Raw genomic sequence first — 57,671 nt, forward strand, 5'->3', positions numbered from 1 at the left:
GGCTACGACGATTGATGGGCGTAACCGCTCAGATCGTAGCTTCTTGATTTAGTTCCATCGAATTACGCAACAAAGCCACATCCCGTTCAAAATTACCAACCTAAATCCGCTCTACAAATATCTTAGTAGTAGAGACAGCACTTACTCAGTGTATGCAATTAAAAACCGTAATCAATTAACGCTCGAACTCGTTATTAGTGACAAAAGTCGAATAAAATATAAAGCCACCATCGAGCAAGACTTTCAGCAAGACGTACCTAACCCGTTTACTGGTCAGATATTATTCAATAAGTTCAACTTTTGGGAGCCATCGTTACCTGACAAAAAACACACAATTGTTAGACAAAGAAAAATTCACACATGTAACGTAAAGCTCTCAACATCGGAGGGACATATCGGCAAACGCAGCATAAGGTATATCTTACAACGTATGCACCAATCGCTCTCGCTGACAGAGTTTCACGATATCGTTACACCCAAAATGTTCATTGAAAGACCTCAAGCATATAAAACGAAACCTATCTTGCTCACGTGGCCGTGTGAAATTAAGAATGGTATTAATTCCCCAACGGACTAAATGAACACAGAGGAAAAAGTCCAATGAGATAAAGGGAAACCACTTCCCATCAGTTACGACAAAGAAAAAAGTAGAGGCAGTTTCGCCTCTACTTTTTCACTAGATAACATCTAGCTCATCCAACGCCCCTCCGATTAATGCACCTGCGACAAACCCAATCGCCCCGCCAATCACGACACCTTGGGGGCCATAGCGGGTACCGAGTGTGGCACCGTACTTCGCGAATCGAACACCTGTTGACGAGCTAGGCTTAAACCAGCGCTGTTGAGGGTTAGAATGAAAATGTGTTTTCGTCATAATTTTTTCCTTTTCTATAGGTACAAATACAGAAAAGGGCGATACCTTTCGATATCGCCCTTGTTGATAAGCCTAATTTAGTGATGGGACTTAATCATCGTCATCGTCAGCCATGAAGTCACCGCCGAGCCAACCATCGTCGCCCGGTTCCATGTCGAAGTCCTGACTGAAGCCAGAATCTTCTGTGCCATCATCATAGTCACCTTGGTCTTCTGTCCAACCACCCATAACGAATACTCCTTCTTAGCTGTAATCCATTGCGCCACATGTATCGCATGACCCACCCTTGGAGACCCAACCGGGACAACCTAAAGAGCGGCATGAATAACCTGATGCCATAAGTGGCTTAATGAATGTCACTTGCATTACTTGTTTCCTTTAATTGACGTTGTAGTAAATCTACGTTGTGTAGTATCCCACTGCGACCGGACAGGATATGTCCAAGACCGCAGAATGAGTGTGAAAATAGTCATCGTCATTGCCCTGCCTTATCCAATGAAAGCTATGCCAAATCTAAGTGCGTGACGGTTAGAAACATTTAAAAATGTTTTGCCCTCAACCTGTCCAGAGGAAACCGTACGCTAGTAGCATGAGCGATAAGAGTGAAAAGCTAGCTTTAAGGCTAGGTGACATATTGACGAGATTGTTTATGGGAGAACTGCTCTCCCCTGAGCAGTTGGTAGCGGATTATCAGGTAAGTGAGAAAACCCTGAGACGCGATTTCAATGAAAGGCTAGTCAACGCTCCAATTATCCGCACCAATGAGGGTTATCGGTTAGATCCAGTAACTCGAAATAATGGTAATGCGAATACCAACAAGGTACTGCACGATACGGGTTTGTCCGCGCTATTGCCTAACCACTACAAGTTCAACGGTCACACTCCCATTCTGTTTAAGAATCCACGCTCCGAACCCATCGGGAAGTTCGATGCGCTGTTTAGACAGCTGACCGAAGTGATTACCACTCACTCTGTTATTGACCTTACCTACAATGGCAAAACGTTTGAATCTGTCCATCCCTATCGCTTGGTGAATGACCGTGGTATCTGGTTCCTCGCTGCGACCTACTGTGACCAGCTACATTCGTACCGACTGCCGAATATTTCACGGATTCACCGCCGGGAAGATAAATACAAACCGAGTCAAAAAGTCCACGAGGAGATATATAAACAAGGGATGGAGTGGCTAACTCCGGATGATGCTGAAGTGCTTGTACAGGTTGATAGGGAAGTAGCTCCGCACTTTCTTGAAAGTATGATTCTTCCCCACCAGCAGCTATTGAAAGAACTGAGCGACGGTAGTTTATTGGTTAGCAGTCGAGTATCAAGATTGAGCGATATCTTACCCTTGTTGAAGTCGTGGATGCCTCAAGTCGAGGTTCTCTCTCCAGTCAGTCTCAAGCTTGAACTGATACGCGATCTCCACGCCACATTGGATCGTTACAAGTAGTCGACACGTTTCAGACTACCGAAACCGATCAGCTTACTGAGTAATTAGATCATGATGATCCAAATACTTTATTTGCTGTACGTGAGTATTGTTTCATGACGTTGCCACGTTAATAAATGACGCCCTAGCGTTCTCTCTAGAAGCACAGATCCAAAACAACAAAGAACCCCGACATAATGTCGTTTCACAGCACCACTACAGCCCCTCCTAACCATCAACTTGCCACTATGTACCGATTTTGAGCTTACCTATGTGAGATAAGCGAAAGAGACGATTTAGCGAAACTTGAAACCGATACCACGTAAGGGAAAACTCAAAATGATGCCATTTTTCGTCGTTAATTAGCAAACACTAAAATAACTCCGGTAGGAGAAGTAATTTAATAGGGGTATAACCATGATGTCTGATGCACGAACTCTGCTCCAAATCACTCAGTCCAGTCCGTATTTTTACCTAGTTGATATCGCTAACTTGTTAAGCTTCACCGCCGTTGGCTATCTACTGGGTATGATGACTGGATAAACAGAGCCATAAATTGAACTTGTCACCATAGATTCCGGTGACAAGTTCCTTTTGTTACACCTAGCCTGTTTTAACTAGCTTCTGAAAATAGGTGAAAAATTTGAGTAAAAGTTCATTTGTGTCAATCCATTCACGAATATCGTTATAAATCTATCAGTTAGACTAGTGTTTTATAAGTGAAGCATGTTTAATCCGCGTATCGAAACCAAAACAAAATAGGTACAAGAACATGTCTATTCCATTCAATAAAGCAGATTGGTTACACAATAGCTGTCAAAGTGAAAAAATCGCCAAATGTGCAGCAGCAGCTCATGCACATGAAGCGATTACTACAATCGCCGCCTTCCATGCTGACGAAGACCATTACACAATCGAAGCAGGTGCTGAATACCTAGAAAACTATGAAGGTCAAGAAGTATTGTTTCTAGAGTTCAAAGCGTACAGTGATTGTGAACACTCTCGTTCCATGGCCATCATCTACGAGAAAGAAGATCTAGTGATGTACTGTGTTGAGTTTTCACTTGGAAACGAGGATGAGGATAAAGAGGAATACTTTGAGCCAGTTTCTCCAATGACTGTTAAGGGGTTCTTTAGTTACTTGAACACCTTGCCTAATATCAAGAAGCATGTACTACCTTCGAGTCTAAATGAAAAAGAGCAACAATCTTTGAGCATGCTAGAGGAACTATCTCAATAGATTTTCTAATATCAACGTAACCATAAGCTCGACCTAAGAACATCAAACTAGGTTATTCAAAATGGCAACGTTGAAAATGCCCAAGTTTTCGCGCCGACCTGTAAACATAAGATTAAGGGGCGCTCTTGGCGCTGTAATTAGAACAGATGACTATGGAAAATCTCATGGAAACTCGTTCTCAATACCCCTATACGTTACGCGCTATAGCAAAACCTAAACATCAGCTCCCATTGCTTCGACATAGCAATGGGAGCTTTTAATAACAAAACACCAGTGTAAACCAACCAAACTCGTTAAAATTAACGCTCCCTTCCATGGTGTTTCCACCGTCCATTGCAATCCAGCAACTTCATCCCCTCTGAATCCCGAAGGCAACGGATTGGGTAAACGTTGCTAAAACTTGCCCCAATGAAAAAAGCTTCCCATCACACCATGACGAACATGGGACAATGGGAAGCCTTAGTGTCACTAGGAAGTGAGTCGACTATTTTATGGTACATACATGGTGCTTTCTACTTGGTTTGTTGCCGATGGACTAATCCACAGTGACTTTTATTTCATCGAACACGCCCATTTCGACGTAGCTAAGAAAGTTGGATTCCCACATCGAGTAGAACTCTATTACCTCACTACTTGTTATCGGCAGCTCCGGAACATAGGAAAAACTCGCTGTTCCAGATGAGAAGTTAAAATCCACATCTTTAACCAGTTCGGGATAAGGACCACCGCAATACGCAAAGTCAGTGATGTAATCAAAGATCCACTGGTCGTAGAGGCGAACAAGCCTGATTTCAACAGGGTGCCAACCGCCATTTTCCGAACTGTAGGAAGAATCTCGGAAGTTGATCACCACCGATTGGATCATGGGTGTCCATTTGCCTGATTCGCTGATCACTCGGTTTAAAGCATCTTGAAGATCGACACTGACAGACAGCAGTAATCGCTCAACGTCAAAAGTTAAGTTCATAATAAAATCTCGTTTAGTTTGTCAGGGAAGCACTCTTGCTAAGTGCTCAGTATGAAAGCCAGAGTTGGCTTAGTGGGTAAGGATTGATGTGGTTTTTGGGTTATTCAGCTTTGGCTTCAGAGTTCACCAGAGACAGGATTTCCTCTCGAATCGTTACGTAGTCTGGCGCAATAACGTGGAGAAACACTGACTTCTCCGACTGGATGATAAGACCAAGCCCCCTGCAAAAAGCAGCCATAAAACCCGCGTTGTTCGCTGACTGTCCAGAAAATACACACTTCATCACAGAGCTCTTGAACGGCTTATCACCCTGCACATCTAGAACAGCGGTGATGTCTTTAAGTGGGATCCATTCCTTGCTGTGTAGACCGCCACCTTCATTGCCCGACATGCGGATATAGAGCTCGTTTTCCTTGTTATGTAAGGCGATTTGATAGAACACGTGGTTCTCCGTTTTCGGACTTAACTTCTTCGCTTTACCCTCGCGCACGATATTAGTGAAATGGTCTACTGGTTGATCGACAGTGACCGTGACTTGTTCATTGCCTTCTACGATTTCAGGTTGAACCGTTTCTTGTTGTTGGTTTGATTTACGTGCCATTGGACACCTCCTTTAAGATGGAATTGTTCAGGTTTAATTTGGTTTTAAGATTCAGCTTGGTCAGCTAACTTGGCGACAGGGAACGTGGGACTGTTCATAGGAGCACAGCAATACACGCCAGAACCTTCCATGGTCACTATGGCGACCGCTAATAGCCAAGGACAGTCATCGTCGTTTAACAACAGCACCCATTCTGGGTAGTTAGATACAAATCGAAGGAAGTGTTGGTCTTCCTCAGATTCTTCACTCAAGGTTTCGTTGGTATCCCCTTCCTCAATCAAGTACAAGGTCGTACCGACCTCATCCCAAAACGCTTTCGTACTTTCTTCATCACCGAACGGCTCTATCAGGTGTTCGAGTAGTTTTGCTTTCACACCATCAGGCATTGGCAGTGATTGAATATCTTCAAACTTGTTTACTGTTTTCATCGTAAATTTCCTTCTAATAATGAAAAAGCCCCTGTTCAGCTCATCGCTAAACAGGGGCTTTTCTGATGTCATTTCTAAATTAATTGGTTAAACCTAACTTCTTCATTCCCAACGTATCTCTGGCTTCGCAGTCACCATATCCGACAAACGAGAACCAATCTCCCTCCGACGCCCTACAGTCAGCTTCGAATAGCGCCTTGTTGATGAAAGGTCAGCGTGATTGAGCTGTTTGGCTATGTCGTGTAACGAGACTCCTTGGCTAGCTAACAAACTCCCAACCGTATGGCGTGCTGAATGAAGAGTTAGATTCGCTTTATCTCCGGGTATGTCGGGCAGTCCCATCTTGGCTTTGATAGCCTTGAAAGCATGCCTAGGTTGCCCTACTGGTTTACCCTTTTTGCGTCCAGGAAAGAGATACGGATTATTCGCCACATGAGGCACCGACCTCAAAATCTCAAGCATGTAATCACTTAGGAATAAAACGTGGCTACTACCGTTTTTCGTATGCGGAATAGTGAGTGTTTTTTCCTTCCAATTCACATCGGATTTCAAGCGTAAACGCAGTTCCTTATCCCTCGCGCCAGTCAAAAACAGCAAAGCTAGGTACGCGCCAATACTTTTGTCTTCATGGTTCAGAGCGTGACCTATAAACTCCTTTAGCTGTGATTCAGACAAGTAGCCAGTGCGCACGTTATCCTCTTTCAACAAACTCACCTTGTCAGCAATGAGCGGAGCGTCCATCAATTTGTATGCTTGACGATTGATCGTTTTGAGCAGGGCTAGAACACGGTTTATCGAAGCAGGAGCATAAGGCTTACCTTTAATCGTAACGGCATTTTGCATCTCCATTTGAACTTTGATGATATCGGCCGCGGTTAGGTCATGAATCGATATGTGATGAATAGACTTTGCTAAACGAAATCGCGCTACATCATCCTTCCAACTACGTTTCTGTTTAGCCAGTGGCAGGTACACTTCATCAAAGAACCGTTCCAGAGTCATCTCCTTCACGGTAGTCTGATTGTCACGCTCAAGCTTGGGATCAACGCCTTCAATAATTTGCTGGCGATACTCTTTGGCTGTTTTGCGTAATGTGGCGAGGTCTGTTTCAGGATGCTTACCAAGACCAATAGATGCCTTCTTACCTGTTACCGGACTGGTATAACGCAGCAGGAATCGTTTCCCGCCAGACTTACCCACTAAGCAGCGAACACCAGTAGGTAAGCCAGAGTCTTTCATAGCAGATAAATTGACTTCGTAATCGGTGGATTTAGCGTTAGCCGGATTGGGTTTAAGGTTGTTGAGGAAAGTGGCGGTGAGTCGCTGTGATTTACTCATTCAAACCTCCGTTAATTTATATACCCACGCTTCAGTAATATAAATTTCAGAGGTCTTTAGTTACGGGTACACCATTGATTAATAGTGGTTTTAGGTACAAAACCACTCTAGTTAACAAAACTGAACAGTCATAGGACGATATTGATGCACTACCAAGCACAGCCAAATATGATGAGATATCGACACGTCATTCAAGGCTAGAAAAAACATGTATATATTATCGAATATCACTGGCTCTCATCACCAAGATCTGCAAAGGTTAGTTGATCAAGGTGGCGATAGACTTCTCATTACATCACCGTTCTTAGCTTCTGATATGACAAGTTTTTTAGATGGCTTTCATTTCAATGCAGTCAAGAACATTGAACTGGTAACGACATTCAAAGCCAATGATCCCGAGCAGTTAACAAAGCCAAAACAACTATTAGACTTCCTCGAATACTTCAATGCCAAATACCCAAAGGTAAAGGCAAAAGTTCACATCGATAATAGTCTTCATGGAAAAATCTATGCCCTAACCAAAAACCATGAGCATCAAGCTATCATCACATCGGCAAACTTCACTAAAAACGGATTACACTACAATCACGAATGGGGGGTACTAACCCCACACAGCGACCATCTGGACAATCTTATTGATGAAATTTACGAAGCCATTGAATTTAGAGAGCTTACGTTAACTCAACTCAGAAAAGCCGTGATGTTCGCTGAGCAGTATAGCTCACAAAAAGCATGGGAAACAAAGCAGCCAAGTGCTGACATCGATATCCTACCACGAGTCTATTCCTCTGAGAGCGACTCAGATAAAGAGCCACTCTACTTCCTAAAACCAATTGGGACTCAGGATGATCCTGTACTTCTCGAAGAACGACGAGATTACTCAGATCTCCACCAGAACTTACACTTTTCCAAGAAAAAGCCTAAAGGTGTAACCAAAGGCGATATCGTCATTACAACTGGCGTAGGGTGTGGTTCCTTGCTTAGTTACTTCAAAGTCACGGGTAGTCTTTTCCATGTAACAGATCAAGAGATAAAACAGGAGGCTTGGAAAGAACGCTGGCCTTGGTATATGGAAGGACAAAACCATAGCTGTGACTTCGGTGGCTCATGGTGGAAATATGACATTAAACGTAACGCAGCATTAGAAGAATTCCGACAACTTTATCCCACTATTCCAGTGACGAAGTCAGGAAATTTCACTCTAGGCACGCTTAACTTCGGTAACGATAAAGTACAGATAACTAAAGAATTTGGCGAATTTTTAATAGGTAAAATAAAGAATTGCATGAAGTGAAAATAAAAGCCGAACGATACAACACGAAGTTATATGGTTCGGCTTTACCCACCCCTATCCCTAATAAACCTTGAACCGTTTCAGCTACTTGCCTCAGCGTTTTCACCTAGTCAGTGACAGAGTACAAGGTTATCCGAATACCTATACACGACCTCAACTTTAAAGCTAAGGTGGTGCTCATGATGAAAGGTATTTGTTGTTGAACTGGCATCCAGTTCTGCTTTGAGGATTAAGCCCCTCTTTGGCTATTGGGTTTTCGGTCACATCTTAAAACGGCAACAGATCGCTATGCAAACCAAGTTTCATTAACTTTTGATAAAAAGAAAATCTCATCGGTGAAATATGCTTGTGATTAAAAAAATGGGAAGGCGTATCTTGATCTAAACGACCACAGTTCACCGCCCAGTCAACGATGTTAGATTGAACCAAAAGATGACCTAACAATACTTCAAACTCTTGAATTAACTCATCGGTATTGTTGCAGTCTATAACTTCCCAAAGGTACCAGTTTGACTCTTCATTATCTGAGGATACCAGCCCCTTTGAATTGGTTTCTATTAGTGGTGAATATCCCTTTTGGACTTTTCTCCATTGAACAAAACCAGCGCGGTATTGAACCACAAGTTTATAAAGGCTATTACTTTCTAGAATCACAACTCTCAAGACATTGATGCCCTTTTTATACTCATAAGACGGATCTAATCGGACATGGTGTTTGAATATGATATCTCCGGTTAGCTTTATAAATTTAGTTGATAAGTCATCTCCATCAGGTGCGTGTCTATAGAACAAATGCTCCATTTTCCGCTTAAGTAAGTGACCATAATTGTTTATGAAGTAGCGCATTTGTCGCTCAGTAGCTAAAGCATGACCATTTAGCCATCGAGATGCCAAAGAACTAGAAGATCCACTCAAACCGGCCTTCTTCTCAATCTCTTTATTCGTGTAATCGCCTTCTTGTTTAGCAATTTTCAACAACTGCCTTGTGTATTTGTATTTTTTATCGTCACTCATCGTCATGCCAACCAACTGTTATTAAGATGAAAGCCGATGATATTTAATCATCGGCTTTCATCTTAGTCATCTCCTAAATAATCATCGTTATTAGGGTTGTGAGCATCCGCCCAATCATCCATATCTGCATCATTATTCGGGTTATTGATATCTGACCATAGATCTAGTTCGTCTTGTGACATGTCCGAAGTATCAACCATATTGAATCTCCTACTTCTTGCCTTGGTAACGTGAGTTATTTGGGTTCAATTGATTAGCTCTGTTATCAAGAACTTTCTGGTACGCAGTATTGTGACCTGAAGTTCCTTTGTTGCTATTAGCTTGATTCGCTTTATGGTTGTTCTGTTTGTTGCCCATCGTTCTATCTCCTTTGTTGAATGAACGATGACATTGTATGAGAGTCGGTTTCGTAGCGATGATGATAGGACGGTGATTGTTCAGTGATTCTTAGTGATATTCAGTGATTTTGGACGGATGAGTGAAAAATGTCATAGCTTAAAAGGGAAACTACCACTGTATTACCTACAGATTTCGCCACCAGAACCACTAACATAGTATTAATAATAACCAGTACAACAGCAGCCTACGGCAAGCTGTTGTACTGGTTATTATATATTTAATATAAAAATCCCAACCAAGATCTAGTCCTCATCTATCAAGCCACATCCACGTAATCCTACAACTACCGACACCAGCAACGCGTTTAGAGTCCATAACTTACATAGAAACTCGCTCAAACCACATATTTTTCTACGGTACGCCACTCGGCACACCAATTCCTCACTCGAATCGCCAGAGAGTACCGAGATCATCACTCAGCAAGCTTAGGACAGCGATATTCACACACTGATGGTTAGTAATAGCGATGGAGAATACCGCCATTTATTACACTTTAATGAGGTCGGTAAGTCAGCGTACTAACACCTAACCCATTTTTTCTTGGACTGAGGACTACGCTTGATTTGGTTATTTTTGGAAAGCTCATTGATTGCCTTGGTAAAATCTGACTTTGACAGCCCTAGCTGCTTTTGAAAGCTTGGATCTAAAGCACGAGGAGACTTCAAAGCATGAAGAAGCTTGTCTTCAGGAGATTTTTGGGGTGTCTGCTGTGGCTTAACAATTGGAACAACTGTGTTCTCTCTAGTTCTGATGCTTTGAAAAGGTGCGCCTAATTGCTTGCACTGAAACTCAAATGCTGAAATCAAGCTTTCATCGTTACTGTATAGCTCAAAATGAACAGAGCCCAACTGCTTTTTATCTAAAGCAAGTAGCACCCTAGACAAATATGCAATGATATAGAAATCGGCTTGGTTCTGACCTGTCGGATAGTCAGATAAGAACAGGTACAACGACTTTTCACAAACAAGCTTGACTGAATCTGACTTAGAAAAAACAAAGACTTTATCAACAACAGAAGCGTTAATTTTTTCTAGCTCCTTCAGTCCTACATTTTCAGCATCGACGAAAATCATCTTCATAGTTGGCCAAGCTCCATTTATTCACCACTATAAAGAAGATTACACAGTTGCATATCGATATCAACTTGGGGTTAATTCATTTGTGTGATTGATTGTAAGTGTATTCCCCAACGCGCTTACTACACACACAGCAAAACCTCCTATCTCAAACCGACTTTTCGACTATCTATCAAAACGATCAGTTGTTCCATAAAGGCAAAGCTAAAACCTCATAGCACCGTAAAGTCACCATGGTCGTACCATGGTTCTTCTCGCTCGAAGCCCTTGGTAATACTGGCTTGTGCGACGGCTGCTTTTTGCATTTGTTGGATTTACTGGGATTCCCTTGCGCACAGAATCGTCATGCGATGAACCATATATGGACCATGGGCGAAATTTTAAGGAGGATAAAGAGAGCCTATTGGAGCGAAAAAAGAGGCGATAGCAGGAAAGGAATCTTGAGGTAAGCACCTGAAAAGTCGAACATTTTCAAGCACCTAACACGACGAAAGGCCGCTATAAAAGCGACCTTTCTATGTATGGTACCGGTGGGCGGACTTGAACCGCCACGCCCGAAGGCAACGGATTTTGAATCCGTCGTGTATACCAATTTCACCACACCGGCATCTTTGGGCTATTGCCCTTTGATGGTTGGCATTATACGTAAGCTTTTGACCTGCGCAAGCAGAAATACCTTAAATAACTATCGTTTGCTGATAATTTCGCCACAAAGTGTGACAAAGCTGTACTCATAAGAAACGTACGCTCCATTTTCTACTACTCTTCCAGATGAAAGTGAGTATACGAAACTCTTTTTAAATTCTATTCACTGTAATATCAGAAACATAACCATTCCCAATGCTCGACAACGCATTATGGAGCATCTCTGCGGCATCTTCTGCTTGCATGAAGTGACTCGTTTCCATCGTATTGCCGCTTGTTTTCCAGAATTCCGTATCCATTCCACCAGGATAAACCGCGATGATTTTCATAGGTTTTCCTTTTAGCTCCAAACGAACCGACTCAATTAATCCTTTGACGGCCCATTTCACTGCACAATACGTAGACTCTTGCGCTTTAGGTTGTTGCGCGGCTGTGGACATGATCATGACCACTTTTATTGGATGATCTTTGTAACGCTTTACTAACTCTCTTAACACATGAATCGCAGAATTCAGGTTGTTATCAATCAACTTTTGAATCTCTTCCGGCTCCTGCTCTTCCAGTAAGCCAAAATAACCACTTCCCGCACTATGAATGACCATTTCAGGGGACTGTTTAACCCCATCAAAGAGCTGTTTCACATTTTGGTGCGATGAGAGGTTGCAAGCTTGATAACCAACGTTATGAGAGAGTTGTTTTGCTAGTGCGGATAGTTTTTCTGTATTTCTTCCTATTACATACGTCTCTTTGCCTTCCGCATCATAACGCTTTGCTAGTTCCGCCCCTAAACCGCTACTTGCACCTGTAATTACAATCATGCGCTACCTCTTTTCAATCACATACTTTTAATTCATCTATCAATTAAGGTAACAGAATCGTGGTAATTCACACCTCAAGAGCACCATTCTTTGAAGCAAGCAGCTTTCTTACTTTCGTGATGCATGAAATATCAAGCAGAACGACGGGCATTTAACCTATGCTTAAGCAAGAATAACTTTCTGAATTTTCTATCGACTTTCTAGTGAGAACTGAATAGGAGCAAAGAATGACTGGGTCAAAATGGCAGTGGTTACTGAAACAGATGACACGAAAACTGTGGGTCCGGACGTCACTCTACGCATTACTAGCTGTTGCTACCGCCTTAATGTCGATTGTTTTAAACCAGTTCATTACTTTGCCCCCTGCCATCAACGTCAGCAAGGATTTGTTGAACAACATATTAAATATCCTCGCAACCTCCATGCTTGCAGTGACTACATTCTCTCTCAATATTATGGTCTCAGCGTACAGTGCCGCTAGTGCAGGGGTAACGCCGCGAGCGACAAAACTGTTGATGGAAGACAGCACAACACAAAATGCCTTAGCAACCTTTCTTGGCTCTTTTCTATTTAGTTTGGTAGGAATTATCGCGCTAGGTATTGGGGCCTATCATCAACAAGCACAAATTTATCTATTCATCGTGACTATCGCCGTAATCGTGATGATCATACTCACTCTGCTACGTTGGATTCAGCACCTTTCCGTACTAGGAAGGGTCAGTGAAACCACTTCATACGTAGAGCAAGCCTTGTTAGATGCGATAAGAAAACGGGGCAAAGAGCGCTGGCTAGGTGCTCACCCATGGAGCCACCCAGAGCATAAGCCCAGAGGAAGTAAACCTATTTTGAGCCAAGAAATTGGCTACTTACAGCATGTTGATATGCATCACCTCGATAGTATTGCTGAAGCAAACCAATGCACCATCTACCTTGAGCGACAACCGGGAAGTTTTGTGTACGTAGGTCAACCATTGGCTTGGGTTTGTGGAGAATTGCCAGACGAAAGCGAAGTAACGGCAGCCTTCACGATTCGAACGGAGCGTTCATATGATCAGGACCCTCGCTTTGGTTTAGTCGTTATGGCGGAAATCGCCTCACGAGCACTATCTCCGGCTGTAAATGATAATGGCACCGCGATTGACGTTCTTGGGCGTTCTGTACGAGCACTTTCATTATGGGGAGACCTACTCAGTGAGCCGCCTACCAAAACTCGATATCCTAGACTATTTGTGCCCGCATTGAGCTGCCAGGATTTGTTTGATGATGTCTTTTTGCCGATAGCACACGATGGTGCAGCGCAACTCCAAATACAGATTCGCCTACAAAAGGCCTTGCTAGCTCTCTCTAGTATGCACCCTAAGTTATTTTTGTCACCAGCAATCAAGCTGTCAGAAAAAGCTTTAGAGCTTTCATTAAGCCAACATTATACCGAAGATGAGAAACACCAACTCTCTCAGCTATCTAATCTGGTCACAGACCAAAAAGCCAATGGTTAAGAGAGTCGAATTCAGTTGAAACATATTGCTGCACGGCCTCGTGTATCATGACATGTGCTGATAACGTAGGGCAGAAAAGTCACTTCGTTTATACACAATTAAAGACTCTGTGCGTTAGGTCTCTTTTCTCTTGGTGAGGGAATCTATATTCTGACGCACAATTTTTAAGGTAAGTGATGGAATAATGACAACGTCTACAACTCTTCCACCTGCTGGTCTCTTTCGTCGACTTGCAGCGTTGATTTACGACACATTAATTATTATCGCAATTGAAATGATGGCCGCTGGTATTGTTATGGCCGTTTTGTTTGCACTAAATGCAGCAGGATTGTTGAGCTATGGCGAGTACGCAGATGCCGCAGATATGCTCGGAAAGCACCCTGTATTGAGCCCTCTATTTACACTTTATCTTGCGGGTGTGTGGATATATTTCTTTGTGTTCTTCTGGACGCGAGCAGGACAAACTCTTGGGATGCGCGCTTGGAAGCTTCGAGTTCGCAATGCCAAAGACGGAGCACCAATTACGGTAACTCAAGCTCTGATTCGTATTTCGACATCTGGCTTTGGCTTGGCAAATTTGACTGTGCCGATTGATCCGAAGAAACGTGGTTTCCACGACATTTGGGCCAAAACAGAGGTTGTTGTATTACCTAAGGCAAACTAACTTGTCTAGGAACACAAAAAAGGAAGGCGTAATGCCTTCCTTTACATTTGGTTCGGTAAAACTTGGTTTATTCGATGATGCTTCAGTTATAGCTTTCTTCGTAGTAGTGCAATCGCAATAGCTAAGAACACCAAACTCGGGGCCAAAGCACCAAACACTGGGGATATGCCATACACCAAGCTTAATGGACCAAAGAACTCACTGGATATGTAAAAAGTAAACCCGGCAACCACGCCCGACAATACCCTTGCCCCCATGGTCACGCTTCTGAGTGGACCGAAAACAAAAGATAGCGCCATTAACATCATCACAGCAATTGAAAGCGGCTGAGTCAACTTACGCCAAAACGCCAACTCATAGCGAGATGCATCTTGTTCCGATGCTTTCAGGTAAGTCACATAATCATACAAACCGCTCAGCGACAGTTCTTCTGGCTTCACGGTCACCACAGCTAGCTTATCTGGTGCCAAAGAGGTGTGCCACTCCATCTGTTCGATGTCTTGCTTTGAAATTACGTTTTCATTTTCCATGTCCGTAATTTGTACGTAGCGCATCAGCCAGTTGTTATCTTGTTGGTAGTCGACTTCTTCGGCGAAAATAACTTTTTGTAGATTCTTATCATCATCAAAACGCCACATATTTAAAGCATAAAGCTTGTCGTCCTCGACTTTACCTATAAAGATAAAGTCGTTTGCGTCACGAGCCCACACACCTGAGCGCACAGACACAATGCTACCACCTGATATCGCAAACGCACGTAAGTCACGGGCCATCTTCTGGGCCTCAGGAGCGCCCCATTGACCTAACGCCATAACGACAATCATGAGCGGGACGGCCGTTTTTAGTACCGATAACCCGATATCCAGCTTAGAGAAACCAGCAGCTTGCATCACCACCAGCTCAGAGCTTGAAGCCAACATACCTAAGCCGATCAGGGCACCGAGTAATGCCGCCATTGGAAAGAACATTTCGATATCACGCGGCACACTGAGTAACACAAAGTACAACGCATGAGTGAGGTCGTACACACCTCGCCCTACTTTACGTAGCTGTTCTACATATTTGATGATGCCCGATAAGCCAACAAACGTCGCTAAAACCAAGGCAGTGGTAGAGATGATGGTTCTACCGATGTAAAGGTCTAAGATTTTGAACACAGCTTACGCGAGCCTCTTCTTGCGGAATTTGTCTTTTATTCGTCTAGCAGCAACGCTGTCCATCATATTCGCCATGATAGCAACAATCAGCAACATCGCATTGATTGGCCACATACCAATAGCAGCCGGGATGTCACCATCTTCTAATGCAGATTTGGTTGCACTGATCGCCAAGAAATACGCTAGATAGATCAGAATCGCAGGCCCCATTTTGGCAAACCGTCCCTGACGCGGATTCACCGCAGACAAAGGAATAACGAGCATTGTTAAGAGTGGAATACACACAAATAACGAAATTCGCCATTGTAGCTCCGCTTGCGCCTCTGGATCTGGGTGACCTATCAAGTCAACCGTTGGGTATGCTTCCCAGTCTCGCCCTTTCTTTTTGACCTCACGTTGGCCGATAACACCTTCGTATTCATCGAATTTCGTGATCATATATTCAACGCGAGTAGGCACACCTTCATAACGCGTACCTTCTTTCATAGTGATGATCTGACGACCGTCCGAAAGCTCTTTTACTTCACCAGAAGATGAGAACATCACACTCGGTAACACTGAATCTCGAGGGCGCATCTGCGCAACAAAAACGTTGCTCAAGGTATTGTCTTTAATGTCATCGATGAACACAACCGATGAACCGTCTGGTGTACCTTGGAACTGACCTTTTTTAAGTAGGTCAACGCTGTTTTCTGACGCTACCTGCTCATAAAGCTGCTCAACGCGGTCTTGAGACCACGGCGATAGCCACAACGCATTGAAAGCCGCCACCGCTGAAGTAATCAACGCTAGGTATAAGGCCGCTTGAACCAAGAATTTATTACCAATACCTGTCGCGTTCATTACGACAATTTCGCTCTCTGCATACAGACGACCAAATGTGATCAATATGCCGATATACAGACTTAAAGGCAGCATTAACAGACCCATTGCTGGCATGTTCAAACCAACAATCGAGAAAATCAATCCAGCAGGAATATCCCCATCAGAAGCATCAGCAAGAACACTTATGAATTTCTGGCTTACAAACACCAAAAAAAGCACGAAAAAAATCGCAAATTGGCTCTTGAGTGTTTCGCGGATCAAATATCTAACAATAATCACGCTGAAATTACCTATACAAAACTTGTTTTTTTGGTCGAATCACTATAGTTTCCCGTTGAACCATTTATTTTTTTAAAAATTATAAACTAGATGTTAGTCGCTTAATCAGCTCTGCATGTAAGCCTGGAGCTAAAATTCAACAAGTAAGCGATCATTATCTAACATTTAGAGCAATTTGTCTTCAGGATGTAGGAGTACGCATGGAGTTCAGTGTAAAAAGTGGCAGTCCAGAGAAACAACGTAGCGCATGTATCGTTGTTGGTGTGTTTGAACCACGTCGCCTTTCTCCAGTAGCCGAACAACTTGATAAAATCAGTGACGGTTACATCAGTTCACTACTTCGCCGTGGTGATCTAGAGGGTAAACCTGGTCAGATGCTGCTACTGCATCAAGTACCAGGTGTTTTGTCAGAGCGCGTTTTACTTGTCGGTTGCGGCAAAGAGCGTGAACTTGGCGAGCGCCAGTACAAGGAAATCATTCAAAAGACGATCAGCACACTTAACGAGACAGGCTCAATGGAAGCGGTATGTTTCCTAACTGAACTGCATGTTAAGGGTCGTGATACATACTGGAAAGTGCGCCAGGCTGTAGAAGCGACTAAAGATGGTCTATACACTTTTAATCAATTCAAGAGCGTGAAACCTGAGACTCGCCGCCCACTGCGCAAGCTTGTTTTCAACGTACCAACGCGTCGTGAATTGAACTTGGGTGAAAAAGCAATCACTCATGGTCTTGCTATTGCATCAGGTGTCAAAGCCTCAAAAGACCTTGGCAACATGCCGCCAAACGTAGCTAATCCAGCTTACCTTGCTTCTCAAGCTCGTCGTCTAGCGGACGATTACGAAACCGTAACCACCAAAATCATTGGTGAGCAAGAGATGGAAAAACTGGGTATGACCTCTTACCTAGCAGTAGGCCGTGGTTCTAAAAACGAATCTATGATGTCTATCATCGAGTACAAAGGTAACCCTGACTCAGATGCAAAACCGATTGTGCTCGTAGGTAAAGGTCTAACCTTCGACTCAGGCGGTATCTCTCTAAAGCCGGGCGAAGGTATGGATGAGATGAAGTACGACATGTGTGGTGCGGCATCGGTATTCGGTACAATGAAAGCGCTGGCGAAGCTAAACCTACCAATCAACGTTATTGGTGTTCTAGCGGGTTGTGAAAACATGCCTGGCAGCAACGCTTACCGTCCAGGTGACATCCTAACGACCATGTCTGGTCAAACTGTAGAAGTTCTGAACACGGATGCTGAAGGCCGTCTTGTTCTTTGTGACGCACTGACTTACGTAGAGCGTTTCGAACCAGACTGCGTGGTTGACGTTGCAACGCTAACTGGTGCTTGTGTTATCGCACTAGGCCACCATATCAGCGGCGTAATCTCTAACCACAACCCTCTTTCTCATGAGCTAGTAAACGCTTCTGAGCAAGCGAGTGACCGTGCATGGCGTCTACCAATGGCAGACGAGTACCACGAACAGTTGAAAAGCCCGTTTGCGGATATGGCAAACATTGGTGGTCGCCCTGGTGGCACAATTACTGCGGGTTGCTTCTTATCTAAGTTCGCGAAGAAGTACAACTGGGCACACGTCGATATCGCAGGTACCGCGTGGAAATCAGGCGCAGCGAAAGGCTCAACGGGCCGTCCTGTCTCAATGCTTGTCCAATTCCTTTTGAACCGCAGCGGCCAAGAGACAGAAGAGTAATTTCTGAACAACATCTAAAAGGGCCGCAAGGCCCTTTTTTATTATCCTAATTTTCTAAAATGAAAGTGGGACTTAAGATGGTCTTAGGAAGAGACCCAAGGCAAGTGAGAGAATGATGCAAACTGCAACCTTCTACATCATTAACGAAGAGAGCCCGCAAGCAACGGTGGCTGGCTTTGAAGAATACATCGTGTTTTTGGCTCAGCACTTTGCTCGCCAAGGCGCTAAAGTGTATTTAAACTGCCAAGACAAACCACACGCCGAGCAGCTCGCTGAAGCCTTTTGGCAAGTTGATGCAGACAAGTTCATGGCACATAACCTCGTAGGCGAGGGACCGAAATACGCCACCAACATTGAAATCGGCCATGAAGGTGTAAAACCTAATTGGAACCGTCAGCTGGTAATTAATTTGGCGGAAAATGAGACAACCTTTGCGAACAAGTTTGCTCAAGTGGTAGACTTCGTGCCCTGCGAAGAAAAAGCTAAACAACTCGCAAGAGAAAGATATAAAATTTACCGTCAAGCAGGTTACCAGCTGCAAACGATCGAAATTCAATATCCTTAACGGTCAATCCTTATAGTTAAGGCGATCTTGTTAAGATCCCTCACTTATAAAGATTGACTAAGATTCAACCATCAACGTATCCATTAAAAGAGCGCTATGGAAAAGACATACAACCCAACTTCAATCGAACAAGCTCTGTATCAGACTTGGGAAGAGAAAGGCTACTTTAAGCCACACGGTGACACTACTAAAGAATCATACAGCATCATGATCCCGCCACCGAACGTCACTGGTAGCCTACACATGGGCCACGCGTTCCAAGATACGATCATGGATACGCTTATCCGTTGTGAACGTATGAAGGGTAAAAACACCCTTTGGCAAGTAGGTACTGACCACGCTGGTATCGCAACTCAGATGGTTGTTGAGCGTAAGATCGCTGCAGAAGAAGGCAAAACAAAACACGATTACGGTCGTGAAGCTTTCATCGACAAAATCTGGGAATGGAAAGGCGAATCTGGCGGCACTATCACTAAGCAGCTTCGTCGTCTTGGCGCATCTGTAGACTGGGATCGTGAACGCTTCACGATGGACGATGGTCTATCTAACGCCGTTCAAGAAGTGTTCGTACGTCTATACGAAGACGATCTAATCTACCGCGGTAAGCGTCTAGTTAACTGGGATCCAAAGCTACACACAGCGATTTCAGATCTAGAAGTAGAGAACAAAGACACTAAAGGCCACATGTGGCACTTCCGCTACCCACTAGCAGATGGCGCTAAAACAGCGGATGGCAAAGACTACATCGTTGTTGCAACGACTCGTCCAGAGACCGTGCTAGGCGATACGGGTGTTGCAGTTAACCCAGCAGATCCACGTTACAAAGATCTTATCGGTAAAGAAATCATCCTTCCTATCGTTGATCGTCGCATCCCAATCGTGGGCGATGAGCACGCAGATATGGAAAAAGGTACTGGCTGTGTGAAAATCACACCTGCGCACGACTTCAACGACTACGAAGTAGGTAAGCGCCACCAGCTACCAATGATCAACATTCTGACTTTCGACGCGAACATCCGCGACTCAGCAGAAGTATTCAACACTAACGGCGAAGCAAGCGAAGCTTACGGCACTGAACTACCAGCTAAATACCACGGTATGGAGCGTTTTGCCGCTCGTAAAGCTATCGTTGCTGAATTCGACGAGCTAGGCCTACTTGAAGAAGTGAAAGATCACGATCTACAAGTTCCTTACGGCGACCGTGGTGGCGTTGTTATCGAACCAATGCTAACTGACCAATGGTACGTACGTACTGCGCCTCTAGCGAAAACCGCAGTTGAAGCAGTAGAAAACGGCGACATCCAATTCGTTCCTAAGCAATACGAAAACATGTACTTCTCTTGGATGCGTGACGTTCAAGACTGGTGTATCTCTCGTCAGCTATGGTGGGGTCACCGCATCCCAGCTTGGTACGACAACCAAGGTAATGTTTACGTAGGTCGCACTGAAGAAGAAGTTCGTAAGAACAACAACCTAGAGTCAGTCATTGAACTTCACCAAGACGAAGACGTACTGGATACGTGGTTCTCTTCTGCACTATGGACGTTCGGTACTCAAGGTTGGCCAGAGCAAACTGACGATCTGAAAGTATTCCACCCTTCAGACGTTCTAGTAACTGGTTTCGACATCATCTTCTTCTGGGTTGCGCGCATGATCATGATGACCATGCACTTCGTGAAAGACGAAAACGGCAAACCACAAGTACCATTTAAGACGGTTTACGTTACTGGTCTAATCCGTGACGAAAACGGCGACAAGATGTCCAAGTCGAAAGGTAACGTACTTGACCCAATCGACATGATTGATGGTATCGACCTAGAGTCTCTCGTAGAGAAGCGTTGTGGCAACATGATGCAGCCTCAACTAGCGAAGAAGATCGAGAAGAACACTCGTAAGACGTTTGAAAACGGTATCGAAGCATACGGTACAGACGCACTGCGTTTCACTCTTGCAGCAATGGCATCAACAGGTCGTGATATCAACTGGGATATGAAGCGTCTTGAGGGTTACCGTAACTTCTGTAACAAACTATGGAACGCAAGCCGTTACGTAATGATGAACACAGAAGAGCAAGATTGTGGCTTCAACGGTGGTGAGATTGAATACTCACTAGCAGACAAGTGGATCGAGTCTCAGTTTGAACTCGCAGCGAAAGCGTTCAACAACCATATCGACAACTTCCGTCTAGATATGGCTGCGAACACGCTTTACGAATTCATCTGGAACCAATTCTGTGACTGGTACCTAGAGCTAACTAAACCCGTTCTATGGAAAGGTAGTGAAGCGCAACAGCGTGGTACTCGCCGTACACTCATCACGGTTCTTGAGAAGACGCTACGTCTAGCTCACCCAGTGATTCCTTACATCACTGAAACTATCTGGCAAAGCATCAAGCCACTAGTTGAAGGTGTAGAAGGTGAGACAATCATGCTTCAAGCACTGCCTCAATTCGACGAAGCAAACTTCAACCAAGAAGCGCTAGATGATATCGAATGGGTGAAGGCGTTCATTACCAGCATCCGTAACCTACGTGCTGAATACGACATCAACCCTGGTAAGCCGCTTGACGTTATGCTGAAAGCAGCAAATGCAGAAGATGCCTCTCGTCTAGAAGCAAGCAAGCAAGTACTGATGTCACTAGCGAAGCTAGAAGCAGTACGCGTGCTTGAAGCTGGCGAACAAACTCCAGCGTGTGCAACGGCACTGGTTGGCAAGTCTGAGCTGATGATCCCAATGGCGGGTTTGATCGACAAAGATGCAGAGCTTGCTCGTCTAGATGGCGAAATCAAGAAGACGCACGGCGAAATCAAGCGTATCGAAGGCAAACTTGGCAACGAAGGCTTTGTAGCGAAAGCACCTGAAGCTGTTGTTGCTAAAGAGCGTGAGAAGCTTGAAGGCTACAAAGAGACACTAGCTAAGCTAGAAGAGCAGAAGACAACGATCGCTGCACTTTAAGCCTCAGTGAAAGAGAAGAACTAACACTTCTCACTTTGAATCCAAAGGTTGGCCATCATGGTCAACCTTTTTTGTATATCTTTCACCAAAAACCATCATCAATAGCTTTCCCCTATCGCAACAATACTCATCATCCATTAGCATTAATGAGAATTATTATCGATAATGAACTCATCGAAACAAACACGATTGAGTAATTATCATGAAAAAGACACTAACTTTCGCAGCACTGCATTTTACTATCGCATTTAGTGTCGCTTACGTACTCACAGGCGACATTCTAATTGGTAGTTTAATTGCCATGATTGAGCCTTCAGTGAACACCGTAGCCTTCTACTTTCATGAAAAGGCATGGGCAAAAGTCCCAGCACTTAAAGCTCGTCAGTGGATGACCAAATTAAAAACCGCAAGCTTTGCGACCGTGCACTTCAGCGTCGCTTTTACCGTGGTTTACTTACTAACAGGTGATGCATTTGTCGGCGGCGTAATGGCGATGCTAGAGCCGAGTTTGAACACGGTGGCTTACTACTTCCACGAGAAAGTATGGATGCGTAAATCATCAGAAAAAGCTCCAGCACCGCAGTTTTGTTTACATCACCACGCTTAAACATGGAGGCTCACTACGTCTCCTAACGAGAAAAATGACATTTACCATTGACAAGGTTGCGCACCGCAATTAATTTAATTGCGGTGCGCAACTTTATTTTTAGAGGTAAGTGATAATGAACGCTCGTCAACTTCGACACTACTCCCGTCAAGCCGTCCGATTGCTTGGTATGCTTGATAAACAATGCGGCGATGTCGCTCTCACTCCAGTGCAAGCGCACGCATTGGGTGAAATCCAATTGCAGCCATTGACCATCAATCAGCTGGCACAGCAGCTTAATGTCGACAAGTCCAACGCGAGCCGAACCGTTACTGGTTTGATTAAATTAGGTTTGGTCGAGAGCATCGAAAACCCAAAAGACAAACGTAGTCAACTCGTAGCGATTACAGAGCAAGGCCAACAGGCGTTATCGCAACTGGACCAACAGCAAAACCACTTCTTTGAACAGCTGCTTACCCAACTCGATGACAGCGAGCAAGAGCAACTCAAACTTGGTCTAGAGACTTACCTAAAAGGGCTAACAAAAGTGTGTCAGGCTGAGGAATACGTTCTTCGACCTCTTACTAAAGCAGACAACCCGCAAGTCGCAGATGTGATTCGTAAAGTCTCTGCAGAATACGGCTTAACCGCAGACAAAGGTTATGGTGTGGCCGATCCAACGCTTGATGATATGTATTCGGTTTACAATCAATGCGGGGCCGCCTACTGGGTCATTGAACATCGCGGAGAGATCGTTGGTGGCGGTGGCTTTGCCCCTTTAGCTGGCGAGCCAAATGTGTGTGAACTACAAAAGATGTACTTCTTACCTCAAACACGAGGGCACGGTTTAGCCAAACGCATCGTCGCATTGAGCTTACAATTGGCGAAACAATTTGGGTATCAGCAGTGCTATTTAGAGACAACTGAATGTCTGAGAGAAGCGGTAAGCTTGTATGAAAAGCTAGGCTTTGAGCATCTCGATACCCCGCTTGGACAAACAGGGCATGATGCATGTGAAGTCGTAATGCTTAAGATGCTGTAATAGATAATATTATTAGACGTTAAAGCACAACATGGGTAACACAAAGCTCCTGGCTCAAGGCAACAGTGAAGTTTTGGTGCTGCCCATCCAACTCAACAGACAACTGGTAGAGATCACTTGGATCAGGATCAGTAAGATCGGCATACTTTGGCGCTTCGATCTGGAATAAAGCGCTCGCATGCTCCGCTCGGACATCAATAGGAATATGGTAAGTCATACCATTAAACTTAACCGATGCAGAGACCAGACCCGGCGCAAAAGTTTGATAGTACAAGTCTACTTTAAACTCGCAACCACCACCGTGGTGCCAAATCTGCTCGGTTGCCACGCGGTCTAAACGTACATTGCGAATGAACTGCAGATACGGTTCTTGCCATACCCCTAAGCGCTCGTCACTCTTTTGGTATTCATGATCTGCAAGTGAACACAACTCCGGTTTATCCTCATCCAACAGAAGATCTTCTTCTTCCTCAAGGAATAGGATCTCAAAACGGTTGCGCCCCATCTGCATGAACGGGCGAATGTCTTTCTTGTAGACATTTTGAGAACCGTCACAGTCAAACAATGCTACTCCGTTCAAACGCACTTCTGCATGGTAATCCACACCACCCAACACCATTTCTACCGCTGGGAATGCCATCATGGATTCGTCCACTTCAATGTCATGCATCAGGTGCCACTCTTGCTGACGAATTGCTTCTTCTGTCAGTTCAGCAGGCAATACCTGACTCAAAGGAGCAGGGAAAGTAATGTCATCCTGTGGGATAGAAAGGTCCGTCAGTGGAGAGACTTGCCATAAACCGGCGAGTGAGAGTTGCATAAACACCTTGAGCTAGATCAATTTTCACGCATTATAGGGAGAAATCCCCTATAAACTCAATGTGAATTATTTATCGCCTCCACATTCGTCAGTTTTTCAAGGTATAAAAAAACCAGCGTTAAACGCTGGTTTTTCCAAAAGTAGTGAGCTTTGATTACTCGTCGTCTTCATCTTCTTCAGGGTAAAGCGCATCTTCGCCTTCGTAGTACGTACCCCAACCGTCATAGATGATGTCGTATTTTTCTGCCAAGTGAATCAATTTTTCAACTTGCGCATCAATCGCTTCTGCGTCTAGTGCGGACTCCATAGTCGCATCACAGCAAAGCAACTTGTTACCATCTTCATCTTCAGTTTCTTCTGCTTCAAGAACTTCAAAGCCCATCTTGAATGCTTCAACTACCGCTTTTTCTAGCGTGTCAAAATCTTCGGCAAACAGGTGGTGCTCAATTTCGTATAGCGAATCTGGATCGCTGCCATCTTCTAGCAATGCTGCAATGATATCGCGAGTCTCTTCCTTTTGAATCTCAATTAATTCTTCTACTGATAGATATTCATCTTCGTGAGACATGTTTTGGCTCCAGATTAGTTACTTGATGGAAACACAATACCCGATACTGAGTATGCTGATCCGGTGAAATATGGCATGGATTGCGATGAAAAGCCACAAACAAACATCATACCACTGCGATTCTTATCGGTTATTTGAATCTAAATATTAAACCGACCACACAAAGAAACAAAAAATTAACAAAGAATGGCATTTTTTAATATTCAGAACATCCTAATTGACACTTAATGTGGTTATTTTCTCTTTCTATGCGTGTTTATGATGCTTTCTTGAATACACTCACGTGTAAAACGAAGAAGCATAACGAATAAATTCACTTTAATAATGCATAATTTAGAATAAAAATGCACGTTTTATGCACTGTGCGTGTATTCTTTCTCAACGGGAAAATTAGAATAAAAACGCACGCACTCTAATTTTAGCAAAATAGCATTTATATCTAATGATAAATTTAATAAGAATCAAAATAAAAATAAAAAACTCACAAAACCAGAAATACCAGAATATAAACAAAGCTTGATAACTTGCATCTTTCTAGGAAGCTTGTCATAACTAATGGCTGGAAAATTTGTAAGGATACAAAATGAGCAAGCTGTACGTTGGATCAGAAGTTGGTCAACTTCGACGAGTTCTATTAAATCGCCCTGAACGCGCCCTAACCCACTTAACTCCGTCAAACTGTCATGAGTTGCTATTTGATGACGTTCTTGCTGTAGAAGCGGCAGGTGAAGAGCACGATGCATTCGCACGTACGCTGCGCGAGCAAGACGTTGAAGTGCTTCTCCTCCACGATTTACTGGTCGAAACCCTCGCTGTTCCAGAAGCAAAACAATGGCTGCTGAACACTCAGATTTCTGACTTTCGTTACGGGCCAACCTTTGCGCGAGACCTACGCCAATACTTTTCAGAAATGGATGATGAACACCTTGCCTGCATCTTTTTAGGTGGCTTAGCTTACTCAGAGCTACCGATCTCCTCATCTTCTATGCTGCCAAAAATGAAGCGTCCTCTCGACTTTGTTATTGAGCCACTGCCTAATCACCTCTTTACTCGTGATACCTCATGCTGGGTTTATGGCGGCGTTTCTCTTAACCCGATGATGATGCCTGCACGCCAACGTGAAACAAACCACTTACGTGCGATTTATCGTTGGCACCCAATTTTTGCTGGCCAAGATTTTATCAAATACTTCGGTGACGATGATCTGCATTATGATAATGCGAATGTCGAAGGCGGTGATGTGTTGGTTATTGGTAAAGGTGCAGTTCTTATCGGTATGTCTGAGCGTACGACCGCGCAAGGCGTAGAGAACCTTGCAGCAAGCCTATTTAAAGCAGGCCAAGCGACCGAAGTGATTGCAATTGATCTGCCTAAACACCGCTCATGTATGCATTTAGACACCGTGATGACCCATATGGATGTAGATACTTTCTCTGTCTACCCTGAGATCATGCGCAAAGATCTCGACACATGGCGCTTAACACCAAAAGGCAACGGTGAAATGCATGTTGAAGCCTCACATAACTATCTGCACGCGATTGAGTCCGCTCTTGGCTTAGATCAGCTGAAAATCATCACCACTGGTGGCGACAGCTATGAAGCGGAACGCGAACAATGGAATGACGCCAATAACGTTCTAACTGTAAAACCGGGCGTAGTAATTGGTTACGAACGCAACGTATACACCAACGAAAAATACGATAAAGCTGGCATCAAAGTACTGACAGTACCTGGTAACGAGCTTGGTCGTGGTCGCGGTGGCGCTCGCTGTATGAGCTGTCCAATAGAACGAGACGATATATAACTTACTCGTCCCTTTACATTAGGTGAATCAAAACTAAGGTTGATGTGAATACATCAACCTTTTTTAGCTTTAATTAAAAATAATTATTCACAATAAAAGCATTTATATGTTTTAATGAATTCTATTAATCTAATCACATGTACTAAGGGACGAGCTATGGCTTTCAATTTACGTAACCGCAACTTTTTGAAGCTATTGGACTTCTCAACCAAAGAAATCCAGTTTTTGCTCGAACTGTCTGCAGAGCTGAAAAAAGCTAAATATGCAGGAACAGAGCAGAAGACACTTCAAGGTAAAAACATCGCACTAATCTTTGAGAAATCTTCGACTCGTACCCGATGTGCGTTTGAAGTCGCTGCCTTTGACCAAGGTGCTCAAGTCTCTTACATCGGCCCTTCTGGCTCGCAGATCGGTCATAAGGAATCGATGAAAGACACCGCTCGCGTCCTTGGTCGTATGTACGACGGGATTGAATACCGAGGCTTTGGCCAATCCATTGTTGAAGAGCTTGGTACTTATGCTGGTGTTCCAGTGTGGAATGGTTTAACGGATGAGTTCCACCCAACCCAGAGCCTTGCTGACTTCCTGACCATGCAAGAGCACGGCCGTGGTAAACAGCTACATGAAATAACCTTCGCTTACCTAGGTGATGCACGCAACAACATGGGTAACTCACTTATGGTGGGCGCAGCGAAAATGGGCATGGATATTCGCCTTGTCGCGCCAAAAGCGTTCTGGCCTGAAAAAGAGCTCGTGGCAACTTGTCAAACTATCGCGCAACAAACCGGTGCAAAAATCACGTTAACAGAAAGCGTTGAGGAAGGTGTGAAAGGTTGTGACTTCCTATACACCGACGTTTGGGTGTCTATGGGTGAGTCTGCCGAGGCATGGGATGAACGTGTAGCGTTAATGACACCTTATCAAATCAATATGAACGTGATTAAGCAAACGGGCAATCAACATGTGAAATTCATGCACTGCCTTCCAGCTTTCCACAATGATGAAACCACCGTCGGCAAAGAAGTCGCTGAAAAATACGGTATGAAAGGCCTTGAAGTAACAGAAGAGGTATTTGAATCGGAATACTCCATCGTATTCGACGAAGCTGAAAACCGTATGCATACCATCAAAGCCGTAATGGTTGCGACGCTAGGAAGCTAACCAGCGCGCAAAAACAGCCGCTAAAAACCATGATGTAATCGCTTGCGCTCACGAAAGTTAAGCGTATAATGCTCGGCAATTTGTCTGAGGATTAAGAAATGACCACGCTGATTGCTGACTTAAAAACGCGATTTGCTCTCGCTAAGCGACTACGCTTACGTGGTGTTATTTTCGTTAATTCTATTGAATTTTAAAACCTCCCCATTGGGGAGGTTTTTTTATGTCCAAAATTCCTTTCGGTTATTTGGATGTAGTCATCAATGTTATAGGGAAGAAGATCATGGCGAACTCGCTTTACCAGAAGCACATCATCTCTATTCCAGAGCTTTCACGCGAAGAACTGGAACTTATCGTAGAAACAGCAGGTAGCCTTAAAAAAGCACCTCGACCAGAACTGATTAAAAACAAAGTCGTTGCAAGTTGTTTCTTTGAACCATCAACACGTACACGTTTATCGTTTGAAACAGCGATTCAGCGCATTGGTGGTGACGTGATTGGCTTTGATAATGATGGTAATACCTCTCTGGCGAAAAAAGGCGAAACACTCGCAGATTCAGTACAAGTCATCTCTTCTTACGTCGATGCCTTTGTGATGCGTCATCCACAAGAAGGCGCCGCTCGCTTGGCCTCTGAATTTTCAAATGGCGTGCCAGTGATCAACGCGGGCGACGGTGCAAACCAACACCCAACTCAAACGCTACTCGACCTATACACCATCGCGGAAACACAAGGACGTCTAGACAACCTGAACGTCGCATTCGTAGGTGACCTAAAATATGGCCGCACAGTGCACTCACTGACTCAAGCCTTAGCAAAGTTTAACAACATCCGCTTCTTCTTTGTTGCACCAGATGCGCTGGCAATGCCAGATTACATCTGCGAAGAACTAGACGAAGCTGGCATTCAATATAGCCTACACACAGACATGGAAAGTGTGATTCCTGAACTGGATATTCTGTACATGACACGCGTACAGAAAGAACGCTTTGACGAATCGGAATACGCTCATATTAAGTCGGCTTACATCCTAACGGCGGCACTACTAGAAGGCGCGCGTGAGAACTTGAAAGTACTGCACCCACTACCACGTGTGGATGAAATCACAACTGATGTTGATAAAACGCCTCATGCTTACTTCTTCCAGCAAGCTCAAAATGGCGTGTATGCTCGCCAAGCACTGCTGGCGCTTGTTCTAAACGAAACACTGTAATCGAGGGGAAAAATCATGGCTAAAGAAACTCAATTGCAGGTAGAAGCAATCAAAAATGGTACGGTCATCGACCACATCCCTGCGCAGATCGGCATCAAAGTATTAAGACTGTTCGATATGCACAATTCATCACAACGCGTAACGATTGGACTGAACTTGCCATCATCAGCACTCGGTCATAAAGATCTACTCAAAATCGAAAATGTGTTTATCAATGAAGAGCAAGCGAGCAAGCTAGCGTTGTATGCTCCTCACGCGACCGTGAATCAAATCGAGAATTATGAAGTGGTGAAAAAGCTCGCGTTAGAGCTTCCTGAGCGCATCAATGATGTATTTGAATGCCCGAATTCAAACTGTATTTCTCATAATGAACCAGTAGAAAGCAGCTTTAGCGTGTTCGAGAAAAAACAAGAAATCCGCCTAAAGTGTAAATACTGCGAGAAAGTGTTCTCACGCGAGATCGTAACCGAGCGATAAACACGCCGCACGACTAGGCTGTGATACGTTTAAAATACCCTGCAATGTCAGGGTATTTTGCTCTTTACCTACCGAGGGTTTAGAGGCAAACTGAGAATCTTTATTCCCTACAACTGATGGAAAAAATCAAATGACGAAAGTACTTCACACTGAGTCTGCACCAGCAGCAATCGGTCCTTACGTTCAAGGCGTAGATCTAGGTAACATGGTTCTTACTTCTGGCCAAATCCCAGTAAACCCAGCGACAGGTGAAGTGTCTGCTGATATCGCAGAACAAGCTCGTCAGTCTCTAGAAAACGTAAAGGCTGTAGTTGAATCTTCAGGTCTTAAAGTATCTGATATTGTAAAGCTAACGGTTTTTGTTAAAGACCTAAATGACTTTGGCACAGTGAACGAAGTTTACGGCAAGTTCTTTGATGAGCACGGCGTAGCAAACTACCCTGCACGCTCTTGTGTAGAAGTGGCTCGCCTACCAAAAGATGTTGGCATCGAGATTGAAGCAATTGCAGTTCGCAAATAATTGCACTTGCTGACAAACATAAAAAAACGGGTAGCTCAGGCTACCCGTTTTTTATTGTCTTTTCGTGATGATATCGCAGTAAAACTTAAGCAGCGTTGCGCTGTTTGACTTCTTCATCTAACGATTCAAGCTTCTCTTTCATCTGTTCACGACAGATATTCGCTAACTCGCGAATGCCCTCTTTACCATAGCCTTCAGTGCTGATTGGAGGTAGCATTTCAACAATCACATGACCATTGTTCCAACGGTTCAGCTTAATTTTATTCGTCGAGCTACATACGATAGGAATGATTGGCACACCTGCACCAATTGCCGCATGAAAAGCACCTGTTTTGAATGGAAGCAAACCACGCCCACGAGAACGCGTGCCTTCTGGGAACATCCACACAGAAACATCACTTTCTTTCATACTGCTCACGACCTGATCGATAGTACCTTTTGCTTTAGAACGATTCGCTCGGTCAATCAGAATGTTACCCGTAAGCCAGTAAAGCTGACCAAACAGTGGCATCCAAGCCAAGCTCTTTTTACCTACTGTCACAACTTTCGGAGTCACAGCCGCAGAAACAGTAAACATGTCCCAGTTGTTCTGGTGGTTAGCAATGTAAACATGTTGGCCGCGTGAATACGCATCTTCAGGGATACGTAACTCTAACTTAATCCCAAACACACGAGACATCTTGGCAAACAAACGGCCAAAAGTGAAAACGTGCTTAGGGTTTCTAGGGCTTAATAGGCAGTAACCACAACCACCAATAAACATAACAATCGCAAAGATAGCGACAGCAAATACACGTAACAGTGCAATCATTCTTGTTCTCCAGGAACCGGCTTTTGCCAGATACAGCTATTAATATCTCTCTTTCCATAAAGGGAAAATATGGTCATGAGAGTGATATAAAAAAGCCGAAACTCAGGTTTCGGCTCTCTTGATATCCAAGTTACCTGCGGTGCAGTTTAACTTGCCTAGCTCACTCGCTCAATATTTGCGCCAAGTGCAGCCAGTTTATTTTCGATTTTGTCGTAACCACGGTCGATATGGTAAATACGATCAACGACGGTTTCGCCTTTAGCAATGCAACCTGCAATAACCAAACTAGCCGAAGCTCGTAGATCGGTTGCCATCACTTGCGCACCGCTGAGTGACTCAACATCACCACAGATAACCGTATTGCCTTCGATCTCAGCTTTAGCGCCCATACGCATGAGTTCTGGTACGTGCATAAAGCGGTTTTCAAAGATAGTCTCTGTGATCACGCCGCCACCTTTCGCCATCATGTTCAGAAGCGTAAATTGAGCTTGCATATCCGTCGGGAAACCAGGATGTGGCGCAGTACGTACACTTACCGCTTTTAGCTCGCGGTCGGTCATATCAACGGAGATCCAATCTTCACCCGTTTCGACAAGCGCGCCAGCTTCTTCCAGCTTGGCGAGAACCGCTTCAAGCAAATGAGCATTAGTGTTGCGACATACCACTTTACCGCCAGATACTGCTGCTGCGACAAGGAATGTTCCCGTCTCAATACGGTCAGCAACCACGTTGTGTTTACAACCGCCTAAGCGCTCAACACCTTCAATCGTAATGGTATCTGTGCCAGCGCCAGAGATTTTTGCGCCAAGCTTATTTAGGAAATCAGCGGTATCGACGATTTCAGGCTCACGCGCAGCGTTATCTAGTGTTGTTGTGCCTTCCGCCAGCGCTGCGGCACACATGATGGTGATCGTCGCGCCTACGCTGACTTTATCCATCACGATGTGCGCGCCTTTTAGACGACCATCCACTTCTGCTTTCACATAACCATCTTCTAATGTAATGGTTGCGCCAAGCTGCTCTAAACCAGAAATATGCAGATCCACAGGACGGGCACCGATGGCACAACCGCCTGGTAAAGAAACCTGACCTTGACCAAAGCGCGCCACCAAAGGACCTAAAGCCCAAATAGAAGCACGCATGGTTTTCACTAAATCATAAGGCGCGCAGTATTCTGTAATACTGCTTGGATCAACATGAACAGAGCCATTGCGGCTTACTTTCGCGCCTAAACGCTTAAGCAATTCCATGGTTGTGTCGATATCACGAAGGTGTGGTACGTTTGCCACTTCTACTGGCTCTTCCGCCAAGATAGACGCAAATAAAATCGGCAGTGCTGCGTTTTTTGCACCTGAAATGGTCACTTCACCAACTAGTGGTTTATCTGACCCAATAACTCGAAACTTTTCCATCAATAAACCTTAAAGCGACATCAATTTCTTATCACGAGCCCACTCTTCTGGTGTGAACGCTTTGATTGATAATGCGTGAATGTCGTTACGCTGGATGTATTCCATCAGAGGAGCATAAATTAGCTGCTGCTTCTTAACGCGGCTCATTCCATCGAAACAAGCATCAACAGCAACCACTTCATAGTGGCTACCTTCACCTTTCACATGCACTTCTTGAAGGTTTAGTGCTTCTTCTAATAACTGTTGTACTTTTGCGCTATCCACAATTTACCCCTGATAATTCTGTATGTGTTTGGCCACTAAAGATTCAACATTGCTCAGTTGAAACAAAGTGCGCAGTTGCGCCGGCACGAAACTGAGCATTATATGACAGTTTTGCTTTTTTGCATGCTCTAATAAGTGGATTAACATCACCATTCCTGCAGAGTCGACGCGCTCTATCTCTTTTAGCGAGCATTCCAGATCCGATTGAGCAGGTTGCCATTGCTGTGCATACGCCCACAATGAAGGCACTGTATCTCTATCAAGTGCCCCTGTTAGCTTAAGAATGTTTTGATCCAATTGCCACTGAGCGGGAGTCTGGGCCATTATTTCTTCGCCTCGAAGCGGATCGGTTCTGCGGCCAATTTTTCTAGGTCTTTAGCAACAGATAGAATACCTTCTTGACGAATTTTACTGTTCCATTCAGATTGTTTACTAGAAAGCAAACTAATGCCCTCTGCAATCATATCGAATGCTTCCCACTCACCAGACTGGTTGTCTTTACGCAGTTTAAACTCAAGTTTGATGTTTGGACGCGGAGTATCGATGATATCAACTTTAATGCTTGTAATACGCTTAGAGTCATCAATGCTAGGCTCAGGACCAAACTCAATTTTTTGGTCAGAGTATTGCGTCAACACTTGTGCATAAGACGCAATCAGGTACGCACGAAATGCATCGATAAACTCAAGTACATCTTCACGCTTAGCACCTTTTAAGTTTGGACCAAGAAGTTTTAACCCTGCATAGCGGTAGTTGACGTAAGGCATTAGCTCTTCTTCAACGATCACTTTAAGTAAATTTGGATCTTGTTTGATTTTCGGCTGTTCGGCTTTCAATCTTTCGAACGTGACTTCAGCTACCTGCTTCATCATCTTATAAGGTTCAGTTTTATCCACCTCTGCTGCAGTTGTTCCAAAGACGCTAAACACAGCACAAACTGAAAGTAGTAATCTCGCTAACATAGTTATTCCTTACTTGAGTCGTCTGAACCACCTACGCTGTATAGTACTTGACCAATTAAGTCTTCAAGCACAAGCGCCGATTTGGTGTCTTCGATGGTATCACCATCCACCAGCATGACTTCATCATCAAAAACGAAGCCAGGTACTAAACCAATGTATTGCTCACCAATCAGGCCAGATGTCAAAATTTGTACGCTCGACGTTTCTGGGAACTGATTGTATTTGCTATTGATAGATAGTGTTACAACTGGCAATAAGTTGTCTGGGTTAAGCGAAATACTACTTACTCGACCAATCACAACGCCCCCCACTTTTACGGGAGAACGAACTTTTAAACTGCCAATATTATCGAACTCGGCTTTGAGGGTATAAGTATCACCAGAGCCAATGCTTTTTACGTCAGCAACTTGAAAAATCATCACAAGAATCGCGCAAATTCCCGCTAATACAAAGCTGCCAACCCATAATTCAGTTTTACGTGTTTGTTGCATGATTAATTCCCAAACATCAATGCGGTCAGTACAAAGTCTAATCCTAGTACTGCTAAAGAAGAATGCACAACAGTGCGCGTAGTTGCTCGGCTGATCCCTTCCGATGTTGGAATAGCATCATAACCGTTAAATAGAGCGACCCAAGTAACCGTAATTGCAAACGCAAAACATTTGATCATACTGTTACCAATGTCTTGCCCTAGCTCAACAGAGGACTGCATCGCTGACCAAAAACTGCCGTGATCAACGCCTTTCCAGTCAACACCAACAAGCTGAGCGCCCCAAATTCCCACAGCCATGAAAATCATAGCCAGTAAAGGCATTGAGATAACCCCAGCCCAAAACCGTGGTGCAATCACTCGTTTCAATGGGTCTACCGCCATCATTTCAAGGCTAGACAGTTGTTCCGTTGCTTTCATTAGACCTATCTCTGCGGTTAACGCAGAACCGGCACGACCAGCAAACAAAAGTGCAGTAACAACAGGTCCTAATTCACGGAGTAAAGAAAGCGCCACCATTTGCCCCAAACTGCCTTCTGCGCCGTAATCCACCAATACAACATAGCCTTGTAGACTCAAAACCATTCCAATGAACAGACCAGATACGACGATGATCGCCAGCGACTGAACACCAACAGAATAAAGTTGCTTAACAAGCAGAGGAAAGCTTTTGATCGGTTGTGGCTTAGAAAATAGCGCCCCAATCAGCATGAAAGTCGCACGACCAAATGCTCCGCAAATAGAAAGCGTGCGTCGACCCAGCGAGGCGACAAAGTGAATGAAGTTATCGACCATCAAATAAGTCCTTTTCGATACTTTGAGAAGGGAAACGAAACGGTACAGGACCGTCGGCATCACCTTGTAAGAACTGCTGGACACGAGGATCAGAGTTTTGAGTCAGCTCTTCTGGCATACCATAGGCGATGATTTTTCCATCGGCCATCAGGTATACCCAGTCAGCAATACTCATGACTTCAGGTACGTCGTGAGAAACCACAATAGAGGTCAAACCTAACGCTTGGTTTAGATTGCTAATTAGCTCAACCAAAACGCCCATAGTGATTGGGTCTTGCCCCACAAACGGCTCATCGTACATGATCAGGTCAGGATCAAGTGCGATTGCACGAGCCAAAGCAGCGCGTCTTGCCATACCACCTGAAAGCTCACTCGGCATTAATTGCGCCGCGCCGCGCAGACCGACAGCTTCGAGCTTGAGTAACACCATGGTGCGAATCAAATCTTCCGATAAATCGGTATGCTCTCTCAATGGAAAGGCGACATTATCAAAAACATTCAAATCAGTGAATAAAGCCCCTGACTGGAACAACATGCTCATTTTCTTTCGAGCATGGTAGAGTTTTTTACGCGAGAGAGAGGGAATATTGTCGCCATCAAACCAGATCTCTCCTTGCTCGGGATACAACTGACCACCAATCAAACGCAGCAGTGTTGTTTTACCAATTCCCGATGGTCCCATAATGGCCGTCACTTTGCCCTCAGGAACATGCAGATCAATATCATCAAAGATCATGCGTTCTCCCCGTGAAAAAGTGAGGTTGTTCACGGTGACTAAATCGTTGTTCGACATATCATCTCTTCTACTGTAGGAGCGTTGCAACTCACGGAATCATCAAGCAGATACTAATCGGAGTTGAATTCTACGTTTAATAAAGTAACGTCGGTACATTTATTAGGCTGCAATCATAAGCACATTGGCGTTGAATTTAAAGCACTGTTCAATTAAATAAAGTCGACTATATCCCTGCAATTTCTCATGGTTTATGACCTAATTAGCACGAAGTGTTTAAATCCTAGACCAGAATTGCTCATTTAAATGAGTGAGATTTACATACATTTTCGTTACTAACCTTTAATTTATTCTTCGTTTATCTTCCATTTTAGGCCGCAAAAGGTCAAAATTAGCGGTTATTCATTTTACTTATTTAATACTTAGGAATTCTCATGCTCGAAGCCGTTGCGTTGCTTATAGTCGGTCTTGTTTTGCTTGTTTGGAGTGCAGATAAACTTGTTTTTGGCTCTGCAGCGATAGCCCGCAACGTCGGTATTTCCCCGCTTGTCATCGGCATGACAATCCTTGCGATGGGCTCATCCGCCCCTGAGATGATGGTATCTGCAACCGCTGCTTGGGATGGCAAAACAGATACAGCGGTGGGTAACGTATTAGGCTCCAACATAGCGAACATTGCGTTAATCCTAGGTATTACAGCGCTGATCAAGCCTTTGTCGATTAGCTCCGCCGTCATCCGCCGAGAACTTCCACTCATGATAGCCGTAACCGTACTCGCTGGTATTCTGCTTTGGAATAGCCATCTCGGTTTTTATGAGGGTGTCTTATTGTTTGTACTCTTTGGGGCATTTTTATTTGCTATGTTGCAAATCAGCCGCAAAGAGCAAAAATCAGGTGATGTTTTTCTTGATGACCAAGAGTCAGAGATCCCAGAAGGCGTCAGTAACCCTAAAGCAATCATGTGGGTGGTTATTGGCTTGATACTGCTTCCTTTGGCAGCCAGCATGCTGGTTGATAACGCGGTAATTATTGCTAAACACTTTGGTATGAGCGACCTTGTTATCGGTCTAACTATTATCGCCATTGGCACTAGCCTGCCAGAACTAGCCGCATCACTTGCGGGAGTTTTAAAGGGTGAAAACGACATGGCTGTCGGTAACATTATCGGTTCGAATGTGTTTAACATTCTGGCGGTAATGGGGATTCCTGGCATCATTAATCCATCGGTGCTCAGTGAGTACGCGATGGGACGTGACTTCTGGGTCATGTTAGGCGTTTCATTGTTACTTGTCGCGATGTGTTTGGGTAAATCACGCAGTATTAACCGTATTGAAGGTGCCATCTTGTTTGTGTGCTTCTTAGGTTACCAAGTGTACTTATTCGCAAACATGACCGCTTAATTACCACGATCAATAAGTAGAGATCTGATATGTCCAATCAATTTGATTTTCGCGCTGCTGCTAAACAAGTTCTTGATATCGAAGTTGCTGCTCTGCAAGAGCTTGATACCTACTTTGATGATCAATTTGAAAAAGCGTGTGAACTTATCCTTTCCAACAACGGCAAAGTTGTCGTTATGGGTATTGGCAAGTCAGGCCATATTGGTAACAAGATTGCCGCCACTCTGGCAAGCACTGGGACTTCGGCGTTTTTCGTTCATCCAGGCGAAGCCGCACATGGTGACTTGGGTATGATTAGCCCTGGTGACATTGTGCTGGCAATTTCTAACTCTGGTGAATCAAACGAAATTCTGTCTCTATTTCCAGTATTAAAGCGCCTGAATATTAAGATTATCAGCATGACAGGTAAGCCAGAATCAAATATGGCCAAGCTGTCTGACTTACACCTGCAAATTACGGTACCTCAAGAAGCTTGTCCGTTAGGCCTGGCGCCAACTAGCAGTACGACTGCCACATTAGTGATGGGAGATGCATTAGCCGTAGCTCTGCTTCAAGCTCGTGGTTTTTCTGCCGAAGATTTTGCCCTATCTCACCCAGGTGGTGCACTGGGGAGAAAACTGCTACTTAAGTTGTCTGATATTATGCACTTTGGAGAAGCGTTACCTAAAGTTTCTCCTGACGCATTAATTCGCGATGCCCTGCTTGAAATTTCAGAAAAGGGGTTAGGCATGACAGCCATCGTCGATGAGCACGATGCTATGCTTGGTATATTCACCGATGGTGATTTACGTCGTACCTTAGACAAGCGTATCGATATTCATACGACGGCAATTGGCGAGGTCATGACGACAAACCCAACCACAGCACACCCTGATATGCTGGCGGTTGAAGGTTTGAACTTGATGCAGAATAAAAACATTAACGCTCTGATTTTATGTAAAGACGAAAAAATTGTGGGTGCACTGAACATGCACGATTTACTAAAAGCTGGCGTGATGTAATATCAGCACAAACATTTAAATCATTTATTAGACGAATAAAGGCAATGGTCAGGGAAGTACTGAGCTAAACGATAGGCCTTCATTATATGAGTTTTACTCGCCTTATTTATTTGCTCTTGATCTTCGTTGTAGCGTGGTGCGGTTATTACCTACTAACCCCTAAAGGCAACGACGCAATTCAAGTAGCACCAGATTCTGAACTGCCCATGTTCAGTGGTTCTGGATTAGAAAACATCACCTACGGTGAAGATGGTGTCCGCAGTTACATCATTCGCTCCACTAACTTAGACCATTATGCTAAGAGTGGAGATACTATTTTTAATAACCCGACTTTGATGGTTTACCGTGAAGGTAGCGTCATTGAATGGAAGGTGACTGCCACAAGAGCAGTGTTAGATGAAGACCAAGTTTTGACTTTATATGACAAAGTCTTAATGCAAAATCTTCTGCCTGGTGCGAGTTTTGATACCATGGCAACAGACAAATTGGTCATTAATCTAACCAATCGTGATTTTAAAGCTGACCAACAAGTGATGTTGGTTGGACCACAATTTGAAACTACTGGAGGCGCAATGCAAGGCAACTTAAAACAGCATACTGCGACTCTGACAGATGAAGTTCAAGGTCGATATGAAACCGTTACACCTTAGCCTACTGGCACTGGTATTGGCGGCGCCTCAAGCGCTGGCACTCAAGTCGGATACTCAACAGCCGGTTTACATAAACTCAGACACCCAACAGGTGGATATGAAGAGTAACCAGGTTGTTTTTGAAGGCGATGTATCTCTTAAGCAAGGGAGCATCAATATCGATGCTGATAGAATCGTGGTAACTCGCGATCCTAAAACCGAAGCAATTAAACAGATTCAAGCATTTGGTAAACCTGCGAAGTTTTCTCAGCTGATGGACGATGGTAAAACACTTAGTGGTCAAGCTACGGAATTGGATTACCGTATTTCTACAGACGAACTGACCATGAAAGGTCAAGCGCAGCTGGCGCAAGACAACAACACCATCAAAGGTTCTTCGATTCGTTACCAAATTGGTAAACAAAAGCTAGTCGCAGATAGCTCTAAGGAAGAGCGCGTTACGACCATTTTGCAACCCAATCAGATAGAGAACTAATATGGCAGTACTGAGTGCGAAAAACTTGGCGAAAAGCTACAAAAAACGCAAAGTCGTCACTGATGTTAGCTTAGAAGTTGAATCTGGTCAGATTGTTGGGCTGCTCGGTCCAAACGGTGCGGGTAAAACCACCTCGTTTTACATGATTGTCGGCTTAGTACCTCGAGATGAAGGCACCATTACCATTGACGACAATGACATCAGTATTTTGCCGATGCATAGCCGTTCACGACTTGGCATTGGCTATCTTCCGCAAGAAGCGTCGATTTTCCGTAAGCTTTCAGTAGAAGATAACATCATGGCCGTACTTGAAACTCGTCAAGAAATGACGAGGGAAGAGCGCCAAGATAAACTGGAAGATTTGTTGGAAGAATTCCACATCCAGCACATCAGAACCAGTGCTGGTATGGCACTATCAGGGGGTGAGCGACGCAGGGTGGAAATCGCTCGAGCTTTAGCGGCCAACCCTCAGTTCATTTTATTGGATGAACCTTTCGCTGGTGTTGACCCAATTTCGGTTAATGACATAAAGAAAATCATTGAACATCTGCGCGATCGTGGTCTCGGAGTGTTAATCACTGACCATAATGTACGTGAAACACTGGACGTATGTGAAAAAGCCTATATCGTGAGCCAAGGGCACCTAATTGCATCGGGAACTCCGGCAGAAGTTCTCAATAATGAACAGGTGAAACAAGTTTATCTCGGCGAACAATTCCGTCTATGATTATATTAGGAACGGTAAGATTCTGAGCATTACAAGGTAAGTAACACTGAATGAAACCTTCATTACAACTCAAGCTAGGTCAGCAGTTAGCCATGACGCCACAGTTGCAGCAAGCGATTCGCTTATTGCAATTGTCGACACTCGATCTTCAACAAGAAATCCAAGAAGCGTTGGACTCCAACCCATTATTGGAAGTTGAAGAAGGCCAAGACGAGCCTCTAGCAAACGGTGAAGATAAGTCAGCGGTCGAGGCTGCTGATAGCAACAGTGCTAGCGAACCAACAGAAATTGACGTTCCAGATAGCTCCGATGTGATAGAGAAATCAGAAATTAGCTCTGAACTTGAAATCGACACGACTTGGGATGACGTCTACAGCGCGAATACTGGTAGCACTGGCTTAGCTCTTGATGATGATATGCCCGTCTACCAGGGCGAAACCACTGAATCATTACATGATTACCTCATGTGGCAGCTTGACCTAACACCATTCAGTGAAACCGACCGCACGATTGCATTAGCGATTATTGACGCTGTTGACGACTACGGCTATTTAACTTTGTCGCCTAAAGAGATTCATGAGAGCTTCGATAATGAAGAGATAGAGTTAGACGAAGTAGAAGCTGTTCGTAAACGCATTCAACAATTCGATCCTCTTGGCGTTGCATCGCGTAACTTACAAGAATGTTTGTTACTGCAACTGACGACCTTCCCAGAAGACACGCCGTGGCTTGCTGAAGCTAAAATGATACTTGCGGATCACATTGATCACCTAGGCAACCGTGACTACAAGCTCGTCATCAAAGAGACTAAGCTGAAAGAAGCCGATCTTCGTGAAGTCTTAAAGCTTATCCAACAGTTAGATCCTCGTCCAGGTAGTCGCATCACTCCTGATGATACCGAGTACGTAATTCCAGACGTATCCGTTTTTAAAGACAATGGCAAATGGACCGTTTCTATAAACCCGGATAGCGTGCCAAAATTAAAAGTAAATCAACAATATGCTCAATTAGGCAAAGGTAATAGCGCGGATAGCCAGTACATCCGCAGCAATTTGCAAGAGGCAAAATGGTTAATTAAGAGCTTAGAGAGTAGAAACGAGACGCTACTCAAAGTTGCAAGATGTATTGTTGAACATCAACAAGATTTCTTCGAGTATGGTGAGGAAGCCATGAAGCCAATGGTGCTCAATGATGTCGCTTTGGCTGTGGACATGCATGAATCCACGATTTCTCGTGTAACAACGCAAAAATTTATGCATACACCACGTGGTATTTTTGAATTGAAGTACTTCTTCTCTAGCCATGTTAGTACTGACAACGGCGGAGAATGTTCGTCAACAGCAATTCGTGCACTCATTAAAAAACTGGTCGCAGCAGAGAATACTGCCAAACCACTGAGTGATAGCAAGATTGCTGCTCTTCTGGCTGACCAAGGGATTCAGGTCGCAAGACGTACGATAGCCAAATATCGCGAATCCTTGGGAATTGCCCCTTCAAGTCAGCGTAAACGCCTATTATAAGGCACTAACTGAAAAGGAAAGTCTATGCAAATCAATATTCAAGGCCATCACGTTGATCTTACCGATTCAATGCAAGACTATGTAAATTCTAAGTTTCAGAAGCTCGAAAGGTTCTTCGACCATATCAATCAAGTGCATGTTGTACTAAAAGTTGAAAAAATTACTCAAATCGCGGAAGCTACGCTTCACATAAATCAAGGCGAAATCCACGCATCAGCCGATGACGAAAATATGTATGCCGCGATCGATTCGCTGGTAGATAAATTGGTTCGCCAACTTAATAAGCACAAAGAAAAACTAAACAGTCATTAATCATGCAACTGAGCGAAATACTGTCATTGGACTGCACCAAAAGTGCGGTCCACTGCACGAGTAAAAAACGCGCCCTTGAAATGATCAGCCGTATCGTGGCTGATCAAACGGGCCAAGATTCTACCGAGCTGTTCGAATGCATGCTCAATAGAGAAAAAATGGGCAGTACCGGTATCGGAAACGGTATTGCGATCCCTCACGCGAGAATGCAATCAAGCGACAAGGCCATTGCTGTCTTACTACAATGTGATGAAGCAATCGAATTTGATGCGATTGACAATCGACCTGTCGATCTTCTTTTTGCGCTCCTTGTACCAGAAGAACAGTGCAAAGAGCACCTCAAGACTCTATCCTCTATGGCAGAACGTCTGAGCGATAAGCAAGTATTAAAACTACTGCGTAATGCTCAGAGTGATGAAGAACTTTACGACATCATGATTCACCAATAAGCAGGACTAACTCCATGCGACTAATCGTTGTTAGCGGGCACTCAGGTGCCGGTAAAAGTATTGCGCTTCGTGTACTGGAAGACTTAGGTTACTACTGTGTTGATAACCTGCCAGTTAACTTGCTGGACGCATTTGTTCATTCTGTTGCTGACAGCAAACAGAATGTTGCAGTCAGCATTGATATTCGTAATATTCCTAAAAAGCTAAAAGAACTGACGAGTACACTAGAACAGTTAAAAACTGAGCTTGATGTGACCGTGCTTTTCTTGGACGCCAATAAAGAAACGCTACTCAAACGCTACAGCGAAACACGCCGAATTCACCCGTTATCTTTAGGTGGCACCTCCCTCTCGCTCGATCAAGCCATCGAGCGTGAGAAGCAAATTTTGACGCCACTCAAAGCGCATGCAGATCTGGTCCTAAATAGTAGTGGGCAGTCTTTGCATGAATTGAGTGAAACCGTGCGTATGCGCGTTGAAGGCAGAGATCGCAAAGGGCTCGTTATGGTATTTGAGTCTTTTGGTTTTAAATACGGCCTGCCTTCCGATGCCGATTACGTATTCGACGTTCGCTTCTTACCTAACCCACATTGGGAACCAGCACTACGCCCGCTTACAGGTCTGGATGCTCCTATCGCCGCATTTTTAGAGCAACACCAATCGGTGTTAAGTTTGAAATATCAAATTGAAAGCTTTATAGAGAATTGGTTACCTCTGCTTGAGAAAAACAACCGCAGCTACCTGACCGTTGCAATCGGTTGTACTGGTGGTAAGCACCGCTCGGTGTACTTAACTCAGCAAATCGGTGAGTACTTCGCCAACAAAGGACACCAAGTACAAATTCGCCATACCTCACTAGAGAAAAACGCTAAGGAGTAGCCGTGGAGTTAAGTCGTAAAGTATTGATTCAAAACCGCCTTGGCTTACATGCTCGTGCAGCAGTCAAGCTGGTCGAACTGGCACAGAGCTTTGAAGCGGTCATCACCATCGACAATGAAGAAGACAAAACCGCCACAGCAGACAGCGTAATGGGCCTGTTAATGCTAGAATCCGCTCAAGGACAATACGTCACGATCCACGCAACGGGTGGGCAAGCGGAAGAAGCACTGGATGCCGTTTGCCACTTGATCGAAGATAAATTTGATGAAGGCGAGTAGTTTACTCGCTTTTTTCTTACCTCCCATTATCTTTCTCTTCCCTGACCTAATAAATAAATTTGCTTAGTATCATAAGTTGTTATTAAAAGGCGCCTAGAATTAAGTTATTATTCAACGCATTGTAAATATCAGGAATTGGGAGGAATGAATGGCAGAGCAAATTGAATTCGACCAAGCTCACCAAGCCCTCCAAGAAGTCACAGAAGCGCTAGAAAATGGCCGCTTCGTCCATGTTCGTCGTCAATTACAGGACATGGAACCTGAGGATATCGCTCACCTTTTAGAAGCCTCCCCACGGAAGAGCCGTGAAGTTCTTTGGCAACTCACCGACCCTGAAGATTATGGTGAAATCCTTGACGAGCTGAACGAAGACGTCAAAGACAGCCTCGTATCCAAAATGGCACCAGAAGCGCTTGCAGAAGCGACAGAAGGCATGGATACCGATGACGTGGCTTACGTACTGCGTAGCTTGCCTGACAACCTGTCACGCGAAGTCCTGTCGCAAATGGACTCATCTGACCGCCTACGGGTCGAAACCGCCCTATCCTACCCAGAAGACACCGCGGGTGGACTGATGAACACCGACGTCATCACAATTCGTGGTGACGTAGATGTGGACGTAGTTTTGCGTTATCTACGTATGAAAGGCGAGCTTCCAGAAGCTACGGATGCCCTGTATGTGATCGATGAAGAGAGTAAGCTCATCGGTGAACTGCCGATCACGACGCTTATTACCACTCAGCCAGACGTAAAAATCATTGATGTAATGGAAGACGCGGACGAGGCCATCACCGTCGATACTAGCGACTCAGATGTTGCGAGTCTGTTCGAACGCCGTAATTGGGTATCTGCACCTGTTGTTGATGAAAACTTGCATTTGGTCGGTCGTATCACCATCGATGACGTGGTTGACGTTATTCGTGAAGACGCGGAACACTCGATGATGAGTATGGCGGGTATGGACGATGACGAAGATACTTTCGCGCCTGTTGTAAAATCAGCTCGCAAACGCAGTATCTGGCTTGGCGCTAACGTATTAGCCGCCCTTGCTGCTGCTTCCGTTTCTAATATGTTTGAGGCCACATTAGATCAAATGGCGGCCATTGCGGTATTGATGACGATTGTTCCGTCCATGGGTGGTGTCGCTGGTAACCAAACCGTCGCACTAGTGATTCGTGGTCTTGCTCTTGGTCATATCGGTGACTCAAACAAACGCGAACTGTTAATGAAAGAAGCCTCGATCGGCTTACTCAACGGTATCATGTGGGCGCTGATTATTGGTGGTATTGTTGTTGCTTGGAAAGGTAACTGGATGCTCGGAGGAATCATTTCCGCCGCCATGCTGACCAACTTATTGGTCGCAGGTATTGCAGGAGTAACGATTCCAATCCTATTGAAAAAAATGAACATCGATCCTGCTTTAGCTGGTGGTATGGCATTAACAACAGTGACGGATGTGATTGGTTTATCTGTCTTCTTAGGGCTTGCCACAATACTGATTACCTAACAGCAAAAACGAAAAAGCCTGATGAACACATCAGGCTTTTTTGATTCTGAATTGCTAGAAAAGCTTATTCACCCGCCACTTTCATGGTATCCAGTAGGATAGAGCCCGTTTGGATTTGTGAGCGCGTTTCAATATCACTACCAACCGCTACAATCTTGGTGAACATGTCTTTTAGATTACCTGCGATGGTAATTTCTGATACTGGGTATTGGATCTCGCCGTTCTCAACCCAGAAGCCTGCGGCACCGCGAGAGTAATCACCCGTTACCACGTTCACACCTTGTCCCATAACCTCTGTCACTAGAAGACCAGTACCGAGCTCTTTAAGCATTTGCTCGAAGTTTTGGCCTGTCGACTTCACGTACCAGTTATGAATCCCACCAGCGTGACCTGTCGGCGTCATCTTCATTTTACGTGCGGCATAACTGGTTAACAGATAAGTTGCTAGCACACCGTCGGTAATGATCTCACGGTCTTGAGTGTACACACCTTCACTATCGAATGGACTTGATGCCAAACCACGCAATACATGCGGACGTTCTGAGATATTGAACCATTCAGGAAGCACTTGTTTGCCTAGATGGTCAAGTAAGAAAGAAGATTTTCGGTACAGGTTACCACCGCTGATCGCCATAACGAGATGGCCAATCAAGCCTGTCGCAACATCAGCCGCAAACATGATTGGGTATTGACCTGTTTTTAGACGCTGCGCATCTAGGCGGTTAACCGTATTCTCTGCCGCCTTACGACCCACCGTTTCTGGGGTCCATAAGTCATCACGATGACGTGCCACGGTGTAGCTGTAATCACGTTCCATCTCGCCGTTTTGACCAACGCCAATTACACAACAGCTAGTACTATGTCGGCTAGACGCATAACTAGCTAATAAGCCATGGCTATTGCCATACACTTTCACGCCGTAATGACTATCATAACTCGCGCCATCACTTTGTTTGATTGCACTATTATAATTTAGCGCCTCTTTTTCTGCTGCAATCGCCACATTGGCAGCATAGTCTGGATCGGGTGCGTCAGGGTGGAAAAGATCAAGCTCAGGGATCTCTTGCACCATGTATTCTTTCGCTGCAGGGCCTGCAAATGGGTCTTCAGATGTGTAATGTGCAATATCTAGCGCCGCTATAACGGTTTGCTCGATTGCAGCTTCACTTAAATCAGACGTGGAAGCACTGCCTTTGTGTTGACCTCGGTAAACGGTAATGCCCAGCGCACCATCGCTGTTGAACTCGACATTTTCTACTTCACCCATACGAGTTGAAACACTTAAACCAGTGCTTTTAGTAATTGCGACTTCGGCGGCGTCAGATTTTGCCGATGCAAGCTTTAAGGCTCTTGCGACGGCTTGCTCTAGCTCGGTACGTTGCTCAGCAACCTGCTGTTTAATATCCATTGTCTTTCACATCTTGTCTTTGATGAACAATAGGATAACAAGAATTTCGCTTTCTCCCCATGATTCTTGTTAAAATAGTCATAATATTAATCAAAACACAGGCAACTGAAATGGCACGTAAGAATCAAAAAGCGCCATGGGAACCAGAAGAAGAGATCATCTGGGTAAGTAAATCCGAGATGAAGCGAGACATGGAAGAACTGCAAAAGCTAGGTGAGGAGCTTGTCGGCCTCAAACCTTCAGTTCTAGAAAAGTTTCCATTGAGCGAAGATTTGCGAGAAGCAATTGCTGACGCGCAACGCTTTAAAAATGAAGCGCGTCGTCGCCAATTGCAACGTATCGGTAAATTGATGCGTTACGAAGATCCAGAGCCAATCCAAGCCGCACTGGATAAAATTCGTAATAAGCACTCTCAATTAACGGCTGTATTCCACAAACTTGAAGCGTTGCGTGATCGCGTAGTGGAAGAAGGTGACAAAGCCATTGATGACGTAATGGAAATGTACCCAGAAGCGGATCGTCAGCGTCTACGCCAACTTGCTCGCCAAGCAGCGAAAGAGAAAAAAGCTGGGAAACCAGCAAAAGCGTACCGCGAAATCTTTCAGATCCTTAAAGGTCTAAACGAAGAAGAGTTTTAATTCGAGGGCTCACGCAATGAGCATTCGATTTAAACGCAAAAAGCAGACGTCAATGTCTGCTTTTTTTATCTTTGGTTTTACAGTCAGCGTTACACTAAGCGATTAACGCGGTCTCCGCGCTCGAAAGCGTTAATGTTCTCAATCAAGATTTCCGCTAAACGTTGAATAGATGAGTCGCTGCCCCATGCAACATGCGGTGTCAGTAACAAATTAGGTAAACTCATATTGGCAATCAGCGGATTGCTCTCATCAGCCGGTTCTTGTGTAAAAACATCAAAACCAGCCGCTGCAATTTCTTGCTGTTTTAAGGCATCCACCAGTGCGCTCTCATCCACCAAACCTCCACGCCCTGTATTAATCAAAATGGAGTTGGACTTCATTTGTTGCAACTCTGCTTGACCAATTAAATTCTGAGTATGATCGTTGAGCGGGCAATGCAAAGTCAGCGCATCGGAGCGTTTTAATACTTCCTCAAACGGCACATAACCAGGCCGACATTCTGCCGCCCCTTTACGCTCAGAAAACAACACGGTCATTCCTAACGCTTGAGCCAGATTCGCCGTCGCTTGCCCTAGTGCCCCGCTACCAACAACACCTAACGTGCTACCACCAATATCCCCGATTGGGTGCGTAAAAAAACAAAACTGCTGGTTACGCTGCCACTCACCTGCGGCAATATCTTGGTGGTACCCGAATAAATTTCGTCTTAAAGCGAATAACATTGCCATCACATGCTCGGGCACCGAACGCGTCGCGTAACCACGTACATTAGCAACCGCAATATCATGATTAGCACAGTAGTTCACATCGACGTTGTTAAAACCAGTTGCGGCAACCGCGATCATCCGTAATTTTGGTAGTTGCTCTAATACATGTTGGTCAAGCAGGACTTTATTGCTAATCACGATATCGGCATCTGCTAACCTTTCTATTACCTGCTCAGGCGCAGTTAGGTCGTACTCACGCCAGTGGTGCGGAAAGCCAGGTCGTGGGACCTCAATATGTTCTGGGATGGTCGCTCGGTCTAAAAATACGATGCTTGGCAAAGACATAACAACTCCTTGTTCACGGCTGAAAGACAGGATACATCAACCACAGTAACGAAATAGCCAAAAATAGCGAACTAGAAAGAACCGCTGTTAGTGCAATTGGCATTAAGGATGTGGCAACGTTTTATAATCAGGCAATGTACGCTCTGGCGAAAAATAGTTAAAGATCATCGCCTCGGCTTCAGGATAAAAGTCACAGGGTACAAAAATACTGCTCAACTGTTCTGTGACTGGGTGATAAAAACTTAACTCCGCAGCGTGCAACTCTAAACGCTCTGAAAACTGATACGCCTGTTCAGTTGCATAAAACTCATCACCAATAATCGCATGACCAATCGCCATCAAATGCACGCGTAACTGATGCGATCGACCAGTAATGGGCAGTAGTCGCACAACGGTCGTATGGGTGCCATCAGGGTGCACTTCACGCTTCACTACTTGGAATAAAGTTTGAGATGGTTTGCCGTCGTCAAAACATACTTTTTGTCGTGGACGATTTGGCCAATCACAAATTAATGGAAGATCAATATTCCCTTCTTGCGGCTCAACATGCCCCCAAACACGTGCGTAATACACCTTGTGAGTGAGGCGATATTGGAACTGCTTTTTTAATGCTCGCTCCGCGGGTTTGTTTTTCGCCAGCAACATCAACCCTGATGTCGACATATCCAAGCGATGCACAACTTGAATTTCTGGATGCAACTCTTTGAGGCGGCTCCACATGCTGTCGTAATGCTCTGCAAGGCGACCAGGGACAGACAGCAGCCCTGATGGCTTATTCACTGCCAGAATGTCGTCATCCTCAAAAACGATATCAACCCAAGGGTCGGTGGGAGGGGTATATTCAAGCATTGCCATGGGAGATCTCTACAAAATAAAAACGCCGCGATTATATACCCAAATAGCACCCAGATGCAGGATTCTGAAGAAAATTTCAACCCAATAAAACAAAGTCAATCCTTTAGCATAAAAACTAAAAATAGCACGTTGTAAATTTAGTTTGACAACAAGACGCATAACTGAATAGAGTGCTAGATGCACACAGCATGATATTCGCAAAGAATACTTAAAATAAATACATCAAAACACAGCATTTAAAAGACATTACCGTTGCGCAGTATAGGGCGAGCGCTCAGTTTGTCATGTACTGCGGTATGTATCTCTTTAGAAAGATACATAAGATAAAAAGGACAATAAGCAATGGACTCCGCCGTTATAGATAAACCCCAATCCAAACTTTCCTTATTTTTTCGTTCGCTAGGCCCCGGCATATTAATGGCATCTGCTGCGGTCGGTGGCTCTCACCTCGTGGCATCAACCAAGGCTGGTGCGATTTATGGTTGGCAATTGGCTGCACTGATTCTGCTCGTAAACCTGTTTAAATACCCTTTTTTCCGAGCGGGCGTACAGTACACCATGGGGACAGGGCTCACCTTGGTTGAGGGCTACGCGAAATTAGGTCGGCCTTATCTATGGCTATTTCTATTTCTTAGCGTGGTATCGGCCGTCATCAATACCGCCGCTTTGTTGATGTTTAGCGCTAGCTTGCTGGGCTACTTCATTCCGTTTTCACTATCAATGGCATCACTCAGCATCATTGTGATTGTCACCTGCCTGATCATATTATTTGCTGGCCATTACAAAGCGCTCGATACGCTATCTAAGGTGATCATGTCGGTGTTAACCATCGCGACTTTACTCGCTGTTTCTATCGCCTTTGGTAACCCTGTTGAACAAGTAGCCAACTTCGAGCCGCCGTCACCTTGGTCTATTGCGGCTATTGGTTTTATCGTCGTGACAATGGGGTGGATGCCTGCACCGATAGAGATCTCCTGTTTAACCTCAGCATGGCTAAAACGCCAATCAAGCCAGCAAGAAGTAACATACCGCTCTGCTCTATTTGACTTTAATGTCGGTTATATTGGCACGGCGTTTCTTGCCATTATCTTTGTATCGCTAGGCTCTTTGATGCTTTATGGTTCTGGCGTTGCGCTTGAAAGCTCTGGCGTTGGCTTCTCCCACCAATTGGTTGGCTTATATGCGGCAACGATTGGCGAATGGTCTCGTTACTTGATCGCGGTAATTGCGTTTTTCTGTATCTTTGGCAGCACGATTACCGTTATTGATGGCTACTCGCGCGTTATTTCGGATTCTCAACGCCTACTGCGCTCACAACCAGACACTAACCCTAAAACCACTTCAGCGATCATGCTGGTAGTCTCCTTACTTGCATTGGGTATTGTGGTTTTCTGGGCTTCTGCGTTATTGCCTATGCTGAACTTTGCGATGATCCTCGCCTTTATGACCACGCCATTCTTTGCTCTGCTAAATTACACATTAGTGAGCAAAACTGAGTTACCTGAGCCTTTGGCTGTTGGACCTAAACTAAAGTGGTTGTCGATTGCAGGCCTGATTTACTTGTTTGGCTTCTTGGCTGTATTTATCTGGTGGAAGTGGTTGATGTAAATGAGATAGCTATCAGTGATTAATGCATTCCGCTTAAAGAAACTAAACCGTAAATAAAGAAAAAGGTCTTCAACTGAAGACCTTTTTTAATGAGCAATAAATACTTACTTAGTTGTGGCTCACCACAATCAAACGCAGCGAGTCGAGCTGAACCTGAGCTTGGTTGATGTAACCAGTGAGCTCTTTAATTTGTGCGTCGATAGCTTCAATTTCTTCGTCACGAATATTTGGGTTCACCGCTTTCAGTGCTTGCAAACGCTCAAGCTCTGCATTCAAACTGTGCTGCATATCTTGATGAGCTTGTTTGCGTACTTCTTCGACCTTCTCTTCAATAAGAACATCACCGGCTTCAATTAAGCGGTGTACGTCTTTCTGTACCGACGTAACCAACTTGCTACCTAAGTGACGGTTTACAGGGCTGAGCTGGCGGTTAAAGCTTTCAAACTCCACTTGAGCAGACAAATCATTACCACGCGAGTCCATCATTAAACGGATTGGCGTTTTCGGTAAGAAGCGCGCGATACCACTGCGTTTTGGCGCTTGCGCATCTACCGCGTAAATCAACTCAAGAAGAATAGTCCCGACTGGTAACGCTTTGTTTTTCAATAGAGATACCGCAGACGTCCCCACCCCTTCACTCATAAGAAGATCGATACCACCCTGGATCATTGGGTGTTCCCAACTGATAAAGTGCATATCTTCACGAGATAAAGCCGTATCACGATCAAACGTGATCGTCGCTCCTTCGTATGGCAGACCTGGGTAGCTTGGCACCATCATGTGCTCAGATGGGGTCACAATCAGGGCGTTTTCACCTTTATCGTCTTGATTCAAGCCAATCGTGTCAAAAAGAGAAAGTGCGAAGGTGACCAGATTGGTATCGCCGTCAGTTGATTCAATTTTCTCAACGATTTGTTGTGCTTTTTCCCCGCCATTTGAATGCATTTCTAATAGGCGATCACGGCCTTGCTCCAATTGGGATTTCAGCTCTTTATTCATTTTTGCTGACGCTTCAATGATCTCATCTAGCGTGCTGGTATCACCAGAGGCAAGAATTTCAATCAGATCATCGGAGTACTTATCGTAAACAGCACGGCCTGTTGGGCAGGTTTCCGCAAAAGCGCTCAGGCCTTCATCGAACCAACGTGCTAGGATCGCTTGCGATGTGCCTTTCAGGTAAGGAACATGAATGTCGATATCGCGATTTTGACCGATACGGTCCAAACGACCAATACGTTGCTCAAGCAAGTCTGGGTTGAATGGCAAGTCGAACATGACAAGTTGGTTGGCAAACTGGAAGTTACGACCTTCAGAGCCGATTTCGCTACAGATAAGAACTTGTGCTCCACCCTCTTCTTGCGCAAAGTAAGCCGCCGCTTTGTCACGTTCAAGAATCGACATACCTTCGTGGAAAACGGTGGCGCGGATACCTTCACGCTCACGCAGTGCTTGCTCCAATTGCAGTGCGGTACTCGCACGAGAAGCAATCACGAGGATTTTCTCGCTGCGCTTCTCTTTTACTTTTTCAAGCAACCAATTCACACGCGAGTCAAACTGCCACCAGCTCGCGTCATCGCCTTCAAATTCTTGGAAAATTTCTTCCGGGTAAAGGTTCTTCATCGCACGTGCTTCAGAACTCATCTTACCGCCAATCATTCCAGCAACACGCATTGATGTAGTGTATTGCGGTGGAATATCCATTGGCATCAGATGCACGTTACGCGTAGGGAAGCCTTTGATGGCCGCGCGCGTGTTACGGAACAAAACACGCCCTGTACCATGACGATCCATCAAGTTATCGATCAGCTCTTGGCGTGCCGACGCTTTAGCTTCTTCGTCCGCTTCACTTTCAATAATACGGAAAAGTGGTTCTACGTCTTGTTCAGACAACAACTCAGTGATCTGGTTTTTTGCTTCATTAGGTAGCTTTTCACCGGAAAAGAGTGAAGTAATCGCATCTGCTACGGGCGCGTATTGCTCTTCTTCCTCAACGAATGCTTCGTAATCATAGAAGCGGTCTGGATCCAACAAACGCAGACGAGCAAAGTGACTCTCACGACCAAGCTGCTCTGGCGTTGCAGTCAGTAGCAACACACCTGGAGTACGTTCAGCCAAGCCTTCTACCACTTGGTATTCACGGCTCGGTTTATCTTGGCTCCATTCAAGGTGATGCGCTTCATCGACAACCAGTAGGTCCCATTCACCTTCCAGTGCTTGTTCAAAACGCTTGCGGCTCTTGCGTAGGAAATCCAAAGAACACAGCACATATTGCTGAGTATCAAATGGGTTTTCTGCATCCGCAAACGCTTCGATACAGCGCTCTTCGTCAAAGATAGAGAAATGCAGATTGAAACGACGCATCATCTCAACCAGCCATTGATGCTGCAGTGTTTCAGGCACCACAATCAAAATGCGTTCGGCACGACCAGACAGAACTTGTTGGTGGATGATCATACCCGCTTCGATGGTTTTACCCAAACCTACCTCATCCGCCAACAAGACGCGTGGCGCGTGACGACGGCCAACTTCGTGCGCGATGTAAAGCTGATGAGGGATCAAACCTGCACGCATACCACATAGGCCACGCATTGGGCTCTTATGCTGCTCAAACTGGTTGGTTAGCGCACGGTAACGCAGAACAAAGTTGTCCATACGGTCGATTTGACCGGCGTACAACTTATCTTGAGGTTTGTTAAAACGAATTTGGTTGCTAAGGAAAATCTCACGCAGAACAACAGCGGTTTCTTGCGTGTCTTCACGAGTACCGAAATAGGTGTAAAGACCTTCATCTTCCAGTACTTCTTCTACTTTTAGAGACCAACCTTCTTGGCAATCGATGACATCCCCAACATTAAAGGTGACTCGGGTAACAGGTGCATCGTTACGTGCGTAAACTCGGTTTTCCTCTGACGCTGCAAACATCAATGTCACAGTACGAGCATCCATTGCTACAACGGTACCTAAACCTAAATCGCTTTCCGTATCGCTAATCCAGCGCTGCCCCAAAGCAAATGTCATGAATTGACTACCTCGTTATTAGTTCTTGACTCGTATTTCTTGTTGGTCTACTCATGCCCGTAGGCATGGATAATAGTTTAGATCTGATTCTGGCTTCTGCTATGCCGATAGCATTCGTCATTCCAGTATGAACTGAGTATTTTTTAAGTCAGTTCAACATGATAAATCGGACGTAGCCTATACGCAGAAAAAGGTCGCTAATCTTACTTGAAGCTGTGATTTAGGTCACGCCGAAACCGCACCAAGCAGAAACTTTTTTTCCCAAACTCTAAATGCAATCAAATTGTAAAATACTCATGCCAATTATTAAGTTGTAGAACGTAAATATTACGTATACTTCTAATGAAGGGCGTTTAAAACCATTGCATATGATTTAAGCGCGTTAGTACACGATTAGGATCAACACGGGTTTGCAGTAAGTTGTCTTGCTACTCGGTTGCACACTAGCCGACATCAGCCCGACAACCTCTATTGCAAGCAATCAGAGTTAGGTCACTTCACACCTATTTGGAAACGACCTAACAACTCGCATGCAGAGCCGTACTACGGCAAGGAGACGCTATGGGCGATACCGATCGGAAACTGTTTGTACTCGATACCAACATTCTTCTTCATGAACCCTTTGCCATCTTCTCTTTCCAAGAACACGATGTCGTTATCCCCATGACCGTGTTGGAAGAACTCGACCGAATCAAAGACAGTAAGCGCGACGTTGCAAGAGATGCGCGCGTGGCTATTCGCACCTTGGAAGATTTGTTTAAAGAAGCAACGCCAGATGAAATCTCTGAAGGCATTCCTGTTTCTAAAGACAACCCCGACCAGGGTACTATTTCCATTTTGGCGGATTTTGAACTGCAGGAAACCGTCAAAGCCTTCGCCGACAAAGCCGGTGACAACCGTATTCTCAACGCGGTGCTTTATCTGCAAAATAAACGTGCACCACGTGAAGTGGTACTGATCACGAAAGACATCAACATGCGTCTGCGAGCCAAAGGGGCTGGTGTACGCTTTGTTGAGGACTATAGAACCGACCAACTGATTGACGACATTCAATACCTAACCAAAGGCTTTCAATTACGTGAAGGTGATTTCTGGAGCGGTATTGAGGAAGTAGAAAGCTATGCGCTGGGCGGAAAAACTTACCACAAACTCAGTCGCGAACCCTTCGACCCAACCTTTATCAACCAGTACGTTATTGATGAAGACAGTGACTTTGCTGGTCGCGTAGAAACCATCAATGAAGACAAGCTAACGCTTCTCGACCTGAGCCGCGAACGTCTAATGCATCGTAAGGCTTGGGACATCACACCTAAAAATATCTACCAGGGAATGGCGTTAGATGCCTTACTCGATCCAGAAATTGACTTGGTGATTCTAACGGGTGCGGCGGGTAGTGGTAAGACATTACTGGCAATGGCAGCAGCATTGGAGCAAACCATTGAAAAAAGCATGTTCGATAAAATTATCGTAACACGTAACACGCCAGATATCGGTGAATCCATCGGCTTCTTACCCGGCTCCGAAGAGGAGAAAATGATGCCGTGGTTAGCGGCGGTGACCGATACCTTGGAAGCACTACATAAACACGATCACTGCACTGAAGGCTCATTGAAGTACATCTGCGATAAAGCCAACATTCAATTTAAATCGATCAACTTTATGCGTGGCCGTTCGATTCAAAATGCGTTTGTACTGCTTGATGAGTGTCAAAACCTCACTGCATCACAAATCAAAACCATCATTACTCGCTGTGGTGAAGGAACCAAAATCGTCTGCTCCGGTAACTTGGCGCAGATTGACTCTCATTACCTCACCCCAGTAACATCAGGATTGACGTACATGGTTGAGCGCTTCAAGAACTTTGAAGGCAGCGCAAATATTCACCTCAACGGCGTGGTTCGTAGCCGCTTGGCGGAATTTGCTGAAGAAAACCTGTAATTGACACCGACTCACAAAGCAAAAGAGCGCTCTAATGAGCGCTCTTTTTATAACGATTCAACTGAGTTACTCAGTGCCACCCACTGTCAGTGAGTCCAGTTTCAAGGTCGGCTGACCAACACCAACTGGCACACTTTGACCTGCTTTACCACATACGCCAACGCCCTTGTCGATACTTAGGTCATTACCGACCATAGAGACTTGCTGCATTGCTTCGATACCTGATCCAATCAACGTCGCACCTTTAACAGGGCGCGTAATTTTACCGTTTTCAATCAAGTATGCTTCGGATGCAGAGAACACAAACTTACCCGAAGTAATGTCCACCTGACCGCCACCAAAGTTTGGCGCATACAACCCTTTCTCGACCGTCGAGATTATTTCTTCTGGCGTATGTTCACCTGGTAGCATGTAGGTGTTGGTCATACGCGGCATTGGTAAATGTGCATAAGACTCACGACGACCGTTACCTGTTGGGTTCACACCCATTAACCGCGCGTTTAGCTTGTCTTGCATGTAACCTTTCAGCACACCATTTTCGATAAGCGTGTTGTACTGGCCGTTTACCCCTTCATCATCCACATTCAGTGAACCACGAAGGTCTTTTAACGTGCCATCATCGACGATGGTACACAGCGAAGACGTCACTTGTTGACCCATTTTGCCAGAGAAAACTGAAGATTCCTTCCGGTTAAAATCACCTTCTAGGCCATGACCTACCGCTTCGTGTAGCAACACGCCAGGCCAGCCAGAACCCAATACCACTGGCATCATGCCAGCTGGTGCTGCTTCTGCTTCAAGGTTGATTAACGCCATGCGAATCGCTTCGTCTGCGTAATGAAAAGCTTGTTTCACACCATTGCTTTCCGTTAAAAAGAAATCGTAACCGAAACGGCCGCCGCCCCCCGCGCTACCGCGTTCACGTCGTTCACCTTTTTGTGCGAGCACGCTAATAGACAAACGCACCAAAGGACGAATATCGCCTGCATAAGTACCGTCTGTTGCCGCAACAAGCATCTGCTCATGCACACCGCTGATGCTGATCGAGACTTCTTTAATCAATGGTTCTTTAGTGCGGATGTAAGCATCTAGAGATTTGAGCAATTCTGTTTTTTGCTGCTTTTCCCATTCAGCTAGTGGATTCACAGCGGCGTAGTACGCTTGGTTTTCGGTGCGTTTAAACGCTTGGACTTTACCATTCTGCCCTTGCTGAGCAATACCGCGCGCCGCCATTGCACTCTGCTTCAGGCCTTCAGGCTGGATTTGATCAGAGTAGGCAAAGCCGGTTTTCTCGCCAGTTACTGCACGGACACCAACACCACAATCAATGTTAAAAGAGCCATCTTTGATGATGCTGTCTTCTAGAACCAGAGACTCATGCCAGCTGGACTGAAAGTAAATGTCCGCATAATCGATCTGGCGCGTCGCAATGCTGGCAAGCGTGTCAGCAATGTCTTGTTCTGTCAGACCATTTGGGGCAAGGAGTGCCTGTTCTATTTGGTTTGTGCTCATAGTTAGCTCTTTTATTTCCGTCTCAATTCATTTTGAAAGCGACTGTGTTGAGTCAGCGGCATATTCTGCCTTACTTGTTGGCTTTGTGACAAATCTATCTCAGTCACCAATAAACCTACTTCATCCTGAAGCTGTTTATGGATACGTCCCCAAGGGTCAACGACCATTGAGTGTCCCCATGTTTTTCGTCCACATGGATGCGTTCCAGTTTGTCCGCTTGCCAAAATCCAACATTGTGTCTCAATCGCTCTAGCTCGCAATAATACTTCCCAGTGAGCTTGCCCCGTCACAGCGGTAAACGCAGCGGGCACCACAATGATATCCGCCCCTTCTTGACGTAATACTTTATAAAGTTCTGGGAAACGTAAATCATAACAAATGCTCAATCCAACACTGCCGATATCAGTTTCCGCAACGACTATTTGATTACCCGCCATAAACGTATCCGACTCACGATAACTACCATAACCATCGGCTACGTCGACATCAAACATATGCAGTTTGTCATAGTGAGCAATGCATTTACCGTGCGGCGGCAATACAAGTGTTGTTGTCGTGACACCTTTTGCGGTTTGAATGGGCATGCTTCCGACAATCAGTGTTAACTGGTTCTTTCTTGCGATTTCACAGAGCCGCTGTTGAATCATGCCACTGCCAAGTGGCTCTGCATGTTGATGATAAGCTTCGCGACTGGCAAATAGCACTGTATTTTCAGGAGTAAGGACAAGTTTGGCACCTTGCTTGCTCGCTAAAGCACACTGTTTTTCGATGAAGTCCAAATTCGCGTTAATATCCGGACCAGAAGTCATTTGAATAATGCCAACACGTTCCATGTGTTTCCTCCCTATTCCATTATATTCGGTGAGTTATTTGGCCTGTTCACGCAGTTTTTCTGGCAGCTTATATTCACCTTTACTTCGCGAAATTTCTTTCACCGTTGGTGAATCTAGTGGGCCTTTCACTTCATAATTGACTTGAGTGAAGACCTCAACCACCGGAGATATCACCGTAGAGATG

At 44.8% G+C, this 57,671-nt stretch carries 60 protein-coding genes and 1 tRNA gene (1 of these 61 running past the window's edge); 30 read left to right on the forward strand and 31 right to left on the reverse strand.

All coding sequences use genetic code 11. From position 1 onward, the window contains the following. Positions 1-676: 676 nt before the first annotated feature. Complete coding sequence (locus tag R7E78_RS17695; RefSeq protein ID WP_023585707.1) at positions 677-874, reverse strand: glycine zipper domain-containing protein; 198 nt, start codon at positions 872-874, stop codon at positions 677-679. Positions 875-964: 90 nt separating this feature from the next. Then, the gene (locus tag R7E78_RS17700; RefSeq protein WP_023585706.1) at positions 965-1,102 is read right to left on the reverse strand and encodes a hypothetical protein; all 138 of its coding nucleotides are present in this window, start codon (positions 1,100-1,102) and stop codon (positions 965-967) included. 361 nt (positions 1,103-1,463) lie between these two features. Here R7E78_RS17700 and R7E78_RS17705 point away from each other — a divergent pair, with 361 nt between their 5' ends. The 3 genes from R7E78_RS17705 to R7E78_RS17715 all read left to right on the forward strand — a co-directional run bounded on the left by R7E78_RS17705 (position 1,464) and on the right by R7E78_RS17715 (position 3,543). Beyond that, complete coding sequence (locus tag R7E78_RS17705) at positions 1,464-2,324, forward strand: helix-turn-helix transcriptional regulator (protein ID WP_065274882.1); 861 nt, start codon at positions 1,464-1,466, stop codon at positions 2,322-2,324. Positions 2,325-2,720: 396 nt separating this feature from the next. Further along, positions 2,721-2,846 carry a hypothetical protein gene (locus R7E78_RS17710; protein WP_255212448.1) on the forward strand — a complete coding sequence of 42 codons (126 nt, stop codon included), beginning with the start codon at positions 2,721-2,723 and terminating at the stop codon, positions 2,844-2,846. 229 nt (positions 2,847-3,075) lie between these two features. Further along, positions 3,076-3,543, forward strand: a complete 468-nt coding sequence (locus tag R7E78_RS17715; protein ID WP_262640738.1) for a hypothetical protein — start codon at positions 3,076-3,078, stop codon at positions 3,541-3,543. A gap of 535 nt (positions 3,544-4,078) precedes the next feature. Here the strand turns inward: R7E78_RS17715 and R7E78_RS17720 are convergent. The 4 genes from R7E78_RS17720 to R7E78_RS17735 form a co-directional block, all read right to left on the reverse strand. Next, a complete protein-coding gene (locus tag R7E78_RS17720) occupies positions 4,079-4,510 on the reverse strand; it encodes a DUF2787 domain-containing protein (protein ID WP_262640737.1) in 432 nt (143 codons plus the stop codon). A gap of 100 nt (positions 4,511-4,610) precedes the next feature. Next, entirely contained in the window at positions 4,611-5,111 is a 501-nt protein-coding gene (locus R7E78_RS17725) for a hypothetical protein (protein WP_262640736.1), read from the reverse strand. Between the two features lie 44 nt (positions 5,112-5,155). After that, on the reverse strand, positions 5,156-5,539 hold the full coding sequence (locus R7E78_RS17730) for a hypothetical protein (RefSeq protein WP_262640735.1): 384 nt from the start codon (positions 5,537-5,539) through the stop codon (positions 5,156-5,158). 102 nt (positions 5,540-5,641) lie between these two features. Then, complete coding sequence (locus R7E78_RS17735) at positions 5,642-6,877, reverse strand: tyrosine-type recombinase/integrase (protein WP_262640734.1); 1,236 nt, start codon at positions 6,875-6,877, stop codon at positions 5,642-5,644. Positions 6,878-7,085: 208 nt separating this feature from the next. On the opposite strand from R7E78_RS17735, the gene R7E78_RS17740 reads away from it, so the two are divergent. Then, on the forward strand, positions 7,086-8,171 hold the full coding sequence (locus R7E78_RS17740; RefSeq protein ID WP_262640733.1) for a phospholipase D family protein: 1,086 nt from the start codon (positions 7,086-7,088) through the stop codon (positions 8,169-8,171). A 267-nt stretch (positions 8,172-8,438) separates the two neighbouring features. Here the strand turns inward: R7E78_RS17740 and R7E78_RS17745 are convergent, their stop codons facing one another. The 6 genes from R7E78_RS17745 to R7E78_RS17770 form a co-directional block, all read right to left on the reverse strand. Next, complete coding sequence (locus tag R7E78_RS17745; protein ID WP_065274887.1) at positions 8,439-9,185, reverse strand: hypothetical protein; 747 nt, start codon at positions 9,183-9,185, stop codon at positions 8,439-8,441. 62 nt (positions 9,186-9,247) lie between these two features. Beyond that, the gene (locus tag R7E78_RS17750; protein ID WP_172438150.1) at positions 9,248-9,385 is read right to left on the reverse strand and encodes a hypothetical protein; all 138 of its coding nucleotides are present in this window, start codon (positions 9,383-9,385) and stop codon (positions 9,248-9,250) included. 10 nt (positions 9,386-9,395) lie between these two features. Then, entirely contained in the window at positions 9,396-9,542 is a 147-nt protein-coding gene (locus R7E78_RS17755; protein ID WP_065274888.1) for an alpha-amylase, read from the reverse strand. A 560-nt stretch (positions 9,543-10,102) separates the two neighbouring features. After that, entirely contained in the window at positions 10,103-10,663 is a 561-nt protein-coding gene (locus R7E78_RS17760) for a hypothetical protein (protein WP_029841376.1), read from the reverse strand. A gap of 519 nt (positions 10,664-11,182) precedes the next feature. Beyond that, a tRNA-Leu gene (locus tag R7E78_RS17765) sits at positions 11,183-11,267 on the reverse strand. 190 nt (positions 11,268-11,457) lie between these two features. After that, positions 11,458-12,123, reverse strand: coding sequence for an SDR family NAD(P)-dependent oxidoreductase (locus tag R7E78_RS17770; RefSeq protein ID WP_262640661.1), 666 nt, complete (start codon positions 12,121-12,123; stop codon positions 11,458-11,460). Between the two features lie 227 nt (positions 12,124-12,350). Here R7E78_RS17770 and R7E78_RS17775 point away from each other — a divergent pair, with 227 nt between their 5' ends. Together R7E78_RS17775 and R7E78_RS17780 are read left to right on the forward strand one after the other, a co-directional pair. Continuing rightward, on the forward strand, positions 12,351-13,619 hold the full coding sequence (locus R7E78_RS17775) for a DUF2254 domain-containing protein (RefSeq protein WP_005385537.1): 1,269 nt from the start codon (positions 12,351-12,353) through the stop codon (positions 13,617-13,619). Between the two features lie 184 nt (positions 13,620-13,803). Then, the gene (locus R7E78_RS17780) at positions 13,804-14,283 is read left to right on the forward strand and encodes an RDD family protein (RefSeq protein WP_086047050.1); all 480 of its coding nucleotides are present in this window, start codon (positions 13,804-13,806) and stop codon (positions 14,281-14,283) included. A gap of 86 nt (positions 14,284-14,369) precedes the next feature. Here R7E78_RS17780 and lptG read toward each other — a convergent pair whose 3' ends face one another. Both lptG and lptF read right to left on the reverse strand, forming a co-directional pair. Continuing rightward, positions 14,370-15,440: an LPS export ABC transporter permease LptG gene (lptG, locus tag R7E78_RS17785; RefSeq protein WP_005381071.1), complete on the reverse strand. Its 1,071-nt coding sequence runs from the start codon at positions 15,438-15,440 to the stop codon at positions 14,370-14,372. Between the two features lie 3 nt (positions 15,441-15,443). Then, on the reverse strand, positions 15,444-16,544 hold the full coding sequence (lptF, locus tag R7E78_RS17790; protein WP_005381072.1) for an LPS export ABC transporter permease LptF: 1,101 nt from the start codon (positions 16,542-16,544) through the stop codon (positions 15,444-15,446). 200 nt (positions 16,545-16,744) lie between these two features. Here lptF and pepA point away from each other — a divergent pair, with 200 nt between their 5' ends. The 5 genes from pepA to R7E78_RS17815 all read left to right on the forward strand — a co-directional run bounded on the left by pepA (position 16,745) and on the right by R7E78_RS17815 (position 23,401). Then, positions 16,745-18,253: a leucyl aminopeptidase gene (gene pepA, locus R7E78_RS17795; RefSeq protein WP_005381073.1), complete on the forward strand. Its 1,509-nt coding sequence runs from the start codon at positions 16,745-16,747 to the stop codon at positions 18,251-18,253. Between the two features lie 115 nt (positions 18,254-18,368). After that, positions 18,369-18,818, forward strand: a complete 450-nt coding sequence (locus tag R7E78_RS17800; RefSeq protein ID WP_031777270.1) for a DNA polymerase III subunit chi — start codon at positions 18,369-18,371, stop codon at positions 18,816-18,818. Positions 18,819-18,914: 96 nt separating this feature from the next. Next, entirely contained in the window at positions 18,915-21,773 is a 2,859-nt protein-coding gene (locus tag R7E78_RS17805) for a valine--tRNA ligase (RefSeq protein ID WP_262640659.1), read from the forward strand. Between the two features lie 202 nt (positions 21,774-21,975). Next, complete coding sequence (locus R7E78_RS17810; RefSeq protein WP_005381078.1) at positions 21,976-22,380, forward strand: DUF2061 domain-containing protein; 405 nt, start codon at positions 21,976-21,978, stop codon at positions 22,378-22,380. Between the two features lie 115 nt (positions 22,381-22,495). Beyond that, positions 22,496-23,401, forward strand: coding sequence for a bifunctional helix-turn-helix transcriptional regulator/GNAT family N-acetyltransferase (locus R7E78_RS17815; protein ID WP_262640658.1), 906 nt, complete (start codon positions 22,496-22,498; stop codon positions 23,399-23,401). 19 nt (positions 23,402-23,420) lie between these two features. On the opposite strand, the gene R7E78_RS17820 is transcribed toward R7E78_RS17815, so the two are convergent. Together R7E78_RS17820 and rraB are read right to left on the reverse strand one after the other, a co-directional pair. Next, positions 23,421-24,221 carry a glycosyl hydrolase 2 galactose-binding domain-containing protein gene (locus R7E78_RS17820; protein WP_104975633.1) on the reverse strand — a complete coding sequence of 267 codons (801 nt, stop codon included), beginning with the start codon at positions 24,219-24,221 and terminating at the stop codon, positions 23,421-23,423. Between the two features lie 154 nt (positions 24,222-24,375). Beyond that, positions 24,376-24,789 (reverse strand): ribonuclease E inhibitor RraB, encoded by a 414-nt coding sequence (rraB, locus tag R7E78_RS17825; protein ID WP_005381081.1) that lies wholly within the window; start codon positions 24,787-24,789, stop codon positions 24,376-24,378. A gap of 583 nt (positions 24,790-25,372) precedes the next feature. Here rraB and arcA point away from each other — a divergent pair. The 5 genes from arcA (at position 25,373) to R7E78_RS17850 (ending at position 29,961) form a co-directional block, all read left to right on the forward strand. Then, positions 25,373-26,593, forward strand: coding sequence for an arginine deiminase (gene arcA / locus R7E78_RS17830; RefSeq protein ID WP_005381082.1), 1,221 nt, complete (start codon positions 25,373-25,375; stop codon positions 26,591-26,593). 156 nt (positions 26,594-26,749) lie between these two features. Beyond that, a complete protein-coding gene (gene argF, locus R7E78_RS17835; RefSeq protein ID WP_262640657.1) occupies positions 26,750-27,754 on the forward strand; it encodes an ornithine carbamoyltransferase in 1,005 nt (334 codons plus the stop codon). Positions 27,755-28,034: 280 nt separating this feature from the next. Beyond that, positions 28,035-28,964 (forward strand): aspartate carbamoyltransferase, encoded by a 930-nt coding sequence (gene pyrB, locus R7E78_RS17840; RefSeq protein ID WP_005381085.1) that lies wholly within the window; start codon positions 28,035-28,037, stop codon positions 28,962-28,964. A 15-nt stretch (positions 28,965-28,979) separates the two neighbouring features. Beyond that, entirely contained in the window at positions 28,980-29,441 is a 462-nt protein-coding gene (pyrI, locus tag R7E78_RS17845) for an aspartate carbamoyltransferase regulatory subunit (protein WP_005381086.1), read from the forward strand. Between the two features lie 130 nt (positions 29,442-29,571). Next, positions 29,572-29,961 carry a RidA family protein gene (locus R7E78_RS17850; RefSeq protein WP_005381087.1) on the forward strand — a complete coding sequence of 130 codons (390 nt, stop codon included), beginning with the start codon at positions 29,572-29,574 and terminating at the stop codon, positions 29,959-29,961. 85 nt (positions 29,962-30,046) lie between these two features. On the opposite strand, the gene R7E78_RS17855 is transcribed toward R7E78_RS17850, so the two are convergent. The 8 genes from R7E78_RS17855 to mlaF form a co-directional block, all read right to left on the reverse strand. Then, positions 30,047-30,772 (reverse strand): 1-acylglycerol-3-phosphate O-acyltransferase, encoded by a 726-nt coding sequence (locus tag R7E78_RS17855; protein WP_005381088.1) that lies wholly within the window; start codon positions 30,770-30,772, stop codon positions 30,047-30,049. 155 nt (positions 30,773-30,927) lie between these two features. Then, complete coding sequence (murA, locus tag R7E78_RS17860) at positions 30,928-32,184, reverse strand: UDP-N-acetylglucosamine 1-carboxyvinyltransferase (RefSeq protein WP_005388419.1); 1,257 nt, start codon at positions 32,182-32,184, stop codon at positions 30,928-30,930. A 9-nt stretch (positions 32,185-32,193) separates the two neighbouring features. After that, on the reverse strand, positions 32,194-32,448 hold the full coding sequence (gene ibaG / locus R7E78_RS17865; RefSeq protein WP_005381092.1) for a BolA family iron metabolism protein IbaG: 255 nt from the start codon (positions 32,446-32,448) through the stop codon (positions 32,194-32,196). A gap of 3 nt (positions 32,449-32,451) precedes the next feature. After that, positions 32,452-32,772, reverse strand: coding sequence for a lipid asymmetry maintenance protein MlaB (locus tag R7E78_RS17870; RefSeq protein ID WP_258625497.1), 321 nt, complete (start codon positions 32,770-32,772; stop codon positions 32,452-32,454). Further along, on the reverse strand, positions 32,772-33,410 hold the full coding sequence (gene mlaC / locus R7E78_RS17875; protein ID WP_033907408.1) for a phospholipid-binding protein MlaC: 639 nt from the start codon (positions 33,408-33,410) through the stop codon (positions 32,772-32,774). Before mlaC ends, R7E78_RS17870 begins: the two co-directional genes overlap by 1 nt. 2 nt (positions 33,411-33,412) lie before the next feature. Beyond that, positions 33,413-33,901 carry an outer membrane lipid asymmetry maintenance protein MlaD gene (gene mlaD, locus R7E78_RS17880; RefSeq protein WP_005381099.1) on the reverse strand — a complete coding sequence of 163 codons (489 nt, stop codon included), beginning with the start codon at positions 33,899-33,901 and terminating at the stop codon, positions 33,413-33,415. A 2-nt stretch (positions 33,902-33,903) separates the two neighbouring features. Further along, on the reverse strand, positions 33,904-34,695 hold the full coding sequence (gene mlaE / locus R7E78_RS17885) for a lipid asymmetry maintenance ABC transporter permease subunit MlaE (RefSeq protein WP_025767616.1): 792 nt from the start codon (positions 34,693-34,695) through the stop codon (positions 33,904-33,906). Beyond that, positions 34,685-35,488 (reverse strand): phospholipid ABC transporter ATP-binding protein MlaF, encoded by an 804-nt coding sequence (gene mlaF / locus R7E78_RS17890; RefSeq protein WP_262640656.1) that lies wholly within the window; start codon positions 35,486-35,488, stop codon positions 34,685-34,687. The genes mlaE and mlaF overlap by 11 nt, the downstream gene beginning before the upstream one ends. 374 nt (positions 35,489-35,862) lie before the next feature. On the opposite strand from mlaF, the gene R7E78_RS17895 reads away from it, so the two are divergent. The 11 genes from R7E78_RS17895 (at position 35,863) to mgtE (ending at position 44,625) form a co-directional block, all read left to right on the forward strand. Then, the gene (locus R7E78_RS17895; protein ID WP_318058118.1) at positions 35,863-36,828 is read left to right on the forward strand and encodes a calcium/sodium antiporter; all 966 of its coding nucleotides are present in this window, start codon (positions 35,863-35,865) and stop codon (positions 36,826-36,828) included. Between the two features lie 29 nt (positions 36,829-36,857). Beyond that, positions 36,858-37,829 carry an arabinose-5-phosphate isomerase KdsD gene (kdsD, locus tag R7E78_RS17900; RefSeq protein ID WP_005381104.1) on the forward strand — a complete coding sequence of 324 codons (972 nt, stop codon included), beginning with the start codon at positions 36,858-36,860 and terminating at the stop codon, positions 37,827-37,829. 86 nt (positions 37,830-37,915) lie between these two features. Further along, the gene (gene lptC, locus R7E78_RS17905; RefSeq protein ID WP_005381106.1) at positions 37,916-38,479 is read left to right on the forward strand and encodes an LPS export ABC transporter periplasmic protein LptC; all 564 of its coding nucleotides are present in this window, start codon (positions 37,916-37,918) and stop codon (positions 38,477-38,479) included. Beyond that, positions 38,460-38,954, forward strand: a complete 495-nt coding sequence (gene lptA / locus R7E78_RS17910; protein WP_005381109.1) for a lipopolysaccharide transport periplasmic protein LptA — start codon at positions 38,460-38,462, stop codon at positions 38,952-38,954. Before lptC ends, lptA begins: the two co-directional genes overlap by 20 nt. Position 38,955: 1 nt before the next feature. Beyond that, positions 38,956-39,681 carry an LPS export ABC transporter ATP-binding protein gene (gene lptB / locus R7E78_RS17915; protein ID WP_005381111.1) on the forward strand — a complete coding sequence of 242 codons (726 nt, stop codon included), beginning with the start codon at positions 38,956-38,958 and terminating at the stop codon, positions 39,679-39,681. A 50-nt stretch (positions 39,682-39,731) separates the two neighbouring features. Continuing rightward, positions 39,732-41,201 carry an RNA polymerase factor sigma-54 gene (locus tag R7E78_RS17920; protein WP_262640655.1) on the forward strand — a complete coding sequence of 490 codons (1,470 nt, stop codon included), beginning with the start codon at positions 39,732-39,734 and terminating at the stop codon, positions 41,199-41,201. 24 nt (positions 41,202-41,225) lie between these two features. Then, positions 41,226-41,513, forward strand: coding sequence for a ribosome hibernation promoting factor (gene hpf, locus R7E78_RS17925; protein WP_005381114.1), 288 nt, complete (start codon positions 41,226-41,228; stop codon positions 41,511-41,513). Positions 41,514-41,515: 2 nt separating this feature from the next. Further along, positions 41,516-41,962: a PTS IIA-like nitrogen regulatory protein PtsN gene (ptsN, locus tag R7E78_RS17930; RefSeq protein WP_005381116.1), complete on the forward strand. Its 447-nt coding sequence runs from the start codon at positions 41,516-41,518 to the stop codon at positions 41,960-41,962. A 14-nt stretch (positions 41,963-41,976) separates the two neighbouring features. Next, positions 41,977-42,840: an RNase adapter RapZ gene (rapZ, locus tag R7E78_RS17935; protein ID WP_005381118.1), complete on the forward strand. Its 864-nt coding sequence runs from the start codon at positions 41,977-41,979 to the stop codon at positions 42,838-42,840. A 2-nt stretch (positions 42,841-42,842) separates the two neighbouring features. Further along, positions 42,843-43,118 (forward strand): HPr family phosphocarrier protein, encoded by a 276-nt coding sequence (locus tag R7E78_RS17940; protein ID WP_005381120.1) that lies wholly within the window; start codon positions 42,843-42,845, stop codon positions 43,116-43,118. Positions 43,119-43,266: 148 nt separating this feature from the next. Next, positions 43,267-44,625, forward strand: coding sequence for a magnesium transporter (gene mgtE / locus R7E78_RS17945; protein ID WP_005381121.1), 1,359 nt, complete (start codon positions 43,267-43,269; stop codon positions 44,623-44,625). Between the two features lie 64 nt (positions 44,626-44,689). Here mgtE and pmbA read toward each other — a convergent pair whose 3' ends face one another. Then, entirely contained in the window at positions 44,690-46,033 is a 1,344-nt protein-coding gene (gene pmbA, locus R7E78_RS17950) for a metalloprotease PmbA (RefSeq protein WP_318058119.1), read from the reverse strand. A 110-nt stretch (positions 46,034-46,143) separates the two neighbouring features. Between pmbA and yjgA the strand changes: the two genes are divergently transcribed. After that, positions 46,144-46,671, forward strand: a complete 528-nt coding sequence (gene yjgA, locus R7E78_RS17955; protein ID WP_005381124.1) for a ribosome biogenesis factor YjgA — start codon at positions 46,144-46,146, stop codon at positions 46,669-46,671. 89 nt (positions 46,672-46,760) lie between these two features. Here the strand turns inward: yjgA and R7E78_RS17960 are convergent, their stop codons facing one another. Then, complete coding sequence (locus tag R7E78_RS17960; protein ID WP_130545239.1) at positions 46,761-47,723, reverse strand: D-2-hydroxyacid dehydrogenase; 963 nt, start codon at positions 47,721-47,723, stop codon at positions 46,761-46,763. Positions 47,724-47,825: 102 nt separating this feature from the next. Beyond that, entirely contained in the window at positions 47,826-48,578 is a 753-nt protein-coding gene (locus R7E78_RS17965; protein ID WP_262640654.1) for a pseudouridine synthase, read from the reverse strand. Between the two features lie 342 nt (positions 48,579-48,920). On the opposite strand from R7E78_RS17965, the gene R7E78_RS17970 reads away from it, so the two are divergent. Further along, a complete protein-coding gene (locus tag R7E78_RS17970; RefSeq protein WP_005381130.1) occupies positions 48,921-50,186 on the forward strand; it encodes an NRAMP family divalent metal transporter in 1,266 nt (421 codons plus the stop codon). A gap of 108 nt (positions 50,187-50,294) precedes the next feature. Here the strand turns inward: R7E78_RS17970 and rapA are convergent, their stop codons facing one another. Further along, entirely contained in the window at positions 50,295-53,204 is a 2,910-nt protein-coding gene (gene rapA / locus R7E78_RS17975; RefSeq protein WP_213908218.1) for an RNA polymerase-associated protein RapA, read from the reverse strand. Positions 53,205-53,765: 561 nt separating this feature from the next. Between rapA and R7E78_RS17980 the strand changes: the two genes are divergently transcribed. Next, the gene (locus tag R7E78_RS17980) at positions 53,766-55,142 is read left to right on the forward strand and encodes a PhoH family protein (protein ID WP_005381133.1); all 1,377 of its coding nucleotides are present in this window, start codon (positions 53,766-53,768) and stop codon (positions 55,140-55,142) included. A 66-nt stretch (positions 55,143-55,208) separates the two neighbouring features. Here the strand turns inward: R7E78_RS17980 and tldD are convergent, their stop codons facing one another. The 3 genes in view from tldD to R7E78_RS17995 are tightly spaced (at most 33 nt apart) and all read right to left on the reverse strand, a layout consistent with a single transcriptional unit that may run on beyond the window. Beyond that, positions 55,209-56,654, reverse strand: coding sequence for a metalloprotease TldD (gene tldD, locus R7E78_RS17985; RefSeq protein ID WP_005381134.1), 1,446 nt, complete (start codon positions 56,652-56,654; stop codon positions 55,209-55,211). A gap of 11 nt (positions 56,655-56,665) precedes the next feature. Beyond that, complete coding sequence (locus R7E78_RS17990) at positions 56,666-57,487, reverse strand: carbon-nitrogen hydrolase family protein (protein ID WP_104979749.1); 822 nt, start codon at positions 57,485-57,487, stop codon at positions 56,666-56,668. 33 nt (positions 57,488-57,520) lie between these two features. Next, positions 57,521-57,671 carry the 3' portion of a YhdP family protein gene (locus tag R7E78_RS17995; RefSeq protein WP_262640653.1) on the reverse strand. The gene runs 3,731 nt beyond the window's last position, so only the last 151 of its 3,882 coding nucleotides appear in the window; its start codon lies beyond the right edge, outside the window — the gene reads right to left on this strand; it ends in the stop codon at positions 57,521-57,523.

It is taken from the genome of Vibrio sp. YT-19(2023), from assembly GCF_033337395.1.

Coding starts and splice junctions, on each gene's coding strand:
- R7E78_RS17800 (WP_031777270.1), top strand. CDS start 18,369: ATGCAAACTGCAACCTTCTACATCATTAACGAAGAGAGCCCGCAAGCA.
- mlaF (WP_262640656.1), bottom strand. CDS start 35,488: ATGTCGAACAACGATTTAGTCACCGTGAACAACCTCACTTTTTCACGG.
- hpf (WP_005381114.1), top strand. CDS start 41,226: ATGCAAATCAATATTCAAGGCCATCACGTTGATCTTACCGATTCAATG.
- R7E78_RS17755 (WP_065274888.1), bottom strand. CDS start 9,542: ATGGGCAACAAACAGAACAACCATAAAGCGAATCAAGCTAATAGCAAC.
- rapZ (WP_005381118.1), top strand. CDS start 41,977: ATGCGACTAATCGTTGTTAGCGGGCACTCAGGTGCCGGTAAAAGTATT.
- rapA (WP_213908218.1), bottom strand. CDS start 53,204: ATGACATTTGCTTTGGGGCAGCGCTGGATTAGCGATACGGAAAGCGAT.
- ptsN (WP_005381116.1), top strand. CDS start 41,516: ATGCAACTGAGCGAAATACTGTCATTGGACTGCACCAAAAGTGCGGTC.
- R7E78_RS17775 (WP_005385537.1), top strand. CDS start 12,351: ATGACTGGGTCAAAATGGCAGTGGTTACTGAAACAGATGACACGAAAA.
- R7E78_RS17815 (WP_262640658.1), top strand. CDS start 22,496: ATGAACGCTCGTCAACTTCGACACTACTCCCGTCAAGCCGTCCGATTG.
- lptB (WP_005381111.1), top strand. CDS start 38,956: ATGGCAGTACTGAGTGCGAAAAACTTGGCGAAAAGCTACAAAAAACGC.
- murA (WP_005388419.1), bottom strand. CDS start 32,184: ATGGAAAAGTTTCGAGTTATTGGGTCAGATAAACCACTAGTTGGTGAA.
- tldD (WP_005381134.1), bottom strand. CDS start 56,654: ATGAGCACAAACCAAATAGAACAGGCACTCCTTGCCCCAAATGGTCTG.
- R7E78_RS17970 (WP_005381130.1), top strand. CDS start 48,921: ATGGACTCCGCCGTTATAGATAAACCCCAATCCAAACTTTCCTTATTT.
- R7E78_RS17745 (WP_065274887.1), bottom strand. CDS start 9,185: ATGAGTGACGATAAAAAATACAAATACACAAGGCAGTTGTTGAAAATT.
- R7E78_RS17780 (WP_086047050.1), top strand. CDS start 13,804: ATGACAACGTCTACAACTCTTCCACCTGCTGGTCTCTTTCGTCGACTT.
- R7E78_RS17715 (WP_262640738.1), top strand. CDS start 3,076: ATGTCTATTCCATTCAATAAAGCAGATTGGTTACACAATAGCTGTCAA.
- R7E78_RS17695 (WP_023585707.1), bottom strand. CDS start 874: ATGACGAAAACACATTTTCATTCTAACCCTCAACAGCGCTGGTTTAAG.
- mlaD (WP_005381099.1), bottom strand. CDS start 33,901: ATGCAACAAACACGTAAAACTGAATTATGGGTTGGCAGCTTTGTATTA.
- R7E78_RS17810 (WP_005381078.1), top strand. CDS start 21,976: ATGAAAAAGACACTAACTTTCGCAGCACTGCATTTTACTATCGCATTT.
- R7E78_RS17725 (WP_262640736.1), bottom strand. CDS start 5,111: ATGGCACGTAAATCAAACCAACAACAAGAAACGGTTCAACCTGAAATC.
- R7E78_RS17870 (WP_258625497.1), bottom strand. CDS start 32,772: ATGGCCCAGACTCCCGCTCAGTGGCAATTGGATCAAAACATTCTTAAG.
- R7E78_RS17990 (WP_104979749.1), bottom strand. CDS start 57,487: ATGGAACGTGTTGGCATTATTCAAATGACTTCTGGTCCGGATATTAAC.
- pepA (WP_005381073.1), top strand. CDS start 16,745: ATGGAGTTCAGTGTAAAAAGTGGCAGTCCAGAGAAACAACGTAGCGCA.
- R7E78_RS17895 (WP_318058118.1), top strand. CDS start 35,863: ATGCTCGAAGCCGTTGCGTTGCTTATAGTCGGTCTTGTTTTGCTTGTT.
- pmbA (WP_318058119.1), bottom strand. CDS start 46,033: ATGGATATTAAACAGCAGGTTGCTGAGCAACGTACCGAGCTAGAGCAA.
- R7E78_RS17960 (WP_130545239.1), bottom strand. CDS start 47,723: ATGTCTTTGCCAAGCATCGTATTTTTAGACCGAGCGACCATCCCAGAA.
- R7E78_RS17750 (WP_172438150.1), bottom strand. CDS start 9,385: ATGGTTGATACTTCGGACATGTCACAAGACGAACTAGATCTATGGTCA.
- R7E78_RS17850 (WP_005381087.1), top strand. CDS start 29,572: ATGACGAAAGTACTTCACACTGAGTCTGCACCAGCAGCAATCGGTCCT.
- rraB (WP_005381081.1), bottom strand. CDS start 24,789: ATGTCTCACGAAGATGAATATCTATCAGTAGAAGAATTAATTGAGATT.
- lptC (WP_005381106.1), top strand. CDS start 37,916: ATGAGTTTTACTCGCCTTATTTATTTGCTCTTGATCTTCGTTGTAGCG.
- yjgA (WP_005381124.1), top strand. CDS start 46,144: ATGGCACGTAAGAATCAAAAAGCGCCATGGGAACCAGAAGAAGAGATC.
- arcA (WP_005381082.1), top strand. CDS start 25,373: ATGAGCAAGCTGTACGTTGGATCAGAAGTTGGTCAACTTCGACGAGTT.
- R7E78_RS17920 (WP_262640655.1), top strand. CDS start 39,732: ATGAAACCTTCATTACAACTCAAGCTAGGTCAGCAGTTAGCCATGACG.
- R7E78_RS17820 (WP_104975633.1), bottom strand. CDS start 24,221: ATGCAACTCTCACTCGCCGGTTTATGGCAAGTCTCTCCACTGACGGAC.
- pyrI (WP_005381086.1), top strand. CDS start 28,980: ATGGCTAAAGAAACTCAATTGCAGGTAGAAGCAATCAAAAATGGTACG.
- R7E78_RS17710 (WP_255212448.1), top strand. CDS start 2,721: ATGATGTCTGATGCACGAACTCTGCTCCAAATCACTCAGTCCAGTCCG.
- lptA (WP_005381109.1), top strand. CDS start 38,460: ATGAAACCGTTACACCTTAGCCTACTGGCACTGGTATTGGCGGCGCCT.
- pyrB (WP_005381085.1), top strand. CDS start 28,035: ATGGCGAACTCGCTTTACCAGAAGCACATCATCTCTATTCCAGAGCTT.
- R7E78_RS17855 (WP_005381088.1), bottom strand. CDS start 30,772: ATGATTGCACTGTTACGTGTATTTGCTGTCGCTATCTTTGCGATTGTT.
- R7E78_RS17805 (WP_262640659.1), top strand. CDS start 18,915: ATGGAAAAGACATACAACCCAACTTCAATCGAACAAGCTCTGTATCAG.
- R7E78_RS17700 (WP_023585706.1), bottom strand. CDS start 1,102: ATGGGTGGTTGGACAGAAGACCAAGGTGACTATGATGATGGCACAGAA.
- R7E78_RS17965 (WP_262640654.1), bottom strand. CDS start 48,578: ATGGCAATGCTTGAATATACCCCTCCCACCGACCCTTGGGTTGATATC.
- R7E78_RS17760 (WP_029841376.1), bottom strand. CDS start 10,663: ATGAAGATGATTTTCGTCGATGCTGAAAATGTAGGACTGAAGGAGCTA.
- argF (WP_262640657.1), top strand. CDS start 26,750: ATGGCTTTCAATTTACGTAACCGCAACTTTTTGAAGCTATTGGACTTC.
- R7E78_RS17770 (WP_262640661.1), bottom strand. CDS start 12,123: ATGATTGTAATTACAGGTGCAAGTAGCGGTTTAGGGGCGGAACTAGCA.
- R7E78_RS17720 (WP_262640737.1), bottom strand. CDS start 4,510: ATGAACTTAACTTTTGACGTTGAGCGATTACTGCTGTCTGTCAGTGTC.
- R7E78_RS17730 (WP_262640735.1), bottom strand. CDS start 5,539: ATGAAAACAGTAAACAAGTTTGAAGATATTCAATCACTGCCAATGCCT.
- mgtE (WP_005381121.1), top strand. CDS start 43,267: ATGGCAGAGCAAATTGAATTCGACCAAGCTCACCAAGCCCTCCAAGAA.
- R7E78_RS17735 (WP_262640734.1), bottom strand. CDS start 6,877: ATGAGTAAATCACAGCGACTCACCGCCACTTTCCTCAACAACCTTAAA.
- mlaC (WP_033907408.1), bottom strand. CDS start 33,410: ATGTTAGCGAGATTACTACTTTCAGTTTGTGCTGTGTTTAGCGTCTTT.
- kdsD (WP_005381104.1), top strand. CDS start 36,858: ATGTCCAATCAATTTGATTTTCGCGCTGCTGCTAAACAAGTTCTTGAT.
- R7E78_RS17740 (WP_262640733.1), top strand. CDS start 7,086: ATGTATATATTATCGAATATCACTGGCTCTCATCACCAAGATCTGCAA.
- R7E78_RS17705 (WP_065274882.1), top strand. CDS start 1,464: ATGAGCGATAAGAGTGAAAAGCTAGCTTTAAGGCTAGGTGACATATTG.
- mlaE (WP_025767616.1), bottom strand. CDS start 34,695: ATGGTCGATAACTTCATTCACTTTGTCGCCTCGCTGGGTCGACGCACG.
- R7E78_RS17980 (WP_005381133.1), top strand. CDS start 53,766: ATGGGCGATACCGATCGGAAACTGTTTGTACTCGATACCAACATTCTT.